This window comes from Aquimonas voraii (assembly GCF_900101825.1).
GTDB classification, from domain to species: domain Bacteria; phylum Pseudomonadota; class Gammaproteobacteria; order Xanthomonadales; family Xanthomonadaceae; genus Aquimonas; species Aquimonas voraii.
Window position 1 is genome coordinate 286,498 of sequence record NZ_FNAG01000001.1, and the last position, 56,876, is coordinate 343,373.

The 56,876-nt window shown below is 68.3% G+C and carries 49 protein-coding genes (2 of these 49 only partly in view); 32 read left to right on the top strand and 17 right to left on the bottom strand.

Going from position 1 to position 56,876, the window contains the following annotated elements:
• The 9 genes from BLP83_RS01195 to BLP83_RS01235 form a co-directional block, all read left to right on the top strand.
• Window positions 1-1,034: the 3' portion of a 5-(carboxyamino)imidazole ribonucleotide synthase gene (locus BLP83_RS01195; protein ID WP_425388952.1), read on the top strand. 130 nt of this gene lie to the left of the window's left edge; 1,034 of the gene's 1,164 nt are visible here — the last part of the coding sequence; its start codon lies off the left edge, out of view; its stop codon occupies window positions 1,032-1,034.
• A 569-nt stretch (window positions 1,035-1,603) separates the two neighbouring features.
• Window positions 1,604-2,485, top strand: coding sequence for a TlpA disulfide reductase family protein (locus BLP83_RS01200; RefSeq protein WP_091237863.1), 882 nt, complete (start codon window positions 1,604-1,606; stop codon window positions 2,483-2,485).
• Window positions 2,486-2,679: 194 nt separating this feature from the next.
• Window positions 2,680-3,207 carry a GspH/FimT family pseudopilin gene (locus tag BLP83_RS01205; protein ID WP_091239373.1) on the top strand — a complete coding sequence of 176 codons (528 nt, stop codon included), beginning with the start codon at window positions 2,680-2,682 and terminating at the stop codon, window positions 3,205-3,207.
• A gap of 8 nt (window positions 3,208-3,215) precedes the next feature.
• Entirely contained in the window at window positions 3,216-3,743 is a 528-nt protein-coding gene (gene pilV / locus BLP83_RS01210; protein WP_176763959.1) for a type IV pilus modification protein PilV, read from the top strand.
• Between the two features lie 9 nt (window positions 3,744-3,752).
• Window positions 3,753-4,943 carry a PilW family protein gene (locus BLP83_RS01215; RefSeq protein WP_091237868.1) on the top strand — a complete coding sequence of 397 codons (1,191 nt, stop codon included), beginning with the start codon at window positions 3,753-3,755 and terminating at the stop codon, window positions 4,941-4,943.
• Between the two features lie 3 nt (window positions 4,944-4,946).
• Window positions 4,947-5,441, top strand: a complete 495-nt coding sequence (locus tag BLP83_RS01220) for a pilus assembly PilX family protein (RefSeq protein ID WP_091237870.1) — start codon at window positions 4,947-4,949, stop codon at window positions 5,439-5,441.
• 20 nt (window positions 5,442-5,461) lie between these two features.
• The gene (locus BLP83_RS01225; protein WP_091237872.1) at window positions 5,462-9,334 is read left to right on the top strand and encodes a pilus assembly protein; all 3,873 of its coding nucleotides are present in this window, start codon (window positions 5,462-5,464) and stop codon (window positions 9,332-9,334) included.
• 67 nt (window positions 9,335-9,401) lie between these two features.
• Window positions 9,402-9,800 (top strand): type IV pilin protein, encoded by a 399-nt coding sequence (locus tag BLP83_RS19190; protein WP_091237874.1) that lies wholly within the window; start codon window positions 9,402-9,404, stop codon window positions 9,798-9,800.
• 178 nt (window positions 9,801-9,978) lie between these two features.
• Complete coding sequence (locus BLP83_RS01235) at window positions 9,979-10,905, top strand: hypothetical protein (protein WP_091237875.1); 927 nt, start codon at window positions 9,979-9,981, stop codon at window positions 10,903-10,905.
• 68 nt (window positions 10,906-10,973) lie between these two features.
• Here BLP83_RS01235 and BLP83_RS01240 read toward each other — a convergent pair whose 3' ends face one another.
• Together BLP83_RS01240 and BLP83_RS01245 are read right to left on the bottom strand one after the other, a co-directional pair.
• Complete coding sequence (locus BLP83_RS01240) at window positions 10,974-12,872, bottom strand: sulfatase-like hydrolase/transferase (RefSeq protein ID WP_091237878.1); 1,899 nt, start codon at window positions 12,870-12,872, stop codon at window positions 10,974-10,976.
• On the bottom strand, window positions 12,859-13,494 hold the full coding sequence (locus BLP83_RS01245; protein ID WP_143006512.1) for a class I SAM-dependent methyltransferase: 636 nt from the start codon (window positions 13,492-13,494) through the stop codon (window positions 12,859-12,861). The genes BLP83_RS01240 and BLP83_RS01245 overlap by 14 nt, the downstream gene beginning before the upstream one ends.
• Window positions 13,495-13,956: 462 nt before the next feature.
• Between BLP83_RS01245 and BLP83_RS01250 the strand changes: the two genes are divergently transcribed.
• The 9 genes from BLP83_RS01250 to BLP83_RS01290 all read left to right on the top strand — a co-directional run bounded on the left by BLP83_RS01250 (window position 13,957) and on the right by BLP83_RS01290 (window position 23,931).
• The gene (locus tag BLP83_RS01250) at window positions 13,957-14,379 is read left to right on the top strand and encodes a pilin (RefSeq protein ID WP_091237884.1); all 423 of its coding nucleotides are present in this window, start codon (window positions 13,957-13,959) and stop codon (window positions 14,377-14,379) included.
• Between the two features lie 178 nt (window positions 14,380-14,557).
• Window positions 14,558-16,282: a type IV-A pilus assembly ATPase PilB gene (pilB, locus tag BLP83_RS01255; protein ID WP_091237887.1), complete on the top strand. Its 1,725-nt coding sequence runs from the start codon at window positions 14,558-14,560 to the stop codon at window positions 16,280-16,282.
• A 3-nt stretch (window positions 16,283-16,285) separates the two neighbouring features.
• Window positions 16,286-17,554, top strand: coding sequence for a type II secretion system F family protein (locus BLP83_RS01260; RefSeq protein WP_091237889.1), 1,269 nt, complete (start codon window positions 16,286-16,288; stop codon window positions 17,552-17,554).
• A gap of 6 nt (window positions 17,555-17,560) precedes the next feature.
• On the top strand, window positions 17,561-18,430 hold the full coding sequence (locus BLP83_RS01265) for a prepilin peptidase (RefSeq protein ID WP_425388953.1): 870 nt from the start codon (window positions 17,561-17,563) through the stop codon (window positions 18,428-18,430).
• 298 nt (window positions 18,431-18,728) lie between these two features.
• Window positions 18,729-19,970 carry a 2-octaprenyl-6-methoxyphenyl hydroxylase gene (gene ubiH, locus BLP83_RS01270; protein WP_091237891.1) on the top strand — a complete coding sequence of 414 codons (1,242 nt, stop codon included), beginning with the start codon at window positions 18,729-18,731 and terminating at the stop codon, window positions 19,968-19,970.
• Window positions 19,967-21,145, top strand: a complete 1,179-nt coding sequence (locus BLP83_RS01275; protein ID WP_091237894.1) for an FAD-dependent oxidoreductase — start codon at window positions 19,967-19,969, stop codon at window positions 21,143-21,145. The genes ubiH and BLP83_RS01275 overlap by 4 nt, the downstream gene beginning before the upstream one ends.
• A 236-nt stretch (window positions 21,146-21,381) precedes the next feature.
• Window positions 21,382-22,401, top strand: a complete 1,020-nt coding sequence (locus BLP83_RS01280; RefSeq protein ID WP_091237895.1) for a DUF2157 domain-containing protein — start codon at window positions 21,382-21,384, stop codon at window positions 22,399-22,401.
• Window positions 22,391-23,368, top strand: a complete 978-nt coding sequence (locus tag BLP83_RS01285; protein WP_091237897.1) for a DUF4401 domain-containing protein — start codon at window positions 22,391-22,393, stop codon at window positions 23,366-23,368. The genes BLP83_RS01280 and BLP83_RS01285 overlap by 11 nt, the downstream gene beginning before the upstream one ends.
• Window positions 23,365-23,931: a GDYXXLXY domain-containing protein gene (locus BLP83_RS01290; RefSeq protein WP_091237899.1), complete on the top strand. Its 567-nt coding sequence runs from the start codon at window positions 23,365-23,367 to the stop codon at window positions 23,929-23,931. The genes BLP83_RS01285 and BLP83_RS01290 overlap by 4 nt, the downstream gene beginning before the upstream one ends.
• A gap of 245 nt (window positions 23,932-24,176) precedes the next feature.
• Here BLP83_RS01290 and BLP83_RS01295 read toward each other — a convergent pair whose 3' ends face one another.
• Complete coding sequence (locus tag BLP83_RS01295; RefSeq protein WP_091237900.1) at window positions 24,177-26,255, bottom strand: O-linked N-acetylglucosamine transferase family protein; 2,079 nt, start codon at window positions 26,253-26,255, stop codon at window positions 24,177-24,179.
• Window positions 26,256-26,541: 286 nt separating this feature from the next.
• Here BLP83_RS01295 and BLP83_RS01300 point away from each other — a divergent pair, with 286 nt between their 5' ends.
• From BLP83_RS01300 to BLP83_RS01320, 5 genes are all read left to right on the top strand, one after another.
• On the top strand, window positions 26,542-27,756 hold the full coding sequence (locus BLP83_RS01300; protein WP_091237902.1) for a hypothetical protein: 1,215 nt from the start codon (window positions 26,542-26,544) through the stop codon (window positions 27,754-27,756).
• Window positions 27,757-28,093: 337 nt separating this feature from the next.
• Complete coding sequence (locus BLP83_RS01305; protein ID WP_091237903.1) at window positions 28,094-28,540, top strand: CopD family protein; 447 nt, start codon at window positions 28,094-28,096, stop codon at window positions 28,538-28,540.
• A gap of 177 nt (window positions 28,541-28,717) precedes the next feature.
• On the top strand, window positions 28,718-30,001 hold the full coding sequence (locus BLP83_RS01310) for a dicarboxylate/amino acid:cation symporter (protein WP_091237905.1): 1,284 nt from the start codon (window positions 28,718-28,720) through the stop codon (window positions 29,999-30,001).
• A 130-nt stretch (window positions 30,002-30,131) separates the two neighbouring features.
• A complete protein-coding gene (locus BLP83_RS01315) occupies window positions 30,132-31,469 on the top strand; it encodes a replication-associated recombination protein A (RefSeq protein WP_091237907.1) in 1,338 nt (445 codons plus the stop codon).
• Complete coding sequence (locus BLP83_RS01320) at window positions 31,466-31,855, top strand: CrcB family protein (protein WP_245679926.1); 390 nt, start codon at window positions 31,466-31,468, stop codon at window positions 31,853-31,855. The genes BLP83_RS01315 and BLP83_RS01320 overlap by 4 nt, the downstream gene beginning before the upstream one ends.
• A 76-nt stretch (window positions 31,856-31,931) precedes the next feature.
• Here the strand turns inward: BLP83_RS01320 and BLP83_RS01325 are convergent, their stop codons facing one another.
• The gene (locus BLP83_RS01325) at window positions 31,932-32,489 is read right to left on the bottom strand and encodes an NUDIX hydrolase (protein ID WP_091237910.1); all 558 of its coding nucleotides are present in this window, start codon (window positions 32,487-32,489) and stop codon (window positions 31,932-31,934) included.
• 146 nt (window positions 32,490-32,635) lie between these two features.
• On the opposite strand from BLP83_RS01325, the gene BLP83_RS01330 reads away from it, so the two are divergent.
• Window positions 32,636-34,030: an SMP-30/gluconolactonase/LRE family protein gene (locus BLP83_RS01330; RefSeq protein ID WP_091237912.1), complete on the top strand. Its 1,395-nt coding sequence runs from the start codon at window positions 32,636-32,638 to the stop codon at window positions 34,028-34,030.
• Between the two features lie 133 nt (window positions 34,031-34,163).
• Here BLP83_RS01330 and BLP83_RS01335 read toward each other — a convergent pair whose 3' ends face one another.
• Window positions 34,164-35,072: a 5'-3' exonuclease gene (locus tag BLP83_RS01335; RefSeq protein WP_091237914.1), complete on the bottom strand. Its 909-nt coding sequence runs from the start codon at window positions 35,070-35,072 to the stop codon at window positions 34,164-34,166.
• Window positions 35,060-35,623: a nitroreductase family protein gene (locus tag BLP83_RS01340; protein WP_091237915.1), complete on the bottom strand. Its 564-nt coding sequence runs from the start codon at window positions 35,621-35,623 to the stop codon at window positions 35,060-35,062. The genes BLP83_RS01335 and BLP83_RS01340 overlap by 13 nt, the downstream gene beginning before the upstream one ends.
• Before the next feature lie 200 nt (window positions 35,624-35,823).
• Between BLP83_RS01340 and BLP83_RS01345 the strand changes: the two genes are divergently transcribed.
• The 4 genes from BLP83_RS01345 to BLP83_RS01360 all read left to right on the top strand — a co-directional run bounded on the left by BLP83_RS01345 (window position 35,824) and on the right by BLP83_RS01360 (window position 41,232).
• Window positions 35,824-38,151, top strand: coding sequence for a DUF1631 domain-containing protein (locus tag BLP83_RS01345; RefSeq protein WP_091237918.1), 2,328 nt, complete (start codon window positions 35,824-35,826; stop codon window positions 38,149-38,151).
• Window positions 38,152-38,347: 196 nt separating this feature from the next.
• Complete coding sequence (locus BLP83_RS01350; protein ID WP_091239378.1) at window positions 38,348-39,484, top strand: Re/Si-specific NAD(P)(+) transhydrogenase subunit alpha; 1,137 nt, start codon at window positions 38,348-38,350, stop codon at window positions 39,482-39,484.
• Window positions 39,481-39,774 (top strand): NAD(P) transhydrogenase subunit alpha part 2, encoded by a 294-nt coding sequence (locus tag BLP83_RS01355; RefSeq protein WP_091237920.1) that lies wholly within the window; start codon window positions 39,481-39,483, stop codon window positions 39,772-39,774. Before BLP83_RS01350 ends, BLP83_RS01355 begins: the two co-directional genes overlap by 4 nt.
• 3 nt (window positions 39,775-39,777) lie before the next feature.
• Window positions 39,778-41,232 (top strand): NAD(P)(+) transhydrogenase (Re/Si-specific) subunit beta, encoded by a 1,455-nt coding sequence (locus BLP83_RS01360; RefSeq protein ID WP_091237921.1) that lies wholly within the window; start codon window positions 39,778-39,780, stop codon window positions 41,230-41,232.
• A 182-nt stretch (window positions 41,233-41,414) separates the two neighbouring features.
• Here the strand turns inward: BLP83_RS01360 and BLP83_RS01365 are convergent, their stop codons facing one another.
• The 7 genes from BLP83_RS01365 to miaB all read right to left on the bottom strand — a co-directional run bounded on the left by BLP83_RS01365 (window position 41,415) and on the right by miaB (window position 48,542).
• Window positions 41,415-42,821 carry a mannose-1-phosphate guanylyltransferase/mannose-6-phosphate isomerase gene (locus BLP83_RS01365; RefSeq protein WP_091237923.1) on the bottom strand — a complete coding sequence of 469 codons (1,407 nt, stop codon included), beginning with the start codon at window positions 42,819-42,821 and terminating at the stop codon, window positions 41,415-41,417.
• A 182-nt stretch (window positions 42,822-43,003) separates the two neighbouring features.
• Window positions 43,004-43,555, bottom strand: coding sequence for a dTDP-4-dehydrorhamnose 3,5-epimerase (gene rfbC / locus BLP83_RS01370; protein ID WP_091237924.1), 552 nt, complete (start codon window positions 43,553-43,555; stop codon window positions 43,004-43,006).
• On the bottom strand, window positions 43,552-44,430 hold the full coding sequence (gene rfbA, locus BLP83_RS01375) for a glucose-1-phosphate thymidylyltransferase RfbA (protein WP_091237926.1): 879 nt from the start codon (window positions 44,428-44,430) through the stop codon (window positions 43,552-43,554). The genes rfbC and rfbA overlap by 4 nt, the downstream gene beginning before the upstream one ends.
• A 130-nt stretch (window positions 44,431-44,560) precedes the next feature.
• A complete protein-coding gene (gene rfbB, locus BLP83_RS01380; protein ID WP_091237928.1) occupies window positions 44,561-45,622 on the bottom strand; it encodes a dTDP-glucose 4,6-dehydratase in 1,062 nt (353 codons plus the stop codon).
• A 75-nt stretch (window positions 45,623-45,697) separates the two neighbouring features.
• Window positions 45,698-46,144: an rRNA maturation RNase YbeY gene (gene ybeY, locus BLP83_RS01385; RefSeq protein WP_091237929.1), complete on the bottom strand. Its 447-nt coding sequence runs from the start codon at window positions 46,142-46,144 to the stop codon at window positions 45,698-45,700.
• Window positions 46,141-47,187 carry a PhoH family protein gene (locus BLP83_RS01390; RefSeq protein ID WP_091237931.1) on the bottom strand — a complete coding sequence of 349 codons (1,047 nt, stop codon included), beginning with the start codon at window positions 47,185-47,187 and terminating at the stop codon, window positions 46,141-46,143. The genes ybeY and BLP83_RS01390 overlap by 4 nt, the downstream gene beginning before the upstream one ends.
• The gene (gene miaB, locus BLP83_RS01395) at window positions 47,184-48,542 is read right to left on the bottom strand and encodes a tRNA (N6-isopentenyl adenosine(37)-C2)-methylthiotransferase MiaB (RefSeq protein ID WP_091237933.1); all 1,359 of its coding nucleotides are present in this window, start codon (window positions 48,540-48,542) and stop codon (window positions 47,184-47,186) included. Before miaB ends, BLP83_RS01390 begins: the two co-directional genes overlap by 4 nt.
• A 188-nt stretch (window positions 48,543-48,730) precedes the next feature.
• On the opposite strand from miaB, the gene BLP83_RS01400 reads away from it, so the two are divergent.
• The 3 genes from BLP83_RS01400 to BLP83_RS01410 all read left to right on the top strand — a co-directional run bounded on the left by BLP83_RS01400 (window position 48,731) and on the right by BLP83_RS01410 (window position 50,891).
• Window positions 48,731-49,234: a CinA family protein gene (locus BLP83_RS01400; protein WP_091239380.1), complete on the top strand. Its 504-nt coding sequence runs from the start codon at window positions 48,731-48,733 to the stop codon at window positions 49,232-49,234.
• A gap of 132 nt (window positions 49,235-49,366) precedes the next feature.
• Entirely contained in the window at window positions 49,367-50,395 is a 1,029-nt protein-coding gene (gene recA, locus BLP83_RS01405; protein WP_091237936.1) for a recombinase RecA, read from the top strand.
• Window positions 50,388-50,891 (top strand): regulatory protein RecX, encoded by a 504-nt coding sequence (locus BLP83_RS01410; protein ID WP_091237939.1) that lies wholly within the window; start codon window positions 50,388-50,390, stop codon window positions 50,889-50,891. The genes recA and BLP83_RS01410 overlap by 8 nt, the downstream gene beginning before the upstream one ends.
• A 51-nt stretch (window positions 50,892-50,942) precedes the next feature.
• On the opposite strand, the gene BLP83_RS01415 is transcribed toward BLP83_RS01410, so the two are convergent.
• A complete protein-coding gene (locus BLP83_RS01415) occupies window positions 50,943-52,049 on the bottom strand; it encodes a hypothetical protein (protein WP_091237942.1) in 1,107 nt (368 codons plus the stop codon).
• 316 nt (window positions 52,050-52,365) lie between these two features.
• On the opposite strand from BLP83_RS01415, the gene BLP83_RS01420 reads away from it, so the two are divergent.
• The gene (locus BLP83_RS01420; protein ID WP_091237944.1) at window positions 52,366-53,376 is read left to right on the top strand and encodes an isocitrate dehydrogenase; all 1,011 of its coding nucleotides are present in this window, start codon (window positions 52,366-52,368) and stop codon (window positions 53,374-53,376) included.
• Window positions 53,377-53,473: 97 nt separating this feature from the next.
• Here the strand turns inward: BLP83_RS01420 and BLP83_RS01425 are convergent, their stop codons facing one another.
• The 3 genes from BLP83_RS01425 to thiD all read right to left on the bottom strand — a co-directional run.
• A complete protein-coding gene (locus BLP83_RS01425; protein ID WP_091237947.1) occupies window positions 53,474-55,801 on the bottom strand; it encodes a hypothetical protein in 2,328 nt (775 codons plus the stop codon).
• Window positions 55,798-56,034 (bottom strand): hypothetical protein, encoded by a 237-nt coding sequence (locus tag BLP83_RS01430; RefSeq protein WP_143006514.1) that lies wholly within the window; start codon window positions 56,032-56,034, stop codon window positions 55,798-55,800. The genes BLP83_RS01425 and BLP83_RS01430 overlap by 4 nt, the downstream gene beginning before the upstream one ends.
• Window positions 56,035-56,320: 286 nt before the next feature.
• On the bottom strand, window positions 56,321-56,876 hold the 3' portion of the coding sequence (gene thiD, locus BLP83_RS01435) for a bifunctional hydroxymethylpyrimidine kinase/phosphomethylpyrimidine kinase (protein WP_091237951.1). It continues 275 nt past the right edge of the window; only the last 556 of its 831 coding nucleotides appear in the window; its start codon lies off the right edge, out of view; it ends in the stop codon at window positions 56,321-56,323.

Here is a 56,876-nt window from a genome sequence, read left to right on the forward strand (position 1 = left end):
GCCAGGTCGCCGCGTTGATGCAGGCCGACTACCGCGACCTCGAAGCGCTGGGCCGCTTCGCCGCGCAGATCGACATCGCCACCTTCGACTTCGAGAACGTGCCCGCCGACAGCGCCGCCTGGCTGGCCGGGCGCGTGCCGGTGTTCCCCAACCCGCGCGCCCTGGGCGTGGCCCAGGACCGCATGGCCGAGAAGTCGCTGTTCCGCGAGCTCGGCATCGGCACGCCGGCCTTCGCCGCGGTCGACACGCTCGACCAGCTTCGTGCAGCGGTCGAACAGATCGGCCTGCCGAGCATCCTCAAGACGCGTCGGCTGGGCTACGACGGCAAGGGCCAGTACCGCCTGCGCCAGCCGGCCGACGTCGAGGCCGCCTGGGCCGCGCTCGCCCATGGCCAGTCGCAGGCCAGCCTGATCCTCGAAGCCTTCGTGCCCTTCGACAGCGAGCTGTCGGTGGTCGGCGTGCGCGGCCGCGACGGCGAGTTCCGCAGCTATCCGCTGACCCGGAACTGGCACCACGAGGGCATCCTTTCGCTCAGCCTGGCGCCGGCCGAAGTCTCGGACGACATCGCGGCGCGCGCCGTGGCGCACGCGCGGGCGCTGGCCGACGCGCTCGATTACGTCGGCGTGTTCGCGCTGGAGTTGTTCGAGAGGGGCGGCGAACTGCTGGCCAACGAAATGGCGCCGCGCGTCCACAACAGCGGCCACTGGACTATCGAAGGCGCGGTCAGCAGCCAGTTCGAAAACCACCTTCGCGCCGTGCTCGGCCTGCCGCTGGGGGACACCGCCACGCGCGGCCATAGCGCCATGCTCAACTGGATCGGCGAACTGCCCGACTGTGCCGCCGCACTCACCGTGCCCGGCCTGCACTGGCACGACTACGGCAAGAGCGCGCGCCCCGGCCGCAAGGTCGGCCACGCCACCCTGCGCGCCGACAGCCCGGCCCAACTCGCCGACGCGCTCGAGCGGGCAGGGCAGGTGCTGCGGCGGCAGGCGCAGGTACGGCCCGCGATCGACGCGCTGCGCGCAGTGGGCTAGGGCGGGTCCAGGGCCCACCCGGCAGCAGGGCTCGCGGCTGATCGAGCCCCTCTCCCACGAGGGAAGAGAGGCTCCGGGCTGAACCTTCCCGGCAGTTCCGGCGACCCGCGAGCGTGAGGCGGGGAGGTGCCGGGTCGAGCTCTGACCGAGCCCCGCGCCTACCCACCAGCAGGGCTCGCGCCTGATCGAGCTCCTCTCCCGCGAGGGGAGAGGGGCTTCGGGTTGAGCCGTCCCGGCAATTCCAGCGACTCGCCCGCTTGAGGCGGGGCGGCGCCGGGTCGAGCTCGTGGTGGGCCAGGGCCCGTCCTATGGCTTCCGCAGGGCGAGCACGGCATCGCGAAGGTTCGCCTCCCACCTGCCGTCGCGATGCACGTTTCCCGCTCGCATGAAGGGAGAGGGCCAGGGGCGGCGCGCGCTAAGGTGTAGGGCAGGCCCATGCAGCAGGTCATCCACCTGAGCGCCCCCAGGGCCATGAAGCAGTCAGCCAGCTCAGCCAGACAGCCAGACAGCCAGACAGCCAGACAGCCAGACAGCCAGACAGCCAGACAGCCCAAGCCCCCCCGCCCCCGATGCCCGACTCTCTCTCCCTCGGCCCGCTCCTGCTGCCCACCCAAGCCTTGCTTCTGGTCGTCGCCACCGCGGCGGCGCTTGGCGTGCTGAACCTGCTGCGCGACGCCGAGCCATCGTCGCGCGCCGGCGCCGAGACGCGCCTGTTCATCGCCCTCGCCATCGGCGTGCTCGGCGCACGCGTGGGCTGGATCGTCCAGCACTGGCAGGGGTATGCGGAGAGCCCCTGGGCGGTGCTGGCCTTTCGTGATGGCGGCTACACGCCCTGGATCGGCCTGCTGGTCGGCGCCGGCGCCGTTGCGGTATTCGTGCTTCGCCAGTCATCTCGCACCGCTGCGGGCGGCGAAGCGCAGGCCGCGGGCGCCACGGAAGGCGCGGCGCGCTCGCTGGCGCTGCGCCGCCGCCAGTTGTGGATTCCCGCAGCCGTTGGCGCCCTGGTCCTGTGCGCCGGCCAGCTGCTGCTCAGCGTCAATGCCCGTCTCGAACCCCTGCCGACCTTCGAGGTGCTGGACATGGCCGGCGCCCCGGCGCGCCTGCCTGGCGCGCAGGGCCGCCCCCAGGTCATCAACCTCTGGGCGAGCTGGTGCGCGCCCTGTCGCCGCGAGATGCCGGCCTTGGCCCGAGTGCAGGCGCAGCGAGCGGATGTGGACTTCATCTATCTCAACATCGGCGAGAGCGTGGACGAGATCGCAGCCTTCACCCGCACCCTGACCGTGCCGCTATCGCCGATCCTGCGTGATCCGCAGGGCAGGGTGCCCGCGCAGCTGGATGTGCGCGGCTACCCGACCACCCTCATCCTCGATGCCCAAGGCCGTCTGCTGCACCGGCGCAGCGGTGAGCTGTCGGAGGCGAGCCTGAAGGCCCTGCTGCCGCCGGCGCGCTGACCCCCGCACTGGCCTGATGGCAAGGCGAAGCCACCGCCCCGCGATCAGCGGCGGCGTTCCGCTTTGCGAACCCCGTCGCAACGCCCCCACTGCCCGGAAACGCTGGTCGGGGGCGGTCTACCGGCTGTCCGCCGTGTGCAGAAGTTGCTGCAAGCCCGCGATACTGTTGGCCTCGAAGAAAACCGGAGCGTCCCATGACACCGCTCGCAGCATCCCGCCAGGCGGGTTTCACCCTCGTCGAACTGTTGATCGTGGTGGTCATTGTCGCGATCACCGCGGCCATCGCCTTGCCCAGCTTCAACGATGCGATTGTCCGCAACCGGCTCGCCTCGCAGTCCAACGAGCTTGTCGCCGGCCTGAGCTTGGCGCGCACTGCCGCGCTTGAGCTCAATGCCGGCGGTGGCTTCTGTGCCGCCAACGATTCCCAGGACGGTTGCGGCGGCAACTTCGAGAACGGCTGGATCGCCTGGGCCGACGCCAACCGCAACAACGTGGTGGACGATGGCGAGATCCGTTCCAGCGGCCGGATCAATGACGACGACTCCATCGTCGGCGTCACGTCCATCCGTTTCGATGGCCGCGGCCGCCGTATCGATCCGGCGCCGAACGTGGGCGCCACGATGACCCTGCGGCCGGTCGACTGCGCCACCGGCAAGGAATTCATCCGCACCCTCACCATCAACGCGGTGGGCTCGGTGACGGTCACCAAGGGGAACTGCTGACCATGCGCGTGAACCTGTCCTCCCTGCTCCGTCGCCAGCGCGGCGTCTCCATGATCGAAGTGATGGTGGCCGTGCTGGTGCTGTCGGTCGGTCTGCTCGGCATGGGCACGCTGATGGCCGTGTCGCTCCGCAATACGCAGAGCGCGAGCTACCGCACCCAGGCCGCCAACCTCGCCTACGAGTACACCGATATCGCCCGCAGCTATGTCGCCCGCGGCAGCAACAGCAAGCTGGGCTCGGTGACGATCAGCAACTTCACCTCGCCCACCTGCAACCTCGCGACGGCGCCCGCCTACAACTGCGGTAGCGGTTCCAATGCCCTGAACTGCGACGCGCGCCGCTTCGCCGACCGCGTCTGCCGCGTGTTGCCCGGCGGCCGCATCCGCGCCGACGCCCAACCCGTCGCAGGCGCGGCGCGCCGCGTCGCGCTGACCGTGGACGTCTGCTGGCTCGACGACCGCAGCGAGGAGGCCGTCGAGACGGCCGGCTGTACATCGGACAGCGAGACGCTGTTCACGCTGACCACCGAGCTCTGAGGAGGCGCCGTGTCCCCCATCCGAACCGCACGCCGCGCCTACCAGGCCGGTGTCTCCCTGATCGAACTCATGGTGGCGCTCGCGATTGGCGTGGTGCTGCTGCTGGGCCTGGTCGAGATCTTCGGCGCCAGCCGGGCTGCCTTCGCCACCGCAGAAGGTGTCTCCCGCGTCCAGGAGAACGCCCGTTTCGCCATCGACTTCATGCGCCGCGACCTGCGCATGGTCGGCCATCTCGGCTGCCTCAACGAGCGCGGCTACATCCGCGGGGGCGGCTTGAGCCCGCGCATGTACAACCATGCGGTCAACCCCGCCACCAACCTTGAGGCCGCGCCCTTCGCCATGCGCCTCGACATGCCGGTGGTCGGCTTCGAGTACAACGGCACGGCGCCTGGCCAGGCGTTCGACATGTCTGCCGGCGCGGCGACCGGCGTGGGCCCCGGCGCCTTTTCGCCCGCGCTTGATGCCAGCCTCGGCGATCTGGCCGGTGACGCCATCCGCGGCAGCGACGTGCTGGTGGTGCGCTTCCTTGGAGGCGAGGCTGCACGCAGCACCCGCGTCAACATCGCCACCAACACCCTGCAGGTGCTGTCGCCGCTGGAGGTGCCCTTCTTCGAGGCCCGCGCGGTCTATGCCATCTCCAATTGCCGCCAGGTCTCGCTGTTCCAGACCCAGGGCGCCGGCGCCAACATCAACGTCGGCGCCGGCGGCATCAACGCGGTGAACTGGGCCACCGAGGAAGAGGGCTACGCCTCGCCGGCCACGGCGGCCTACCGCTACGAGTACTCGGTCTACTACGTCGGCCTCGATGACGCCAGCGGCCAGCCCTCGCTGCGCGTGCGCAACCTCGACCCCGGTCGCGCCGGCCTGCTGTCGGCGCCGCAGACCCTGGTCGAAGGCGTCGAAAGCATGCAGCTGGTCTACGGCGTCGATGTCGGTCCGACCCGCGACGACGTGCTCGACCAGTACGTCACCGCCAACGGCGTGGGCGCGCTCGACGCAACCGCCCAGCTGGCCTGGCAGCGCGTGGTCAACGTTCGGGTCGGCCTGCTCATGCGCAGCCCCAACATCGCCGCTGCGGCGAGAGACGACGCCTCGCCGCCTTTCCGCGTGGCCGACACCATCATTGCCGAAGCGCGCGACGGCCGCGTCCGTCAGACCTACGAAACCGTCATCACCATGCGCAACCGCGTGAGGAACTGAGCCATGCCCGCCCTCCGTCCGCCCCGAGCACAGACCCTGCACCGCCAGCGTGGCGCTGCCCTGTTCGTCTCGATGATGATCCTGATCCTGATGACACTGCTGGCCATCTCGGCCTCGCAGGTCACCAGCCTGCAGGAGAAGATGGTGCAGGCCTATTGGGCCGATGTGCGCGCCTTTGAAGGCGCGGAAGAGCGCCTGCGTGTCGCCGAGCGCGAACTGCGCGCCCAGGCCGTGGCCATCGAGTGCCCCGAAGTGGATGAAACCGCGCCGCCGGTCTGGGTGCAGCCCAACACCGCGCCGGTCAACGCCGGCCAGCATGCCATCAACCTCAGCCAGGGCGAGCAGAGCCGCGGCTCCGGCGTCGGCGGCTCGCTGGCGATCGGCGCGCAGGACGCCGCCCAGTGCGCCTACTTCCTGTTGAGCGCGTCCGAGAGCGATTCGCGCGTCGATGACGACGCCCGCTCCTGGGCGGTCGTCCAGTCCGTCTACGTGCCCTGATCGGCCCACGGGAGATTCCCATGTCCAAGCTCCGAATCCATCCCGGCCTGCAGTCCGCAGCCCTGGTCCTGTGCGCCGGGCTCTCAGCCCCGGCGCAAGCCCAGTTCAACGTCGCCCAGTACCCGCTGTACGTGCAGCAGCCGGTCAAGCCCGCCTTCATCATGGCGGTGGACGACTCCGGCTCGATGACCTTCGAAACCCTGTTCCCGCAGGTGCGCGACGGCTATGCCTGCTGGGACGACGACACCGCGGATACAAACGCCTTTTATGACTCCGACGGCAACCTGCGGCGCACGGGCAACTGCAATTTCCATCACCTGATTCCCACGCCCGGCCACCGGATCGGCACCAACCGCTACGCGATCCCGCCCCTCGACCAGTTCGGCTTTGCACGCTCGCCCCAGATCAACCCTGCGTACTACGACCCGGGCACCGAATACCGGCCGTGGAAGAACGGCGACGGCAGCGAGTTCCCGCAGGCCTCGGTGACCGATACGCGGGTGAACCCCCGATTTGCCACGCCCCGGCTGAACGTCTCGGCCACGCATCTCGACCGCACCGACCCCGAGGGCGAGGACGGCGCCTTCAATGACTCGGGCGCGGCGACCTATGGCATTGGAACCCTGTTCCCGGCCGGCGTCTGGGTCGCACGCAACGGCGCCTGCGGTGGCCTGCCCAATACCGGCGGCACCTTCCAGCTGCTGACCAGTGATGTGGTGCTCACGGCAGGCTGCAACAACGTCTCCCTGCGTCGTGCGCGCACTGGCACTCCGGCGGCCGACGAGCGCTTCCGCGTACCCACCGGCACCGTGCTGCCGGCAGGCACCACCTACTTCCGCGACGCCGACTCGGCCTGTGGCGGACTGGCACTGGCCAGGCCGTCGCAGCGCACTTGGGTGCGCCTCGCCGCGCCCCACACCATGACCGCCACCTGCGATATCGGCATGCAGTATTTGCCGGCCACTTACTACCTGTCGGTGGATACCCCGGCACCGGAGGGCTTCATCGAAGGCAATCGCGTGCTCGCGGCCAATGCCTGTGGCGCCGGCTGCAACATGTACCGCTACGAGATCCGCCCCGAGAACTACCAGACCGCGGCCGGCTACCAGCAGCAGATCCAGAATTTCGCCAACTGGTTCAGCTTCTATGGCAACCGCAACCGGTCCATGATCGCCGGTATGACCCGCGCGCTGGCGGACATCAGCTTCCTGCGTGTCGGCTTCTTCACCATCAACAACCGCGTCGACGTCACGATGAACGATCTGGAGATCCAGTCGGCGCGTGACAACCTCTACGACAATTCGCTGCTCACCTTGCCGGCCAACGGCAGCACGCCGAACCGCCAGGCCGTGCAGCACCTGGGCAACCAGTTCCGCCGCGCGCCGGCGGCCAAGGACGCGGTCAACCCGCCCCAGCCCATCTTGAATGAGGCCAACGGCGGCGCCTGCCAGGTCAACGGCGGCATGCTGTTCACCGACGGCTACTCCAACCAGGATGGCCCCACGGTCGGTAACCGTGACGGTTCGCTGGGCTTCCCCTTTGCGGACACCCACTCCGATACCTTGGCCGACATCGCCTCGTTCTATTACGAGAACAGCCTGCAGCCCACCAACATCGTCAACCAGTCCGGCATCCAGGTGCCCGCCGCCTGTGCGGCCGGTACCGCCGAGCCCTGGGTGGACTGCAAGACCTTCCCGCACATGAACTTCTTCGGCGTCACCCTGGGCGCCACCGGTGAGGCCTACGGCATCACCCATGCGCTGCCGCCGAACGACTGGACCGAGGGCTATACCAACCCGCCGGCCTGGCCCTCGCGCCAGAACGACAACCCGACCGCCGTCGACGATATCTGGCACGCCGCCATCAACACCCGCGGTCGCTTCATCAACGCCACCACGCCCGAGCAGATCACCCAGGCCATGCGCGACGTGCTGCTGGACGTCACCAGCCGCGCCCGCCCGGCCGGCGGCGTGGCGGCCTCGGGTTCGCGCACCGGCGACGGCTTCCTGGTCTACGTGCCCGAGTTCTACTCCGACGACTGGACCGGCGACCTGAAGGCCTATCGCTTGAACGATGGCGGCACCCTGGTGACGCCGCCCGAGTGGAGCATGGCCGAAGAGCTTGAGTCGGTGAACCCGGCCAGCCGCACCATCTACGTCAACGTCGATGGCAGCCTGCAGCCCTTTACCCAGTCCGGCCTGGGCGGCGCCGCCACAGCGCAGTCGCGGCTGGGCATCACGGCCGCCGATCTCAGTGCCTACGGCGGCGCCACGGTGGAGCAGGTGATCAACTACCTGCGCGGTGACCGCACGCTGGAGGCCAGCAACGGCGGCACCCTGCGCAGCCGCCGCTACAAGGTGGGCGACATCCTCAACTCGCAGCCTGAACTGACCGTCGCCGCCAGTTTCGGCTACACCCGCCTGAGCCCGGCCGAGGGCGGTGGCTCCAGCGGCTCCGGCAGCTATGGCCAGTACCTGCGCGACAAACGTGGCAAGGTGCCGGTGCTGTTCGTCGGCTCCAACGACGGCATGCTGCACGCGCTCGACTCGCGCCCCAGCGGCGGCAACGTGCTCTTCAGCATCGTCCCCAACTCGGTGCTCACCAGCCTCAAGGAGCTGCCGAAGAAGAACTACCAGCACCGCTACTTCGTCGACGGCTCGCCGGTGCAGGCCGACGTGCGCATCGGCAGCACCTGGCGCACCATCCTGCTCAGCTCCAACGGCGCCGGCGGCAAGTCGATCATGGCGCTGGATGTCACCAATGCCGCCACCAGCTTCAGCCCGAACAGCGACTTCCTCTGGGAGTTCCAGAACACCAACCTCGGCCACGTGCTGAACCCGCCGCGCGCGGCCCTGCTGGAGGGCGGCAACTGGGTGGTGGTCACGGGCAACGGCGTCAACAGCGGCGACCACCGCTCGCGCCTGTTCGTGCTGAACGCCGCCACCGGCGCCATCATCACCCAGCTCGCCGTGGGCAGCGGCTCGGCCACGGCCCCCAATGGCCTGACCTCGGCCGTGCCGGTCGACACCGATTTCAACGGCAAGGCCGACGCCATCTATGGCGGCGACATGCAGGGCAACCTGTGGAAGTTCAATGTCTCCGCCTCCGGCAGCATCACCGTCGCCAACGGCGGCAGCCCGCTGTTCGTCGCCACCGACGCCAGCGGCAACCGCCAGCCGATCAGCGGCTCGCTCGACGTCGCCCTGCATCACATCCAGGGCCAGATGGTGCTGTTCGGCACCGGCCAGTACTTCGAGGTGGGCGACAACCTCGCCGACGCCTCCGCGCAGGTGCAGAGCTTCTACGGCGTCTGGGACAAGAACGACGGCAGTTCGGCCACCCGCAGCCAGCTGCAGCCGCAGGTGCTGGGCCAGGTCGCACTGGCCAACGGCGGCCAGGGCCGCACCATCTCCGACAACCCGGTCAACTGGGATACCCAGCGCGGCTTCCTGATCGACCTGCGCATCCCCGGTGGCGGCCCCAACACCCTGGGCGAGCGCGCCATCGGTCGCCCGCGCGTGCAGCTCGGCAATGTGCTGTTCACCAGCTACCGGCCGGTGGGCGACATCTGCAACCCCGGCGGCGACAACTGGGTCTACGTGGTCAACCTGCTCACCGGCAACGGCGAGCTGGATTTCCCCGGCTGTGGCGAGGACTGCGCCGCGGTGCGCATCGTCTCGGGCGGCAACCCCGTGCTGTCGCCGCCGGCGGCCGTGCGTCCGGGGGCCGAAGGCAACCCGGTGAACCCGCGCCAGGAGGACCCGGAGGGCAACCTGATCGACCCTGCGCCGACGGCAGGCTGCCGCAACGATGTCGGCATCATTCTGGGCGACGGCTTCGTGCGCCTGAAGCAGATCGACTGCGGACGCCAGGCCTGGCGCCAGTTGCAGTAAAGTCGCGGCGGCCGGGCAGGGGCCCGGCCGCCTCTCACCTCAGAGCATCCGCGAGGAGTTCGATGCCATGAAATCCCAACAGCACCGTGTCCCCGCGCATGGATTCACCTTGGTGGAACTGGTCGTGGTGGTGGCCATGGTCGCCATCCTTGCCGCCATCGCCCTGCCGGCCTACAACGAGCAGGTTCGCACCTCGCGGCGTGCGGCAGCGCAGGCCGTGTTGAACGAGGTTGCGCAGTGCATGGAGCGCTTCAACACGGCGAACGGCACCTACGTGGGCGGCGACGCGCGTTGCTCCGCGACCGATACCGACACCTACACGTTTGTAATCAACGTGCCGAACCGCAATACGTTCAATGTCGTCGCCAACGCCATCGGCGGTCAATCCAGCGACCGCTGCGGCGACCTTGGCCTCAATCAGGCCGGCCAGAAGACCCACAGCGCCGGCACCGATTGCTGGCGTTGAACCAGCGGGTCTTCCACGGGCACAAGGCAGCCCCTCGGTCGCGAGACCGGGGGGCTGCGTCTTTTGCGTGCTCCGCTCTTGAAGTCTTCGGGGTGCATCCCCAGCCTGCGCCAGCGTGCGCACCTGCAACGCACCGAACTCTGCAGCTGCATGCCCTGGCCACTACAGGAGTCCGAACATGAATCGCTGGCGTGCCTTCTTCGTCCATCTGCTCATCAGCGCGGTGCTGATCGGCTCGATCGCTTTCGGCCTGTTCTCGCTGTGGTACCCGCCCGAGTTGTTGGGCTTTGCGAAGGGTGATCGCTTGTTTCTGATCATCGCCGCGGTCGATATCGTCGCCGGGCCGCTGCTGACCCTGCTCGTGTTCAAGCCCGGCAAGCCCAGCCTCAAGTTCGATCTGGGCGTGATCGGCCTGCTGCAGGTGCTGTTTCTCGCAGCGGGCCTGTGGACCGTCTGGGCGAGCCGCCCCGTATTTATCGTTGGCGCCCTCGGATACTTCGAGGTTGTTTTCGCCAATCAGATTGAAGATGAGGATCTTGCTGCAGGCTCGCCGGGCCACACCACGTTGCCGTGGTTTGGTGCGCGTCTGGTCGGTCTCCGGCGTCCGACAGACGATGAATTCGAAGAGATCGAAGCGTCCGGAAAGCAACACCAGACGTTAGCGACGATGCCCCGCTTCTATCAGCCGTTTGAGGACTCATCGGCTTACCTTCGAGGCCGCGCGCGCGGCCCCGGTGCGCTTGTCGATCTGGCTGGTTTTCTGGACATCGGTGGCTTGCGCGTGTTGCAACGCCAGCGCGCTTCTGACACTGAGGCACGCTTTCTTGCAGCAGCCTCGATTCGCGGCAATGCGCTGTTTGAGCTCGATCCCGCGACCGCCAGGCCGTTGCGATACCTGCCGGTGGTTGCCCAGCCTATCGCGCCGCTGGAAGAGTCGACACAGCCTGGCTCGGTCAATGTGCTGACGGCGCCGTTGCCCCCGGTCAACCCGCTCCCCATTCAAGCGACTGTTCCGACCACGCCGAGCTCGGTCGATGAACGAAGCACCGCCGCACAACCTAGCCAAGCAACCCGAAAGTCAGAAATATCGGCTTCAGAAGACTAGTGCAGCAAGCAATCGCCCGCCGGATGCCCCTCGGACGTAGGGGCGGTGGAGAACTCGTTGACGATTGCTCACTTGTTTGATTCTTCAGGCATGTCGCTCGATGGCAGCCCGCTTACCGCCGTGGTTGCGCGGAGTATCTCCCGTAGCCAAACCCTTCGATGTTCAGCTGGCACGCTGTCAATCAGGTTGTTCTGCTCGCCGGGATCGAGGTCGATGCGATAGGCCTCTTCCTTGCCGTCGCGAACGTTGCGCCAGTATTTCCACAGGGCGAGCGGATCGCGCAGGTCGAACAATCCTACGTCCGGGCCCTGCTGGAAGTAGCTGAAGTCGCGGTTCACGCCGTCCTGCAGGGCGCTGCCCGACCACGATTCCGGCACGGGAAAGCCAAGCTCGGCCAGCACTGTCGGCGCGATGTCGATCTGTGCGGCAAGACGCGGCTCGGCGATGGGCTCGCCCGCGTAGCCGCGGCGCATCAGCAGGATGGGCACATCCAGCACCCCCTGCAGCACGGTGTCGGCGTGCGAGTAGCGCCCGCGCTCGCCCAGCAGTTCACCGTGGTCGCCGGTGACCACCACCACGGCGTCCTGCAGATAGCCGCGCTCTTCCAGCACGCCCAGCAGTTCGGCCACCGTGTGATCGAACTGCAGCAGACCGTTGTCGTAGAAGTTGCGGGCCCAGGCCTGCCGCTCCTGCGCCGTGCCGGCCAGGCGGTTGCGCACGTAGTAGTTCACGATCGGCGAGAACTGCTGGAACTCCTCGTGCCGCTTGCCCAAACCATGCGAGGACATCAGATGGAACTGCATGAACACGGGCGTGTCGCCGGCAGGCGGCAGCTCGCGCGCGCGCGCAAGCACCGCGCGGTCGTCGTTCATGTACTCGCTAGACTGCAGGCCGTCCCAGTACAGATCGGCCGGGCCCAGCGCCTCGGCCAGACCGTAGAAGTTGGTGTGGTCGCCGCCCAGGATCAGATAGACCGCATAGCCGTGCCGGCGCAGCACATGGCCCAGGGACAGGTTGTGGGCCGAGAACTCGTGCAGATACTTCGAGCGCGCCAGCGCCATCAGCCCACAGAAGGACTCCGCACACATCGCATGCGCCCGGGCGGCCAGCTGCAAGCGCCCCTCCGCCTGCAGGGCCGACAACCACGGCGTGGTATTGCGGAGGTTGCCGAACAGGTGCATGCGGTCGGCGCGCAGCGCGTCGCCGACAATCAGGATCACGTGGCGGGTGTGGGTTCGCTGGCCCGGTACATAGGCGGCGGCGGCCGCAGCCTCACGCTCGTCGATCACTCGCGCACCCTGGGTGCGGTTGGTCTGGGTGCTGGGCGAGCCCGCCCAAGGGTGGAAGGTCAGCAGCAGCGGCTCGTGGCTGCCCACGTGCAGCGCATCTCTGACCTCGAATGCGCGGTAGGCGCTGATTGCCACCGCCAGCGCCAGCAGGCACAGCGCGAGACCGGGGCGCACCGCGCTACGGAACGCCAAGGCCCAGGCTTCGCGGCGCGCAAGCATCCACCCGATGGCCAGGGTGGCGGCGAAGACGCAGGCGCCAGCCAACAGGGCGAGGCCTACCGGCACGCCCAGCACGGCGAGCAGATCGCGCCACTGCAGAAGGTAGACCTCGATCAGCGGCCAGGTGGCCACGCGCCCCCAGGACTGCAGGCCCATCACCACCGTCCCGTAGTACAGGCCCCAGCCCAGGAACCAGGCGCCATAGACCGTCGCGATGAGAGGCCGCGCAAAACGCCGTGGCAGGCAAGCCATCGCAACCGGCCGCAGCAGCATCAGGCTGGCGATGGCGGGCAGGATGATGGCCAGATGCCGAGGGGCGGCCGCCCAGGGCGCGTGGAAGGCGCCCAGGTAGGCGGCGAGGAAGAGCAGGGCAGGCAGCAGCAGCAGGCACAGCTCGAGCACGGCACCGCGCAGCGCTGCTGCCCTCGTCTCCTGGCTGCGCGCTTCAGGCGGGGTCATGGCTGAGCACCGCGAGTTTCGAGAGTCCCAGCAGGTTGACGCTGCGCAGTGCCGCCAGCGTCCAGCCCGGCTGGTCGAGCACACTGATCGGCAGCCGTGAATTGAAGCCCACCCGGTGCGCCAGCCCGGCCAGCAGGCGCTCCGCGCCGCCCCAGACGCCGGCGCCGCTGAAATGGTTGAGGATCAGCACGCGTCCGCCCGTCCGGCAGACCCGGCGCAGTTCCGCCAAGAGGCGTGCTGGGTTCGGGGTCACCGACAGCACATAGGGCAGGGTGATGCAGTCGAAGCTCGCATCTTTGAACGGCAATTGCTCGGCATCGGCGCAGAGCAGCGCGGGGGCCTGGCCCGTGTGGTCCTGCAGTCCGCCGTCGCGCACGCGCGCCCGTGCCCGTGCGAGCATGTCCGGCGACAGGTCCAGGCCCACGATTTGCGCGCTGCGCGGGTAGCGCGGCAGCGCCAGCCCGGTGCCGACGCCGACTTCAAGCAGCCGCTGCGCGTCGGCAGGGACATGCGCCGCCATGGCCGCCCGCCCGGCCTCCAGCAGGCGGCCGAACAGCAGGTCATACAGCGGCGCATAGCCGCGGTAGACCTTGAGCACAGCCTCACGATTGAGATCAGTCACGCCGGATTCTTCCTGCAAGGGCCAACCCGCCTCGGCGGGTGGTGGCGGGCGAAGGGGCCGGAGTCTCCCGATTCGCGGCGCTGCTCGCAATAGCGCCGCTGTTGCGCAAGGCGATCCATCGCATGCAGCGGCGATAGGGGCAGGTGACGCGAAATGTCACTTATCGCCCCGCGCTCGAACTTGCCTCGGGCGGCAGCGGCCGTGCCCGTGATGCCGCCCACAATGGTTGTGCCGCCGACGCTTTGGCGGCTCAGCCAAGTGCGCAGCTGTCTGCGGAAACGCTTGCTGTGCAAGCCTTCTGCTCAAACTGCAGGCGGCTTCGCACACTTGGCACGCTTGCTGCTAGACCATGCCTGCACACCGCGTTGCACTGGCTCGAAGGGCCAGGGAGTCAGGCGAAGCCGCCAGTCCCGCGTGGTGTGAATGTCAACAAACCCCAACACGTATCCCGGGAGACACACCATGAAGAAGCAGTCCGGTTTCACCCTGATCGAGCTGATGATCGTCATCGCCATCATCGGCATTCTGGCCGCCATCGCCCTGCCGGCCTACCAGGACTACACCATCCGCAGCCGCGTCGGCGAACTCGCCGTCGTCGCTTCGGGCATGAAGGCCACCATCTCCGAGAACATCGCCAACTCGAACGGTAACTTCGCGACGGCCTGCACCGGCGTCACCCTGGTGACCGTTCCGACCCGCAACACGGCCTCCTCCGCCTGCGCGGGTGGCGTCATCACCGTCACTGGCACCGGGGACGCGAATGGCGTGGTTCTGACCTACACCCCGACCTTCAGCTCCAGCGGCGCCACCATCAACTGGCGCTGCGGCACGGCCCCGGCGGACAACTTCCGCTACGTGCCGGCCGAGTGCCGTCAGGCCCCGTAATCGGTATGGTTTCGCTGTGATGCTCAAAGGGGCCCCTCGGGGCCCCTTTGTTTTGCGTTGCATTTCGTGACAATCATCGCGGTCCCGAGTCGAGGCCGGGGCAAAAGCGCTGCAGTCCTTGAGAAACATGCGGTAAAGTGCTGTTCAGATTGACAGCGCACTCGCGGAGCCCCAACCCATGAACGGTCCAGCCACGGTCAACCTGGTGGGCATCACCGGCCTTGCGCGCCGGCTGGTGCAGGACGGCCATCTGGGCGAGGCCGATGCCCGCAAGGCGCTGGAAGACTCCGCCAAGGACAAGACCCCGATCACCCAGTGGCTGATGAGCCGTGGCCTGGTCAGCGGCACCCACATCGCCCAGGCGCAGTCGATCGAGTTTGGCATGCCGCTGATCGACGTCTCGGCGATGGACGCGGGGCAGATGCCTGTCAAGCTGATTGAAGAGAAGCTGATCACCGGCCACAAGGCCCTGCCGCTGTTCAAGCGCGGCAACCGCCTGTTCGTCGGCATCGCCGACCCCACCAATACCCGTGGCCTCGATGAGATCAAGTTCGCCGCCAATCTGGTGGTGGAGCCGATCCTGGTGGCCGCCGATCAGCTCGACAAGGCCATCGAAAACGCGCTCAACGCGGCCGAGGCCACGGTCGGTGGCTTGGAGGAAGACGAGGGCCTCGAAAACCTCGAGCTAGGCGATACCAGCGAAGACGGCGATGCGGCCGGTGGCGTCGACGCCCGCGGCGACGACACCCCGGTGGTGCGCTTCGTCAACAAGATGCTGGTCGATGCGATCAAGCGCGGCGCCTCTGACATCCACTTCGAGCCCTATGAAACCGAATACCGCGTGCGCTTCCGCATGGACGGCATTCTGAAAACCGTGGCCAAGCCGCCGGTCAAGTTGAGCCCGCGCATCTCCTCGCGCTTGAAGGTGATGTCCGCTCTCGATATCGCCGAAAGACGCGTGCCGCAGGACGGCCGCATCAAGCTCAACCTGAGCAAGACCAAGTCGATGGACTTCCGCGTCAGCACCTGCCCGACCCTGTTCGGCGAGAAGATCGTGCTGCGTATCCTCGACGGCTCGGCCGCCAAGCTGGGCATCGACAAGCTGGGCTACGAGGACGACCAGAAGAAGCTTTTTCTCGACGCTATCGAAAAGCCCTACGGCATGGTGCTGGTCACCGGCCCCACCGGCTCGGGCAAGACGGTGTCGCTGTACACCGCGCTCAACATCCTCAACACCGAAGGCCGCAACATCAGCACGGTCGAGGACCCGGTCGAGATCCGCGTGCCCGGCATCAACCAGGTGCAGCAGAACAACAAGCGCGGCATGACCTTCGCCGCCGCCCTGCGCAGCTTTCTGCGGCAAGACCCGGACGTGATCATGGTCGGCGAGATCCGCGACCTGGAAACCGCCGAGATCGCCGTCAAGGCCGCGCAGACCGGCCACATGGTGCTGAGCACCCTGCACACCAACGACGCCCCGCAGACGGTCAGCCGCCTGATGAACATGGGCATCGCGCCCTACAACATCATCAGTTCGGTGACCCTCGTCATCGCCCAGCGTCTGGCCCGCCGCCTGCACGACTGCAAGCGCCGCATCGAGCTGCCCAAGCCGGCGCTCTTGGCCGAAGGCTTCTCCGAGGCCGATATCGCTGCCGGCATGAACCTCTACGAGGCGGTGGGCTGCGACGAGTGCAACGAGGGCTACAAGGGCCGCACCGGCATCTACCAGGTGATGCCGCTGACCGAAGAGATCCAGGCCATCATCCTGCAGGGCGGCAATGCCATGCAGATCGCCGAGGCCGCCGAACGCTCGGGCATCAATGACCTGCGCAAGTCGGCCCTGCTCAAAGCCCGCAACGGCATCACCAGCCTTGCCGAAATCAACCGCGTCACCAAGGACTAAGCCATGGCCGTAGCCACCAAGACCGCCGCGCGCCCCGCCGCCAAGCCCTTGCCCAAGCGCCAGGGCAATGAGCTGCAGCCCTTTGTCTGGACCGGCAAGGACAAGCGCGGCCAGGTCATGAAGGGCGAGCAGCTCGCCAAGAACGCCAACCTGCTGAAGGCCGAGCTGCGCCGCCAGGGCATCACCCCCGGCGTGGTCAAGCCCAAGGGCAAGCCCCTGTTCGGCTCGACGGGCTCGACCATCACCGCCAGGGACATCGCGATCTTCAGCCGCCAGATCGCGACCATGATGAAGTCGGGCGTGCCGCTGGTGCAGAGCTTCGAGATCATCGCCGGCGGGCAGAAGAACCCGAAGATGAAAGACATGCTGGACGACATCAAGTCCAGCATCGAAAGCGGCAGCACCCTGCACGAGGCGCTGAGCAAGCACCCGAACCAGTTCGACGAGCTCTACCAGAACCTGGTGCGGGCCGGCGAGGGCGCCGGTGTGCTCGATACCGTGCTCGACACCATCGCCAGCTACAAGGAAAACACCGAGGCGCTGAAGTCGAAGATCAAGAAGGCCCTGCTCTACCCGACCATCGTGATCGCGGTGGCGATCCTGGTGTCGGCGGTGCTGCTGATCTTCGTGGTGCCGCAGTTCCAGAGCGTTTTCCAGAACTTCGGCGCCGACCTGCCGGCCTTCACCCAGATGCTGGTGGACGCCTCCGACTTCATGATCGCCTACTGGTGGTTGATGCTGCTGGTCGGCGCGGGCAGCATCGTCGGCCTGCTGCAGGCCCGCAAGCGCTCGTTTGCCGTGGCCAGGTTCATGGACCGGATGCTGCTGAAGGTGCCGGTGGTGGGCCAGATCATGCACAACTCGGCCATCGCGCGCTTCGCGCGCACGCTCGCCACCACCTTCAAGGCCGGCGTGCCCCTGGTCGAGGCCATGGACACCGTGGCCGGCGCCACCGGCAACATCGTCTATACCGAGGCGGTGAACCGCATCCGTCAGGACGTCTCGGTGGGCTACCAGCTCAACATCGCCATGCGCCAGGTCAACCTGTTCCCGCACATGGTGGTGCAGATGACCGCGATTGGCGAAGAGTCGGGTGCGCTCGACACCATGCTGTTCAAGATCGCCGAGTTCTACGAGCGCGAGGTCAACGACGCGGTCGATTCGCTGAGCAGCATGCTCGAGCCCTTTGTGATGGTGATCATCGGCGTGCTGGTGGGCAGCATGGTGATCGGCATGTACCTGCCCATCTTCAAGATGGCCGCGGCGATCTGACCGCTCGTGCTCGACGCCCTCATCGCCACCCCGGCGCTGGCCATCGCCAGCGCCGGCCTGCTCGGCCTGCTGGTCGGCAGCTTCCTCAACGTGGTCATCCTGCGCCTGCCGGCGCGCATGGAGTGGCAGTGGAAGCGCGACTGCCGCGAGACTCTTGAGCTGCCGCCCGGCAACGAACCCGAGCCACCGGGCATCGTGCTGCGCGGCTCGCACTGTCCGAAGTGTGGCTTCGCCCTCAAGCCCTGGCACAACATTCCTCTGCTGAGCTGGCTGGCCCTGCGCGGCCGCTGCGCCGGCTGCGGCACCGCGATCAGCCTGCAGTACCCGCTCGTCGAACTGCTCACTGGGCTCGCGTTCGCCGCGGTGGTCTGGCAGCTCGGTGTGGGCGCTCCGGCCCTGGCGGGGCTGGTGTTCACCGCCCTGCTGATCGCGATGAGCGGCATCGACGCGCGCACCACCCTGCTGCCCGACAGCCTGACCCTGCCGCTGCTGTGGATCGGCCTGCTCGCCAGCACCCAGAACCTGTTCCTGGGCATGGACCAGGCCATCTATGGCGCGGTGGTGGGCTACCTCGCGCTGTGGACGGTCTACTGGGGCTTCAAGCTGCTCACCGGCAAGGAGGGCATGGGCTACGGCGACTTCAAGCTGCTCGCCGCCCTCGGCGCCTGGTGTGGGCTCAGCGGCATCCTGCCGATCGTGCTGATGTCAGCCGTGGTCGGCGCGGTGTTCGGCAGCGTCTGGCTGGCGATCAAGGGCCGCGACAGGGCCACGCCGATTCCCTATGGGCCCTACCTCGCCGCTGCAGGCTGGATCCAGTTCCTGTGGGGCGAGCAGATCCTCGGCGCCTATCTGCGCTATTCCGGCCTCGCTCACTGAGCGACGGCTGTACGATCCAAACCATCCTTGGCGTCCCCTCGTCCCTCGTGCGCGAGGGGCGGGGCTCGTCGCAAGCTTTCTACCCCTCTCCCCAACCTGCCTTCGCTTCGGCTCCGCGGGTGATCGGCTGCTACCGGCAGCCGATAAGCACCCCGCTTCGCTTCCCGCAAGGGGAGAGGGGAGCAAAGCCTTCGAGCGCTGATGTTCTGGCAACTTTCAGCGCGGCCTCGCGTCACTGCCCAAGCGCGCGCGTTCCATCGCCACGGTCCCGCCACCGGCCAGCCTCTAAACTAGGCCCATGCATACGCCCCCTGATTCCGCAGCGTCGGCCGCGCCGCCGCTGGATGTGCTCATCGTCGGCGGCGGCCTGGTCGGCAGCAGCCTCGCCTGCGCGCTGGACCGCAGCGCCCTGCGCGTGGCCCTGGTCGAGGCCAGCGCGGCGCAGCGCGAGCAGCCGCCGAGCTTCGACGAGCGCAACCTCGCGCTCAACCGGCTCAGCCTGGATGCGCTCGATGCGCTGGGCGTGCTGGCGCATCTGCACAGCCCGCCGGTGCCGATCTGCGGCGTACACGTCAGCAGCGCCGGTGACTTCGGCCGCGTGCGGCTCGATGCCGCTGCGCACGGCGTCGACGCCTTTGGCGGCGTGGTGGTGGCGCGCGAGCTGGGCCAGGCCCTGCAGCGGCGTCTGGCCGAGTGCCGCGGACTGCTGCACCGCGCGCCGGCGCGGGTGCTGCAGGCGCGCCGCGTCGATGGGCACATGCAGGTCGAGCTCGACAGCGGCGAGCGCTTGAGCACGCGCCTCCTGGTGATCGCCGAGGGCACCGACTCGGCCCTGCGCGAGTCGCTGGGTCTCGGCTCGACGCACAGCGATTACGGCCAGACCCTGTTCGTCAGCGTGGTCGAGGCCGACCGCCCGCACGGCGGCATCGCCTACGAGCGCTTCACCGCCGAGGGGCCGGTGGCGATGCTGCCGCTGGCCGGCACGCGACTCGGCAGTGTCCTCACCGTGCCGAGCGCGCAAGCGGATGCCGTGCAGGCGCTCGACGAGGCCGGCTATCTCACCCTGCTGCAGCAGCGCTTCGGCTGGAAGCTGGGGCGCCTGCGTCGGGTGGGCAGGCGCAGCGCCTACGCCATGCGCCTGGTCACCGCCAATGCCCTGCACGGGCCGCGCTGCGTGGTGGTCGGCAATGCCGCGCAAACCCTGCACCCGATCGGCGCGCAGGGTTTCAACCTCGGCCTGCGCGATGCGCTGACCCTCGCCGGCCTGCTGCTGGACGGCAGCGAGTCCGACGCCGGCAGCCCGGCCCGGCTGGACGAGTACACGCGGCGTCGTGCATCCGACCGCGCCGGCACCATCGACTTCAGCGATGGGCTGGCCCGGCTGTTCGCGCATACCGCAGCACCGGTGCGCTGGCTGCGGGGCCTGGGCCTTGCGGCCTGCGATCACTTCTCCGATCTCGCGCGTCCGCTGGTGCGTGGCGCCATGGGCGCGGAGCCCTCGGCGCTGGCGGCCCTGGACCAGCTGCGGAGGCGCGCATGAGCCGCGCGCGGGCAGGGCATGAGGCCATCGTGGTCGGCGCCGGCATCGTGGGTGCTGCGATCGCCCTGGGCCTGGCGCAGCAGGGCCGGCGCGTGGCCCTGGTCGAAGCGCGCGAGCCACCCGAGTGGCGGGCCGAGGACTCGCCCGACCTGCGTGTCTATGCCATTGCGCCGGGTTCGCGGGCGCTGCTGGACGCGCTGGGCGTGTGGCAGGGCATCGCGGGCGCGCGCGTGCAGCCCTACCGCGCCATGCACGTCTGGGATGCCGGCGGCGGCGCGCCCCTGCATCTCGATGCTGAAGAGTCGGGACTGCGCGAGCTCGGCCACATCGTCGAGGCCGGTCTGATCCAGCACCAGCTGTGGCAGGCGCTGCGCCCCGCCGGTGTCGATCTGCGCATGGGCCGCGTGCAGGGCCATGCCGACGAAGACGGCATCGCCGTACTCGATCTTGAAGACGCCAGCCTGCGCGCGCCGCTCGTGATCGCCGCCGACGGCGCGCACTCGCCGCTGCGCGCGCTGGCCGGCATCGAAACGCGCGGCCACGACTACGGGCAGAGCGGTCTGGTCGCCTATCTGCGCACCGCACAGCCGCATCAGCAGACCGCCTGGCAGCGCTTCCTGCCCACCGGGCCGCTGGCGGTGCTGCCCTGTGCGAACGAGCGGGTGTCGATCGTCTGGAGCCTGCCCACGGCTGAGGCGGAGCGCCTGCGCGGGCTTGACGCAGAGGCCTTCGAGCGTGAGCTCACCCGTGCCTTCGATGCCCAGCTCGGCGCGATGCGGCTGGCCTCGGAACGTGTGCTGTTCCCGCTCCGCCTGCAGCTGGCCCAGCGCTATCGCCAAGGCCCGCTGCTGCTGGCCGGTGATGCGGCGCATGCGGTGCATCCGCTGGCCGGGCAGGGGGTGAACCTCGGCCTGCAAGATGCGCGCGAATTGCTGGCCTTGTCGGAAGAGGCCCTGCAGCGCGGCCAGCCCCTGCATGCGCCGCGCCTGCTCGAGCGCTACGCGCGTCGTCGCCGCAGCGAGAACGCGCTGGCCGCGTACGGCTTCGATGGCTTGAACCGGCTGTTCTCGAACGAGGCCCTGCTGCCCACCTTGCTGCGCGGACACGCCCTCGGCCTCGCTGGCGCGATCGCGCCGCTGCGGCGGCTGTGGGTGCGGCGGGCGAGCGCGCAGTAACGCAAGGTAGCGCTGCCGCGCACGCAGAGCCGGGTCTGCCGGCGCGGAGGCTGATGCTTCGCGCCTGGGGTTTCTTTCGTGGGCTGCTCTCGGCGCAGGCGGGAGCTTGAGTGGCGCACGCGGCTGCGCCCGCTGGCGTTCCCCGGCCGCCCCCCGCGCGCGCCCTTCGTCGGCTGCGTCTTGCTTCGCCGGTTGCGGCGCCAACACACTGCGGCGAAACGTCCACCGGAGTGCCCATGGCGCGACCCGCCGTGTCACGCAGCGCGCTCGATGCGCTGGCGCGCGCCGCGCAGCTCGACGCCGAGCAGAGCGCGCAGCTGTTGGCCGAGGCAGGCGCGCGGCCCTCGGCCGAGGAATGGCGCGTGGCGCTGCGGCGCTTTGCGCGCACCGCGGGCGTGCTGTCGATCGGCTTCGGTGCGGTGTTCTTCATCGCCGCCAACTGGCCCCTGCTGTCAGCGGGCGGTCGGCTGTGGCTGCTGCAGGGGCTGTTCGCGCTGTCGATTGCGACGGCGCTGTGGCAGCCGCCGCCGCAGCCTGTCGGGCGCGCCGCGCTGCTGCTGGGTTTCATCGGCACTGGTGCGCTGTTCGCCCTGTTCGGGCAGACCTTCCAGACCGGCGCCAACCTCTACGAGCTGTTCGCGCTCTGGGCCCTGCTCGGGCTGCCTTTCGTGTTCGCCGCGCGCTGGGCGCCCGTGACAGCCGCCTGGCTGCTGGTCGGCAATACCGCGCTGGCGCTGTTCTGCGGCGTGGTGCCGGGCCAGCATCCGCTGTGGCTGCTGCTGGGCTTCGGCGAACGCAGCTGGGCCCTGCGCATGCTGGTCGCGATGCTGCCGAACCTGCTGCTGTGGGTGCTGGCCGAGTGGCGGGCGCCGCAGGATCCGCGCATCGGCGCGTTGCTGCCGCGCTGGCTGCGCCGCCTGCTGCTGGTGGTGGGGCTGGGCTACGGCACCCTGGCCGCCTGCGTGGCCATCATCGACAGTCGCGAGACGCTGGTCGTAGTCGCGGGCTACCTGTGCGCTGCCGTGCTGGTTGCGGGGTTCTGCTTTCGCACCCGGCGCGAGGCGCTGGGGCCGGTGGCGCTGGCCGCCAGCGGCGTGCTGCTCGGGCTTGCGCTGCTGATCCGGCTGATGCCCGACGGCGGCGACGGGGTCGCCCTGCTCCTGCTGCCGCTGTGGGTGCTGGTCGCATCGGCGCTGGCCGGCGTGCTGCTGCTGCCGCTGGCGCGGCGCTGGGAGGGGGAGCGCGATGACAGCTGAGCTCTCCCGGGCGCGCGAAACGCTGTGGCGCTGGCTGCTGGAGCGCGGATACGCCAGCGGCGAAGCGCCCGCGCCTGCGCCCGCCCCGGTCTGGTACCTCGGCCTGATGCTCGGCGCTGCCGCCTGGGTCTCCGGCCTGCTGCTGATGCTGGTGACCGTGCTGGTGTGGAACGTCAGCGGCACCGGGTCGCTGCTGCCGTTGGCCCTGCTGTGGGGTGTGCCCGGGCTCCTGCTGCTGCGGGTGGAGGGGCTTGGCGTGTTTCCCTGGCAACTGGGGCTGTCCCTGCTGGTGGCCGCCGAATGCGCGGCGGTGGCGGCGCTGGGCAGCGCGCTCGATCGCGCCGAGCCGACCCTGTTCGCCAGCGCCCTGCTGTTCGTCGCGCTCACCCTGGTCGCTTCGCGGCCGGCCGCGCGCGTGCTCAACGCACTGGCGGCCTGCATCGCCTGGGTGATGGCCCTGCGCTGGAGTCTGCTGGGTGAGCCCTGGCTCTACTGGCGCGCGGAGGCGCCGCCCTCGCTGGCGACGGCCCTGCTGGTCTGGCTGCTCTGTTGGGGGCCGATGCTGCTGGCGGTCGTGTGGATCGCGCGCAGCGAATCGCGCTGGATGGCCACGCCCTGGGCCGAACCGCTGCGTGCCGCCCTGGTCGGCGTGATCCTTGCCTTGGCCTTCGCCACGCCCCTGTCCGACCCCTTTGGTGGCCTGCTGCTGCGCGAGAGCGACGGCAGTCGCGACTGGCTGGCGCTGTGGCCGCTGCTGTCCCTGCTCGCGGCCGGCGCCGCTGCGGCGGTGGCCTTCCAGCAGCGTCCGCGTCTGCTGCTCGGCGCCTGTCTGCTGGGCCTGCTGGTGCACGTGGCGGGCTTCTACTTCGCGCTGGGCGTGAGCCTGCTGGCGAAGTCACTGCTGCTGATGACGATGGGTGCGGTGCTGCTCGGCCTTGCATACCGACTGCGCGAGGGGCGCGAATGAATACCGTGCCGGACACGAGGGTGGGGCACGCGTCGCCAGGAGCCGCGGCCCCGCGCGAGCAGCTCTGGGCGCGCGCTTGGACCCTGCTCGCCGCGGCGCTGGTGCTGGGCGCACTCAACTGGGCCTGGGCGGGCAAGGCCTGGATCGTCGCCCAGGGCCGCGAGGTGCGGGTGCCGCTGGCGCCGATCGACCCGCGCTCGCTGATGCAGGGCGACTACATGGCCCTGCGCTTCGGTCTCGCCGAGCAGATCGAGAACGCGCGCCTGCAGGGCTGGGTTTCGGCCGATGCCGCCGCGGTGCACGAGGGCGGTTTCGGACGTGCGCCAGTCAGGGTCGATGCGGCCGGCGTGGTCGAACTCGACTGGGGCAACCCCAGCCCCGAACTCAGCCTGCGCTACCGCCTGCGTCAGGGCCGCGTGTGGCTGGGCACCAACGCCTTCTTCTTCGAGGAGGGCGAGGCGGAACGCTACCGCGACGCGCGCTTCGGCGTGTTTCGCGTGGACCCGCACAGCGGCGAGACGGTGCTGGTGGGGCTGGCCGATGCCGAGGGCAAACGCCTCTAGCGCAACTCAGCCCCGCATCGACGGAAGCCGCAGGCTGATCGATGCCAGCCGGGACAGCGTGGGCCTGAGTTCCATGGGCCGTCGCGGGCCTGGAGCAAGGCTGAAGAATTCAGCGTTGTCGCGCGCCACGGAGGGCGCGCCCGCGGATCGAGCACGTAAGTGCTTGATCCAGCGAAAGCGAGTCCGGACCTGCGGCGGACTCGCGATGACTGATCAAGGCCGGGATGGACTTGATCAGTGCTGCTCTAGGCGGAGACGCGGGCCTCGCTGAGGTTCTGGATGTGCTCGACAAAGGCACCGCGGGCTGACTCCGAATCGAACAGGTCGGGCAGGCGTCCGCGGATCGAATCTCGCAGGGCCTGCGCCTCGCCGGATTCGATCAGTTCGACGGCGCGGTCGGCGAGTTGGGCGGGGTCGTCCACGCTCAGACGCTCTCGCAGGCCGATGCGGGCGAGCATGGCGGCGGTCTGGCGGCCGCGCATGAAGCGGCCTGGGGAAGTCAGCACCGGCAGGCCGGCCTGCAGGGCGTCGAGGCTGGCATTGCCGCCGGAGAAGTGGCGGCTGTCCAGCATCAGGTCGCAGGCGGCGTTGATCTGCAGGTAGCGGGCGCGGCTGCCGGTGGGCAGCCAGTGCAGGCGTGCAGAATCGATGCCCGCATGTTGCAGCCGCTGCGAGAGCGCTTCCTGCCAGGCGGGGCGGTCGTTGAAGAACAGCAGCTGCGCCTCGGGCAGGCGCCGCATCAGTTCGGCATACAGCGCATCGTTGTCCGGATGCAGTTTGAACAGCGACTGCGGCGCCAGCAGCAGGGGGCCGCGTTCAGGCAGGCCGAGATCGGCGCGGGCGGCGGCCGGCGGCAATGGCGGGCGTCGGTAGTCCACGCCCAGGCCCGGCAGCAGGCGCAGCGGCTCGAGGTAGTGCGCAGCGGCGTCGGCGGGCTCCATCTCCGCACAGCTGAGGTAGGCGTCGAGACTGCGCAGGCCCGAGGTGACCGGATGTCCCCAGGCCATGGCTTGGCGTCGCGCCAGCCTGAGCGCCGCCAGCGGATACAGGCGCGAATCCATGCCCAGTTCGGGGTAGAGGATCAGGCCGGCGCTTTCCGCGTGCAGTCGTTCGGCCAGGGAATTGAGCGGCGTGGCCTCTTCGATGAAGTGGAAGCGGCTGGCAGCGGCGCCCATGCGCCCGGTCTCGGCATCGCGGCGCGGGCCGAGCTGGTAGAGCACGACCTCGAAGCCGGCCGCGCGCAGCCAGTCGATCCAGCCGCCGAAGTAGGCGCCGGCCGTGCAGTCGCGGAACACGCTGCCGACCAGCACGACACGCCTGGGGTAGGCGCAGGCCGGTGCTTCGGCGAACTGCGGCAGCACGGCCTGCGCGGCGTTCTGCATCAAGCGGCCCAGCTCGCGCATCAGCGCCGTGTCGTCCTCGCCCATGTAGGCCAAGGGGAAATGGCTCCAGGCCAGGTCATCGAGGGTCTGCCCACGCGCGGGGGCGTCCTGCAGCGCGCCCGCCAGGGTCTGCAGCGCTTCGCGCTGGCGCAGGCGCTCGGCCCGCAGCTGTGCGGCGTCGGTGTAGACCATCGGCCCGGCGAGGGCGGCGGCGAGGCGCTCCCGCAGCGGGGTCTCGGCGCGCGCGGCCGCCGCCGCATAGGCGCGGCGCGCGGCCTCGGCGTGGTTGAGTCCACGCAGTTGCTCGCCCAGTGGCCAGGCCCAAGGCCGACGTGCTTCTTCGTCCAGTTCGAGCAGGGGCCCCAGCGCGCGTTCGGGGCTGGGGCCGGCGCGCTCGGCGCGCAGCCGCAGCTCGGCCGGAAGCTCGCGGGCGCCGGGACGTGCGAGCAGCTCGCCGATCGCGGCGGTGCGCGTGGCCGACTCGGGCTGCAGAAGACAGAGTTCGAGCTGCGCCTCGAGATCCTGCGGATGGGCGGCGAGGTGCTGGCGCAGCGCGCGCTCGGCGTCCTCGCTGCGACCCAGCGCCAGCAGGCAGAGCGCGCGGTTGAACCCGGCCAGTGCATGCGTGGGCGCGCAGGAAAGCGCGGCCTCGAAGTCGCCAAGGGCAGCAGCCTCGTCGCCCGTTCTCCGACTGCGGCTGCCGCGATTGTTGAGCGCCGTCGCCAGCGCGTTGAGCAGGGGTGGGGAAGGTGCGGCGCTCTGGCACAGCATCTGCAGGGCGGCGATGGCGGTGTCGAGCGCACCCGATCGCAAGCCCGCATTGGCCTGCAGCAGCAGGGCCGGCGGCCAGGCGGGACGCAGCGCCAGCGCGGCGCTGGCCGTCGCGAGGGCGGCGGAGTCCGCGCCGGCGGCAAACTCCGCGTGTGCGCGGCTCAGGAGCATTTCGGGAGTCGGGGCGTTGGCGCTTGGCTTCATCGGGGCATTGTAGGAAAGTCGGGCGCCGCGGCCGCGAGGGGCGAGCCCAGCAGGCTGTGGAAGAACAGCCTGGTAGCCCGGCCAGGAATGGCCGGGACGACGAAGCAAGCGCGCAAGCGATTGATGTGTCGTGAGGTGGTGCGGACCCGCGTCGGACCGCTGACTTGGGACACTCCCCGGAAGGGAGTGTTTCAACAAGCTGCCAGCGCGGCCGGGTTCGAAGGCGAGACTGACGGGATTTGCAGAGCACTCCATGCAGAACGGCGAGAAGATCATTGACACCGTGGGCTGCGGCGAAGAGGAAGTCGCGCGCCTGCGGCTGCTTTTCCGCATGGGCGCCGCGCGCTTCAAATCGCGCTGGAAGTTCTCCGAATCGGAGCCACCCGATCTCGTGCTGCTCGACCCGGAGACCGAACTGGGCCGCGCCGCGCGCGAGATCGCCCAGCAGGCCGAGCGGCCCTACATCTGCATCGTCGACCTCGGCACCGAGGACGGCGCGGACTGGGCCCTGCGCCGACCGCTGAAGCTCGATGCGATCGTCCGCATGGTGAACCTGCTGTGCGCTCCGGCGCCGGCGCCGGCGCCCGCGGTTGCGGCTGCGGAGCCGGTGATGAAGGTGCTCAGCCAGGGTGAGAACTTCTTCGACCTCGACCTTGGCGAGGAGCCGACGCCGGTTCGCGATGACGGCCTGCCGAGCATCCAGCTGCCGGAGATCGTCCGCGGCTTCGGCGCCCATGATGTCGAGGGACTGTTCAAGCGGGACCCCTTGGCCAATACCGCCGAGGCGCTGGTGCCGCATCGGATCGGCGAGGGCACGGGCATCGAGTTCACCGAGGGGCCGACGCTGCGCACGCACGCGCGCATCGACGAGAAGGCCGAGCGTCTCGGCAAGCGCGAGAGCGAGGTCGCGCCCGACATCGACCCCAGCCTGCGCCGCGTGAGCACGCAGGACCTGCGTCGTTTTCCCTTGATCGAGTACCTCACCCAGCCCCTGCTCGGCGCGCCCGAGCGAATCGAGCTGCCGGGCCTGCCCTGGCTGGTACTCGATCCGGTGACCCAGAGCTACCACTCCGACGCGGAGCTGCCGGCGCTGGAGCTGTACTGCCTGCAGGAGCTGCCGCGCGCGTCCTTCGCCCAACTCACCAGCGCCGAGTTGGCCGCCGTGCGTGCCCGCGCGCCGGCCAAGCCGTGGATCCGTCTGCGCTGGCAGGTGCGCTACCTCACCTCGAACGGCAAGCTTTCGACCCAGCTCGATCCTGCCGGTCGTTTCCGCCTCGAGCGCCCCATCGAGCTGGCCCGCGACTACCCCGCGGCCTTCCGCGTCTCCACCGCGATGCTGCGCGATCTGCAGCCGCTGCACGAGATCGCGAAGCAGGCGAAGGCGAGCATGACCGAGGTCATCAACGTGGTGAACGCCTACGAATCTGTGAGCCTGCTGGAGTCGCAGCTGCGCGAACGGTTCAGGTGAGGAGCCGGGATTGGGGATTCGAGATTCGGGATTCGCGAGGGCGTGCTCGCGCGTTGCGCGCATAGGGTGGGCCCTGGCCCACCATGGCATCGACGCTCGCCACGGGCCCGAACTGCCCGATCCATGCGCGCGCACCGCGTTGATGCGCGTGCAGGCATGCGCCCTTGATGCAGCCGTGATCGACTGTCACGCCTCGCTTCCCGACCAGCTCGGCAGCGGGCCGCGAGACACGTACATGCACGCCCCGTGATGACGGCGCTTCGACTTCCGGCAGGCTTGAGCTGCGGTGGGCCAGGGCCCACCCTATGCGGCCTCTCCAACACGCGGATGTTTCGTCGTGATCTACACCTGGACCAAGTCCCTGCACCTGCTGTTCGTCATCGCCTGGATGGCGGCGGTGTTCTATCTGCCGCGGATCCTGGTGAACCTCGCCGAGGCCGGCGATCAAGCCGTGGTGCGCGAGCGCCTGCTGCTGATGGGGCGTCGGCTCTATCGCTTCGGGCATGTGATGTTCGGCCTGCTGCTCGTGCTTGGTCTGCTGCTTTGGATGGGTTACCGCATCGATCCGAGCTGGTGGCCGCGGGTGGTGGCGGGCGGCTGGATGCACGTCAAGCTCACCCTCGTTGCCCTGCTGTTCGCCTACTACATCGTCACCGCGCGCTTGCTGAAACGCGTGCAATCAGGCGGCACCCTGCCGAGCTCGAAGGCGCTGCGCTGGTTCAACGAGCTGCCGATCTTCCTGGCGCTGGGCGCGATCTGGTTGGTGATTGCGAAGCCGTTTTGAGCAGGCCTTGGGTGCCGGCAGGGCGCCGACATCTCTGTTCGTGGAACTCGAAAGCACAGTGAGACCGTGGGCCGGAGTCTTCGCAGGTGAGGCTTGCGCGCTTCGAACGGCCCCTCAACCCAAGCCCTCTCCCGCTGGGAGGGGGGCAATGAACGTGGCACCCACTGAGACCCACGCATGTCCCGACTGATCGACACCTGGTTCCGCATTCCCTTCTGGCAGCGTGTCGCCGGTGGCTTCGTGATCGGCGCGCTGGCGGGCTGGCTGTTGGGGCCGACGGCGACGACCTGGTTCGCGCCGCTGGGCTCGCTCTACGTCACCCTGATCAAGATGATCGCCACCCCGCTGGTGTTCTTCGCTGTGGTCTCGGCGATCGGGCGACTGCACGGGCAGGGCAGTGTGGCGGCGCTGTCGGCGCGCACCTTCGTGTGGTTCGCGATCACCGCGGCGCTGGCGGTCGGCGTGGGTCTGATCGTGGCCACGCTGATGCAGCCGGGCTCGGGGCTTGAGCCGCTGACGCCCGCGGCGGACTGGAAGCCACGCGAGCTGCCGACGCCGGTGCAGGTGCTGCTCGATGTGGTGCCCGCCAATCCCTTCATGGCGCTGGCCGAGGGCAAGATCCTGCAGGTGATCTTCTTCGCCGGACTGGTCGGCTTCGCCCTGGTCAAGCTGGGCGAGAAGACCGAGCGGCTGCGGCTCTTGGCCAACGAGGCCAGCGAGCTGATGATCCAGGTGACGCGCTTCGTCCTGCAGGTCACCCCGATCGGCACCTTCGGTCTGATCGCGGGCCTCGTGGGCACCTATGGCTTCGAGCGCCTGCTGCCGCTGGGCAACTATGTCATCGCGCTGTTTGTCGCTTGTGCGATCCACATCGTGTTCGTTTACGGCGGCCTGCTTGCCGCGCACGGGCTGAACCCGCTGCGCTTCTTCCGCGGTGCCGCCGGCGCCATGCAGATCGCCTTCGCGACCTCGTCGAGCTTCGCTTCGATGCCGGCCTCGCTGCGCTCGGTCAGCGCCAACCTGGGCGTCAATCGCGACTACGCGGCGTTTGCGGTGCCGCTGGGTGCGAGCATCAAGATGGATGGCTGCGGCGCGATCTTTCCTGCCGTGACCTGCCTGTTCACCGCGCAGTATTTCGGCATCGATCTGTCGGCCTCGCAGTACTTCATCATCCTGCTGGCCTCGGTGCTGGGCAGCTTCGGCACCGCCGGCGTGCCGGGCACGGCGACGGTGATGGTGACCCTGGTGATGAGCGCGGCCAACCTGCCGCTCGAAGGCCTGGCTTTCATCATCGCCATCGACCGCGTGATCGACATGGTTCGCACCATGACCAATGTCACCGGGCAGATGCTGGTGCCGGTGCTGGTGGCGCGCGAGACCGGCATGCTGGATGTCGAGCAGTACGAGCGGGCAGTGGCGCCGGCGGAGTTCGAAGGTGTGGCGGTCGAAGAGCGGCTCTGAGCAACCGCGGTGGAACAGCGGCCTTGAAAGGCGATGGTCGAAGCGCGGCTTCGGGTGCCGGGGCGGTTCCGCCTTTTCCGCCGCGGCGGGAGGGGTGTGAAGCAGGCGTGCCCGCTAAACTGCCCGTCCCATGACCCAGCCCGGACTCTTCGCCGAACCTGAAGCGCTCAAGCCGCTGGCCGAGCGCATGCGTCCGCGCGCGCTGGAAGAGGTGGTCGGGCAGTCGCGCCTGCTGGCCCAAGGCAGTGCGTTTCGGCGTGCCGTCGAGAGTGGGCGCCTGCACTCGATGGTGCTGTGGGGTCCGCCCGGCTGCGGCAAGACCACCCTGGCCCTGCTGCTGGCGCGCTATGCCGACGCGCGCTTCGAATCGGTGTCGGCGGTGCTGTCGGGCTTGCCCGAAGTCCGCAAGGTGCTGGCCGAAGCCGAAGCGCGCTTCAAGGCCGGCGAGCGCACCCTGCTGTTCGTCGACGAGGTGCACCGCTTCAACAAGGCCCAGCAGGACGCCTTTCTGCCGCACATCGAGCGCGGCTACATCCTGTTCGTTGGCGCCACCACCGAGAACCCCAGCTTCGAGCTGAACTCGGCCCTGCTTTCGCGCTGCCGCGTGCATGTGCTCGAAGGCGTGGCGCCGGCCGAGATCGTGCAGGCGCTGAACAGGGCGCTGGTGGACGCCGAGCGCGGCCTGGGCCGTCGCGGCCTGCAGGCGTCAGCGGAGAATCTGCAGCTGATCGCCGAAGCTGCCGATGGCGACGTGCGGCGCGCGCTCACGCTTTTGGAAATTGCGGCGGAACTCGCGGAAGGCGAGGGCGGTGAGATCAGCGAAGCCACGCTCACCCAGGTGCTGGCCGACCGCACGCGCCGCTTCGACAAGGGCGGTGAGCAGTTCTATGACCAGATCTCGGCCCTGCACAAGTGCGTGCGCAGCTCCAACCCGGATGCCGCGCTGTACTGGCTGTGCCGCATGCTGGACGGCGGCTGCGATCCGAGCTACCTCGCCCGTCGCCTGCTGCGCATGAGCATCGAGGACATCGGCCTTGCCGACCCGCGCGCGCAGCAGATGGCGCTGGACGCCTGGGATACCTTCGAGCGTCTGGGCAGCCCCGAGGGCGAGCTGGCGCTCGCCCAGGTCACGCTGTACATGGCCAGCACCGCCAAGAGCAACGCCGGCTACGTCGCCTACAAAGCCGCGGCCGCCGAGGTGCGTGCCTCCGGCACCCAAGAGGTGCCCCTGCATCTGCGCAATGCGCCGACGAAGCTGATGAAGTCGCTGGGCTATGGCGAGCAGTACCAGTACGACCACGATGTCGAGGGCGGCGTGGCGCTGGATCAGACCGGCTTTCCCGACGCGCTCGGCGAACAGGTGTACTACCGTCCGGTGGCGCGCGGGCTTGAGCTCAAGCTGAAGGACAAGCTCGACGCCTTGCGTACAGCGCGCGCGCAGGCGCGCGGCGAGGGCGGTGGCGAGTGAGCCTCTGGAGCAGCCTCGGGCTGGTCATGGCCGGCGGCGCGCTAGGGGCCGGCGCGCGCTTCCTGCTGGGGACGTGGCTGCTGCGCCAGCTGGGCAGTGGCTTTCCGTGGGGCACCTTCGCGGTCAACCTGCTCGGCAGCTTCGGCGCCGGCCTGCTGCTGGTCTGGGTGCAGAAGCCCGAGGCCGCTCCTTGGCTGCGCCCCTTGCTGATGACCGGCCTGCTGGGCGGGCTCACCACCTACTCCGCGTTGATGGTGGATTGCCTGCTGTTGTGGCGCGAGCTGGAGCGGCCGGGGCTGGCGCTGCTCTATCTCGCGCTCACCCTCGTCATCGGCTTTGCCGCCCTGCTTGGGGGCTGGCTGCTGGGGCAGGGGCTGCGCGGCTGAACTCGGTGGGCTACCGCTCGTGTTTCCCGCTTGAGCCTTCTGGAGCCTGGGGCGGAGGAGGGCCCAGCCACCGCGCTCAGCCGCCGTGCGGCTGACCGTCAGGATTGCGCTCGACGAAGTACAGACCCGCGTACAGCTTGGGATCGATGGAGTAGCCCTCTCGTCGCCTGGCATCCAGCCAAGCCGGTGCCTGCGCGCGCGGCACTTCGTGCACGGTGATGTTCTCGGTGCTGTCGCCGCCACCGCTGCCGACCCGGACCAGGCCGTGTGCACGCACGAAAGCGATCTGCTCGGTGCTCATGCCCGAGGACGAGGGGCCCATCATCAGGAACTCCACGCGCTCGGCGCGCCAGCCCGTTTCTTCTTCCAGTTCGCGCTGGGCGGCCAGTTCGATCGATTCCTCGCCGTCGACATCTCCGACCAGCCCCGCGGGCATTTCGATGCTGCGCTGCTGGATCGGTTCGCGAAATTGCTCGACGAACAGGATGCGATCGTCCGGCGTCAGCGCCACCACGATCACGGCACTGCCGGCGTTGGTGCGCTCGGCGTATTCCCAGCGGCCGCGCCGGCACAGGCGCAGGAAGCGGGCTTCGTGCAGGGTCTCGACAGCGCTCTCCGCGGGTTCGGGCTTCATGGGGCGACCTTGGCTAGAATGCGCGCCATCTTAGCCAGTCGCGCGCCCTCGGCCGAGGACCGCAGCCTGCGTCCGTCTGCGGGAACCCCCGCGGTATCCGATGGTCGAAGCGCGCCGTTCCCCCGCCCCCTTCCCGGAAGTCCCCCATGCCCCTGAAGCGCTACCTGCTCGCCGCCCTGCTGTGCCTGCCCCTCGCTGCCGGAGCCCAAGATCCCGGCGTCCAGGGCAAGGCTCTGGAAACGCCAGAGCAGTTGGAGCAGGCGCTGGCCGGCGTCGAGGACGTGGACAGCCTGCTGCAGTTGGCCGGTCAACTGCGTGAGGCCGGTGAGGTCGCGAAGGAAACGCTGGTCTGGAAGCGGCTTGCGGCACTGCGCCCACATGTGGGCGCGATGCGCTACGAGCTGGCTGCGGCTTACGCCCTCCAGGACATGAAGTCGGAGGCCTACAACACGCTGCTTGAACTGCAGGCGGCGGGTTTCGCGCACGAAATCGAGAAGGATGAACGCTTCCAGAAGGTCAGCACCACCGAGGTCTGGAAGTACATCGTGCAGGGCTTCCGGAGCAATCGCGACAGCTTCGGTGAAGGCGAAGTCGCCTACACCCTGCCGCGCGAGGACCTGCTGATCGAAAGCCTCGCCTACGACGCGAGCCGCGGCCAGCTGCTGGTCGGCAGCGTGCGCGAGGGCAAGGTCTACATGGTGGAGGCCGACGGCAGCCTCAAGCTGTTGGCCCAGGCAGACGAGTCCAATGGCATGTGGGGCGTGCTGGGGGTGGCGGTTGACGCTGAGCGGGGAGTGCTGTGGGTCGCCTCCACTGCAGTGCCGCACTTCAAGGGCTACAACGCCGAACAAGACCTCGGCAAGGCGGGCATCTTCAAATTCGAGCTGGCCAGCGGCAAGTTCGTGAAGAGTTTCCTCTCGCCTTCCGTACCGGGCCAGGGCTTCGTCCTGTCGACGATCACCGTGGCGCCGGATGGCAGCGTGTACGCCGCCGACGCCGTCAACAACGTCATCTACCAGGTCCGCGACGACAGCTTCCGGCGCCTGCTGCAGGCTCCGCACCTCAGCAGCCTGCGCGCCTTGGCGGTCTCTGGCGACTCCAAGATCCTCTATTTCAACGATGTCCAGCGCGGCCTGTTCGGCGTAGATCTGGCCACGGGCAAGCCCTTTGATGTGCCGGTGCCGCCCAAGCTGACCCTGGCCAGCATCGAAGCCATGGCCTGGTGGAACAACCATCTGATCATTGTCCAGAACGAGCTGCCGCCGAATCGGATCATGCGCCTGAAGATGTCCGACGACGGGCGGCAGATCATGCTCGGCCATCCGCTCGAGGCCAACCAGCAGGCCCTGCCGCTGCAGGTGGGCGCCGCGCTCGGCAAGGACGCAGAGGTGTTCGTGATCGGCAACAGCCAGCGCAACCAGTACGACCGCTTCGGCCTGCCGCGCAGCCGCGAGCGCCTGCAAGGGGCGCGCATCTACCGCCTCAAGGCCGACTTCGCGATGGAGCGCGTCGAGACGCAGCCCTCCAGAATCGCCCGCTGAGGAGTCCCGTGACCCTCGCCGCGGCCTCGATAGGTCGAGCTCGCGGCGCGCCGAGTGATCACGCCTGCCTGCGGCAGCGTTGGGGGCAAGTGCGCCAGCGCGCGACCGTGGGTGTCTTGCGGCTGGCCTTGTTTCAGCGCTGTGCGTCGGCGACGGCTGAGAGTCGTCGTCGGGTCATCGGGCCCAGACGCAGGCTCTCGGCGAGAACCTCGAGGCGGGCGCGGTCGGGAGCCTGGCGCTGGCAGCGGGATGCGGCCTCGCCGACGTCGATATCGCGGCGGATTGTCGCCAGCTCGCGGCAGAGCAGGGCCATGTCGCGATGGGCGGCGATGCGCTGGGCGTGGGCTGCGGCCCCGCGTAGGCGCAGGTAGGGCAGCTCGGCCAGTCGATCCAGCAGGGCATCGAGGCTGCCGAAGTGATCGAGCAGGGCCGCGGCGGTCTTGGCGCCCACGCCGGGCACGCCGGGGATGTTGTCCACCGCATCGCCGGCGAGACCGAGGAAGTCCGGGATCTGCGTGGCATGCACCCCATAGCGCTCGCGTACGCCCGAGGCGTCCCAGCGCAGGTCGCGGGCATAGTCCCACTGGCTGTCGCCTTCGCGCAGCAGCTGGGACAGATCCTTGTCGGCGGAAACGATCAGGCCGGACAGGCCGACGCCGTGCAGGCCTGCGAGAAGGCTGCCGATCAGATCGTCAGCCTCGAACTCCTGATCGGCCAGCGTGCACAGGCCGAGTGCCTCGCACAGCGCCATGCACTGGCGGAACTGGTGCCTGAGGGACTCCGGTGCCGGTTCGCGGTTCGCCTTGTAGGCCGGATACAGCCGATTGCGGAACGAGGTTTCCAGCGATTCGTCGAAGGCGACGGCGATGCGCTCCGGCTTCTGCCTCTCCAGCAGCTCCAGCAGGAAGCGCAGGAAGCCCTGCACGGCGTTGACCGGTCGTCCCTCGACATCAGTGAATTCGTCCGGGATCGAATGCCAGGCGCGAAACACGTAGAGGCTGGCATCCACCAGCAGGACGGGTGCGGCGTTCAACCGGTCCATTCCGTCAGCCGCGCCAGGGGCTCTGGCCGTGGCCGCTCCGGGATGGCGCCCGCGGCGGTGCCGATGTGCACGAAGCCCACCACGGCCTCGCTGTCGGCGATGCCCAGGCGTGTGCGGATCACCGGGTCGTACGCCGCCCAGCCGGTCAGCCACTGCGCACCGAAGCCCGCCGCTTGTGCCACCTGCAGCAGACTGAAGCAGACGCAGCCGACGCTGAGCTGCTGTTCGACCAGGGGGATCTTGTGCGGCTGCTGGTAGCAGCCGATGACCACGATCACCAGCGGCGCCTGGACGAAGCGCTTGCGCTCCTTGTCCAGGGCCGCGGCCTCGATGTCCGGGTTCAGGGCCTGCGCGCGCTCCGCCAGCGCCTCGCCCAGTCGGATCCGCGCGTCGCCGCGCAGGCTCAGGAAGCGCCAGGGCGCCAGCGCGCCATGGTCAGGCACGCGTGAGGCGATGCGCAGCAGTTCGGCCAGCTGCTCCGGACTTGGAGCGGGTTCGGCGAGCAGGCGGGAGGGCGTCGATCGCCGCTGATCGAGCGTGAGCGATAGCATGGTTGCGATTCCGGAATGGCAATGGGAGGGTGACAAAAGTCGTCGCAGGCGCGCCGCCTCTGTCACACTTGCGACCTTGTGATTGGGCCTTGCGCGCGTGTGCACGGTTGAAGCGCGAGGCTTCTCACGTTTCGCCACAATTGTGACCCGTAGACTCGTGGCCCAGTAGGGGGCGAATCCCGCGCCGGAGGACACACGCCATGGTCAGCAAGTCTACCCCCGACAACGTATTGGACATCAACGGCCGACTCGCGATGAAGCCCGGTTTCGACATCTCGTCGCTGGTCTCGGGGCTGCGCGCGCGCGCAGCCAAGCGGCTTCCCGCCTTCCTGGGTGAGACCCTCGACAAGGCCGACAACACCCTGTTCGACTTCGTCCAGCGTGCCGACGGCTCGCTCAACCACCAGGAATACTTCGACGCCATGCGCGAGCTGCGCAAGCAGCGGCCGATGGTCGAGCAGCGCTTCCTGGAGCACATCCTCGGCGCTTTTGCCGCCTACGAGCGGCGCAGCCCCCTGAAGATCGACCTGGAGCAGGGCGGACGCAACGCGCAGACTGGCGAACTCAGCCTCGTGTCCGAGGAAGAACTCGAAGAGCAGCTGAGCGCACGGATGGTCGCGGTGGCGATCTCGCGCGGCCTGGGCCCAGCCCTTCACCAATTGAACCGCCGGCTTGGCGTCTTGATCGGCGGTATCGAAATCGATGACGAGAACAGCCCGGTCGGGCCGGCGCATATCGCCCAGGCCTTCCGCGCCGCGCTGACCGGCCTCGACCTGTCGGTGCGGGTGAAAGTGCTGCTGTTCAAGCTGTACGAGCGTGAGTTCCAGCGCCTGCTGCCCGCCTTCTACGTGGATCTCAACAAGGCCCTGGTCGAGTCGGGCGTGCTGCCCGAGATCCGCCACAGCGTCGCCCGTCGGCCAGGCCAGCCGCCGCGGCCGGTGGATTCGCTGCGCGAGGGTGAGCAGGACGCGGCCTACGCTCCGCCGGCGCGCGAGTACGCCGAGCAGCCTCAGGTCAGCCCGGCCGCGGAACAGGCCCTGTTCTCCACGTTGCACGAACTGCTGGAGACCTACCGCGGTGCGCGTGGCGCCCGCGGCGCGTTCTCCGTGCCGCAGGGCGGCGAACCCGGCGCGGGTGGCTCCACGCCCCTGCGTCCGCTGTCGCCGAACGAAATGCTGTCGGTGCTTTCGCTGTACCAGGGCGAGCTGCCCGAGGGCGTCAGCGAAGCCTTGGATGACCCCGAGCAGAGCCTCGCCCAGCGCTTGAAGCAGGAACTGCTGACCGGCGCCGAGCGACTCGGACTGGACCCCAAGACCTCGCGCATGAGCGCGGCGGATGAGGATGCGATCGACCTGGTCGGCATGCTCTTCGAGGTGCTGCTGGAGGAGCGTGACTTCCACACCGACACCCGCAAGACCATCAGTCGCCTGATCGTGCCCTTCGTCAAGGTCGCCCTGCTGGATCGGCGGATGTTCCTGCAGAAGACCCATCCGGCGCGCAAGCTGCTGAACTCGCTGGCCGAAGCCTGCGAGGGCAACACCGGCGAGGCCCCGCAGGATCGCGAGCTGCTCGATCGCGTGCGCCGCACGGTCGATCGGCTGAGCGTGGAGTTCAACGAAGACGTCGCGATCTTCGAAACCCTGGAGCAGGAGTTCCGGGAGTTCATCGAGCAGCATCGTCGGCGCATCGCGCTGGCGGAGCGCCGTGCCGCCGAGGCACAGCGCGGCAAGGAGCGCTTGGAGTTCGCCCGCGCTGCCGCCACCGCCGAGCTCAATCGGCGCATCGAACTGCACCCTGAGCTGGCGCCCGCGATTGATTCCTTCTTGCGCCGCTACTGGGTCCACCACATCACCCTGATGGGGCTGCGCGAAGGCCATGACGCCCCGAAGTACCAGACCGCGCTGGCGGCGGGCGATGCCCTGCTGGGCGCCTGGTCGGAGTCGCGCGAGCGCCGGCAGTTCTCCGATGCGGCCTTCGCCGCCTTGCGTCCGCAGTTGGAGCCCGTGCTGCAGAGTGCCGGTTGCGTGGGCGCCGCGGCGGACGAGGTCCTGCAGTCGCTGTTCGCAGCCCTGAGCCCACGCGCCGCCTCGCCCGAGATCCAGCAGCAGCTGGCCGGTGCGGTGGAGCGCAATGCCCCGCCGGCGGACTCGCCGACGCTGGCGGCTTCCGTGCAGGGCGAGGAGGTCGAGCCCGAGCCCGATCCGCTGGCTGGGCTCGAGTTCGACGCAGACGACGTCGAGCGCATCCGCAAGCTGCCGGTAGGCACCTGGGTGCAGTTCATCGATGAAGACGGCAATGCCCAGCCCGCCAAGCTGAGCTGGCAGAGCCCGATCTCCAACCGGCTGCTCTTCGTCAATCGTCGCGGCTTGCGCTATTGCGTGGCCTCGGCCGAGGAGCTTGCGGCGATGATTGGCTCCAAACGCCTGGTCATTCGCCAGAACGATGCCGCGTTCGAGCACGCGATGAACCAGGTGCTGGGCCGCCTGCGCGCCAGCGGCAAGGCGGGCGAGGGCGCGAGCCCCAACTGAACCGCCCGTCCCAGCGCTGCGAAGTCCTCCGTGCGTGGTTGCCGCGCTCGGTCCTTGCTCGACTGATTCCTCTGTTCCCGTTCGGGCTCGCGACGCATCCGCATATGCGCCGCGGGATTCGCGCCTCATCGTCCTGCCTGCGGCTACGACTTTCGGCTAGCATCCACCCGGGGTTCACACGAGGGGAGTGATGCGCATGGCGGCAACCGTCTGTGCCGTGGTCGAGCGGGTGCCTGGCGAACGCCGGGTCGCGCTGACGCCGGAGATCGCAAAGAAACTGCGCGCCGCCGGCGTTGCCGTCGTCATGGAGAAAGGCGCCGGCAGCTCCGCTGCGTTTCCTGACAGCGCCTATACGGACGTCGAGTTCGTCGACAGCGCTGCTGCGGCATTGGCACGCGCCGACGTGCTGCTGAAAGTGCAGCCGCCCGAGGCCGACGAGATCGCCGCGCTGAAAGAAGGCGCCATCGTGATCGGCTACCTGCAGCCGCACACTGGCGATGAGCGCGTGCGCAGCCTGCGCGACCGCAGGCTTACTAGCTTTGCGATGGAGCTGCTGCCGCGCACGACCCGCGCCCAGGCCATGGACGTGCTCAGCTCGCAGGCCGGCATGGCTGGCTACAAGGCGGTGCTGATCGCGGCCCAGACCAGCGGCAAGTTCTTCCCGATGCTGACCACGGCCGCCGGTACCATCCGGCCCAGCAAGGTGCTGATCGTCGGCGCCGGCGTGGCCGGCCTGCAGGCGATTGCCACTGCCCGTCGGCTCGGTGCCCAGGTCGAAGGCTTCGATGTGCGCCCCGAGACGCGCGAGCAGATCGAGTCGCTGGGTGCGAAGTTTCTTGACCTTGGCGTCAGCGCGGCAGGCTCCGGTGGTTACGCGCGTGAACTGACACCGGAAGAGCGCGCCGAGCAGCAGCGCAAGCTGGCGGAGCACCTGAAGGGCGTGGATGTCATCGTGACCACCGCTGCGGTGCCGGGCCGGCCGGCGCCGAAGATCATCACCGCCAGCATGGTCGAGGGCATGAAGGCCGGTAGCGTGATCGTTGATCTCGCAGCCGAGACCGGCGGCAACTGTGAGCTGACGAAGGCCGGTGAGACGGTGCGTACCGCCAACGGCGTCGACGTGGTCGGGCCGACCCATCTGGCCTCGATGGGCTGCATCCACGCCAGCGAGATGTACGCGCGCAACCTGTACAACTTCCTGGTGCTGTCGATCAAAGAGGGCGCGATCAGCGCCGACTGGAACGACGAGCTGGTTGCGCAGACCTGCCTCACCCATGCCGGCGAGATCAAGCACGGCCCCAGCAAGCAGCGGATCGAGGGAGTAGCGGCCTGATGGACGGCTTTGTGGCGCTGTATATCTTCATGCTGGCCGCGATCTGCGGCCACGTCATCATCTCGCGGGTGCCGGTGATCCTGCACACGCCGCTGATGTCCGGCTCCAACTTCGTGCACGGCATCGTGGTGGTGGGCGCGATGATTTCGATGGCCCATGCCGATACCACGCTTGAACGCACCATCGGCTTTCTGGCCGTGCTGCTGGGTGCAGGCAATGCGGTCGGCGGCTACGTGGTCACCGAGCGCATGCTGGAGATGTTCAAGTCCAGCAAGAAGAAGGAGGGCTGATCGATGAGCCTTCCCGAATTGCTCGACCTGCTGGCCAAGTCCAGCTACTTCGCAGCCGCTCTGCTCTTCATCATCGGCCTGATGCAGATGGGCTCGCCGGTGACTGCCAAGCGCGGCACCAAGTGGGCTGGTGTCGGCATGGTGATCGCCACGGTGGTCACTTTCTTCGCGCCCAGCACCTGGGGCACGCATGGCATCGATCCGCTCAACCTCGGTCTGATGGTCGTGGCGATCGTGCTGTCCTTCGTGTTCTGGGTGTGGGGCAAGCGTGTGCCCATCACCGACATGCCGCAGATGGTCGCCATCTTCAACGGCATGGGTGGCGGCTCGGCGGCAGCGATCGGCGCCTATGCGCTGATCAACTCGGCCGCGCACCCGGGCGCCTGCACCCCGGCCGACATGGCGGCGCATGCCTGCATGGACACGACCAAACTCGTGCTCGCCGTGCTCGGCTCGCTGATCGGCGCGGTCTCGTTCTCGGGCTCGGTCATCGCCTGGGCCAAGCTGGACGGCCGCCTCGACAAGCGCTTCAGCTTCAGCGGCCAGCAGCTGGTCAACCTGCTGGTGTTCGTAGCCTGCCTCGTCCTGGGCGCGTGGCTGGTGTTCGAGCTCGACGTGCGGGTGATCATCGCCTTCTTCGTGCTGACGCTCGTCTTCGGTGTGCTCATGACCCTGCCGATCGGCGGCGCCGACATGCCGGTGGTGATCTCGCTGTACAACGCCTTCACCGGCCTTGCCGTGGCCTTCAAGGGCTATGTGCTGCAGAGCGAGTCGTTGATCATCGCCGGTACTGTGGTGGGCGCGGCCGGCATGCTGCTGACCCAGCTGATGGCCAAGGCCATGAACCGGCCGATCAGCAACGTGCTGTTCTCGAACTTTGGCGGCAGCTCGGGCGAGGCCCAGGAAATCACCGGCAGCCAGAAGCCCATTGAGGCGTCCGACGTCGCCGCGATGATGGCCTATGCCGAGCGCGTGGTCATCGTGCCGGGCTATGGCCTCGCCGTGGCCCAGGCGCAGCACAAGGTGTGGGAGCTGACCCAGCAGCTGATGAAGCGCGACGTCAAGGTCAAGTTCGCGATCCATCCGGTCGCAGGCCGCATGCCGGGCCACATGAACGTGCTGCTCGCCGAGGCCGGCGTGCCCTATGACCTGATTGCCGACATGGACGACATCAACCCGGAGTTCGCGATCACCGACGTCTCGCTGGTGATCGGCGCCAACGACGTGGTCAACCCGGTGGCCAAGACCGACCCGGCCAGCCCGATCTACGGCATGCCCATCCTTGACGTGGTGAATTCGAAAAACACCATCGTCATCAAGCGCGGCAAGGGCACCGGCTTCGCCGGCATCGAGAACGCCCTGTTCTACGCCGACAACACCCGCATGCTGTTCGGCGACGGCGCCAGCATGGTGAATCAGCTGGTGGCCGAGCTGAAGGCGCTGGACGGGGGGCACTGAGACGCCGGGATTCGGGATTGGGGATTCGGGATTCGTAGACGAGTCGGCGCTCTGGCTGCGGCTGCCGCGGAAACTGAAGACTCGAGAACTGCCGTGAAAGGAAACGCCCCGGACTCTGCCGGGGCGTTTCTTTATGGCGCTCGCCAGTGGGGACGACGCTTGTTGGCGTCACCGCGCTCGACTCACGCCATGCGGCCGTAGACATCCTCGAAGCGGACGATGTCGTCCTCGCCCAGATAGCTGCCTGACTGCACTTCGATCATCTCGAGCGGCAGCTTGCCGGGGTTCTCCAGGCGATGGACCACGCCGAGCGGAATGTAGGTGCTCTGGTTCTCGGTGAGCAGGAGCACTTCCTCGCCGCGGGTCACGCGCGCCGTGCCGCTGACCACGATCCAGTGCTCGGCGCGGTGGTGGTGCATCTGCAGGCTGAGGCTGCCGCCGGGTTTGACGGTGATGCGCTTGACCTGAAACCGCTCGCCCGAGTCGATGCTGTCGTAGGCGCCCCAGGGGCGGTAGACCTTGCGGTGCCAGACCGCGTGGCTGCGCCCGTCGGACTTCAGTGTGCCGACCAGATCCTTGACCTTCTGCAGCTGGTCGCGCCGGCCGACCAGCAGAGCGTCGTCGGTTTCCACCACCACGACGTCCTCCAGCCCGATCAGGGTGATCAGGCGCTGGCCGTGGGCGTAGGTGTTGCGGCAGTCGATGGCGATGACGTCGCCGCGATGCGCATTGCCCTGGGCGTCCTTGGGGCTGACCTCCCACAGGGCGCCCCAGGAACCGACATCGCTCCAGCCCGCGTCGAGCGGCACCACGGCGGCGTGCGGCGTGTGCTCCATCACCGCGTAATCGATGGAATCCGCAGGACAGCCCGCGAAGGCCTCGGCATCCAAGCGCACAAAGTCCTCATCCCGGCGCGCCTTTGTCAGCGCATCTCGGCAGGCGGCCAGCATGTCCGGCGCGAGACGTTCGAGTTCTTCCAGGTAGCGACTGGCGCGGATCAAGAACATGCCGCTGTTCCAGAAGTACTGCCCGGAGGCGACGTAGCCTTGCGCCGTGGCCAGATCCGGCTTCTCGACAAAGCGTTCCACCGCGCGCGCGCCGCTGCCCTCGGTCGCTTTGATATAGCCGTAGCCGGTCTCGGGCGAGGTCGGCACGACGCCGAAGGTCACCAGCTGGCCGGCCTCGGCCGCCGCCGTGGCGGCACGCACCGCCGCGTGGAAGGCCTCGACCTGCTGGATCAGATGGTCCGAGGGCAGCACCAGCAGCAGCGCGTCCTCACCGATGAACGTTGCCTCCAGCGCCGCCACGGCGATGGCGGGCGCCGTGTTGCGGCCCACCGGTTCGAGCAGGATCGACGCCGGCGTGACGCCGGCCTCGCGCAGCTGCTCGGCGATCATGAAGCGGTGGTCGACGTTGCCGACCACGATGGGCCGGCACGTGGTCAGCGCGGCTACGCGCTTCCAGGTCGCCTGCAGCAGGCTGTCCTCGCCGGTGAGCGGCAGGAATTGCTTGGGGTAGGACTCGCGCGACAGTGGCCACAGCCGAGTGCCGGAGCCGCCGGAGAGGATGACGGGAAGGATGTCCTGCATGGCCTTGAGCGTGATCGTTCGGATGGGCGGGAAGGGTAGCGCAGGCCACTTCTGCGAAGCGCTTACTGTGCAGTCAATCGCCCGAGGTGGCGGCGCGCTTGCGCGTGGAACTGCGTGCGGTTGGCTGAAGTCGCCGGTCGCGGATGCTGCAAGCCGGGCCTGCGAAGCGACGTGGGCGCGACTCAGTAGACCGGCAAACGATCCGTGGGCACCTCGGCCAGCAGCGGCGCAGCGCCGTCCTTGGCCGACAGCTCGGGGGCCGCCACCGGCCAGTCGATGGCGAGCGCCGGATCATCCCAGCGAATGCCCTTGTCCGCGGCGGCGTCGTAGGGCGTGCTGCAGAAGTAATGGAACAGAGCGTGCTCCGAGGTCACCGCAAAGCCGTGGGCAAAGCCCGGCGGAATCCAGAACTGGCGCTGGTTGGCGGCGCTGAGCACCACGGCCGCCCACTTGCCGAAGGTCGGCGAGCCGCGGCGGATGTCGACAGCGACGTCGTAGACCTCGCCCTCCAGCACCGAGACCAGCTTGCCCTGCGGGTTCGGCAGTTGGTAGTGCAGGCCGCGCAGCACGCCGCGCGCCGAGCGCGAGATATTGGCCTGCACCGCGTCCATGACGATGCCGTGCTGTGCATAGCGCTCACGGTTCCACTGCTCGAAGAAGAAGCCGCGGGCGTCGCCGAATACGCGCGGCTCGATCACCAGGCAGCCGGGCAGGTCGGTTTCGATCACCTTCACTTGGCCAGCCCCAGCTTGAGCAGGCTCATCAGGTACTGGCCGTAGCCGTTCTTCAGCAGCGGCTGCGCCAGTGCCTCGACTTGGGCGGCATCGATCCAGCCGTTCATATAGGCGATTTCTTCCGGGCAGCAGATCTTGAGCCCCTGCCGCGCTTCGATGGTCTCGACGAAGGTGCCGGCCTGCAGCAGGGATTCATGGGTGCCGGTGTCGAGCCAGGCATAGCCGCGGCCGAGCTTCTCAAGCCTGAGGCTGCCATCTTCAAGGTAGCGTCGATTGAGGTCGGTGATTTCCAGCTCGCCGCGCGCGGAAGGCTTGAGTTCGGCGGCGAAGTCGGGCGCCCGTCCGTCGTAGAAGTAGAGCCCGGTGACCGCGTAGTTCGACTTCGGCGTCTTCGGCTTTTCCTCCAGACCCATGACGGTGCCATTCGCATCGAACTCGGCCACGCCGTAGCGCTCGGGATCGCGCACCCAGTAGCCGAATACCACGGCGCCATTCTGCAAGGTCGAGGCGCGGCGCAGCTGCTCGGAGAAGCCATGGCCGTAGAAGATGTTGTCGCCCAGCACCAGACAGCTGGGCTGGCCTGCCACGAATTCGCGGCCAATCAGATAGGCCTGGGCGAGGCCGTCGGGGCTGGGCTGCACCGCGTAGTCGATGCGCATGCCCCACTGGCTGCCGTCGCCGAGCAGCTGCTTGAACAGGGCCTGCTCATGCGGGGTGTTGATCACCAGCACTTCGCGGATGCCCGCCAGCATCAGGGTGCTGAGCGGGTAGTAGATCATCGGCTTGTCGTAGACCGGCAGAAGCTGCTTGCTGATGGCCTGGGTGATCGGATACAGCCGGGTGCCGGAGCCGCCGGCGAGGATGATGCCTTTCATGAGCGCGTTCCGAAGTTCTCAGTCGTCAGCGGTTGCCATTCATGGCGCAAGCCTGTCGCAATAGCACAGCCCTGCCCAGCCATCCTTGGCTGGGCGCTCGGCGCCGCAGCGGACACCCACCGGGTGTCCGCTAGCACGCGTCACCTCGCCCGATTCTTTCGAGTCGATAGCTGCCGTCCAGCACGCGCTGCACCCAGTCCTGATGCTGCAGGTACCAGTCGACGGTTTCCTCGATGCCCTGCTCGAAGCTGCGCGAGGGCGTCCAGCCGAGTTCGGATTTCAGCTTGCTGGCGTCGATGGCATAGCGGCGGTCGTGACCGGGCCGATCCTTGACGTAGGTGATCTGCGATTCGCGCGGCGCACCGTCAGCGCGCGGTCGGCGCGCGTCCAGCAGCCGGCAGATGGTGCGCACCACGTCGATGTTCTGGCGTTCGGCATCGCCGCCGACGTTGTAGACCTCACCCACGCGGCCGGCTTCGAGCACACGTGCGATCGCGCGGCAGTGGTCGCCCACGAACAGCCAGTCACGCACATTCTTGCCATCGCCGTAGACGGGCAGGGGCTCTCCCGCCACGGCGCGTTGGATGATCAGCGGGATGAGCTTCTCCGGGAACTGGTAGGGCCCGTAGTTGTTGCTGCAGTTGGTGGTCAGCACCGGCAGCCCGTAGGTGTGGTGGTAGGCGCGCACCAGGTGGTCCGAGGCCGCCTTCGAGGCCGAATAGGGCGAGTTGGGCTGGTAGGCCGTGGTCTCGGTGAACTTGCCGGTCTCGCCCAGCGAGCCATAGACCTCGTCGGTCGAGACGTGCAGAAAGCGGAAGCCGCCGCGTGCGCCCTCATCGAGCTCGGCATACCAGCCGCGCGCGGCTTCGAGCAGCTGGAAGGTGCCGACGATGTTCGTCTGCACGAAGGCGCCGGGGCCGTCGATGCTGCGATCGACGTGGCTTTCGGCAGCGAAGTTCACGATCGCATCCGGCCGGTGCTCGGCCAGCAGGCGCCGCACCAGCTCGCGGTCGCCGATATCGCCCTGGACGAAAATGTGATTTGGGTTGCCGTCGAGGCTGCTCAGGGTGTCGCGATTGCCCGCATAGGTCAGGGCATCGAGGTTGACCACGCGATGGCCCGCGGCCACCTGCTGCAGGACGAAGTTGCCGCCGATGAAGCCGGCGCCGCCGGTGACCAGAAGTGTGCTCATGCGAAAGACAGGTCCATGGGAAGAGCGGGCCAAGACCGCGGAACGGTCCGGAAGTTTAGTCAGTGCGGATGGCGCTCAGGCGTAGGGGTCCGGGATGCCCAGCCCCGCCAGCACCTCGCGCTCGATGGCTTCCATGGCCTCGGCTTCGGTCTCTTCCATATGGTCGTGGCCCAGCAGGTGAAGTACCCCGTGCACCAGCATGTGCGCGTAGTGGTGTTTGAGCGGCTTGCCCTGCTCCTCGGCCTCGCGGGCGATGACCGGCGCGCACAGCACCAGGTCGCCGAGGATCGGCAGCGGCACGCCCGGCGGCAGCTCGGCCGGGAAGCTCAGCACATTGGTGGCGTAGTCCTTGTCGCGGTAATCGCGGTTGAGCGCGCGCCCTTCGTCGGCATCGACAATGCGCACCGACAGCTCGCCGTCCTCGCGCCGGCCGGCCAGGGCGGCTTCGGCATAGGCGCGCAGCGTGCCGGCTGCAGGCAGGCCGGCGCGCGGCAGGCCGTAGCTGATGTCGATCCGGCTCATGCCTGAGCCTTCGGCGTCGTGCCTTCGGTGGCGGCCTGCGCCTCGCGCTTGGCCAGCTCGCGCACCTCGTCGCGGCGGTCGTAGGCGCGGACGATGCGCGCCACCAGCGGATGCCGCACCACGTCGCCGGCGGTGAAGAAGGTGAAGGAAATGCCCGGCACGTCCTTCAGCACCTCCAGCGCATCGCGCAGGCCGGACTTCTGGCCGCGCTGCAGGTCGATCTGGCTCAAGTCGCCCGTGATCACCGCGGTGGCGCCGAAGCCGATGCGGGTCAGGAACATCTTCATCTGCTCGACCGTGGTGTTCTGCGCCTCGTCGAGAATCACGAAGGCGTCGTTGAGCGTGCGCCCGCGCATGTAGGCCAGCGGCGCGATCTCGATGACGTTGCGCTCCAGCAGCTTGGCCACGCGCTCGGTGCCGAGCATCTCGTAGAGCGCGTCGTACAGCGGCCGCAGATAGGGGTCGACCTTCTGGCTCAGGTCGCCGGGCAGGAAGCCGAGCTTCTCGCCGGCTTCGACCGCCGGCCGCACCAGCACCAGGCGCTGCACGCGGTTCTCGTTGAGCGCTTCCACCGCCATCGCCACGGCGAGGAAGGTCTTGCCGGTGCCGGCCGGGCCGATGCCGAAGTTGATGTCGTGGGTGGCGATCGCGTGCAGGTAGCGCGCCTGGTTGGGGCCACGGCCCTTGACCACCCCGCGCTTGACCTTGATGGCCACCTCCTGCGCGCCCTGCGCGGCATCGGCGGCGGTGCGCTCGACCAGGGCATCCACGCCCGCCTCCTGCAGGCGCAGATGCACCTTCGCGGCGTTCAGGATCTCGTGTCCGGTGTCGTCGTAGAGCTCGTGCAGCAGGGCTTCGGCCTTGTCGGCCAAGGGCTCCTCGGCGATCACCCTGAACACATTGCCGCGGTTGGCGATCTCCACGCCGAGGCGCAACTCGATCAGGCGCAGGTGCTCGTCGAGCGGGCCGCAGAGGTTGGCCAGGCGTTCCAAGCTGTCGGGTTCGAGCACGAAGTCGCGCTGGACGAGCGCGTTGCCGCTCACGCCGCCTCCGCGTCGTCGCGCAGCTGCACGCGGCCGCGCAGCGAATTCGAGAGCGCCTCGGTGATCAGCACGTCGACGAACTGGCCAATCAGGCGGGCAGGGGCGGCGAAATTCACGAAGCGCATGTTCTCGGTGCGGCCGGTGAGCTCGTTCGGGTCCTTCTTGCTGGGGCCTTCGACCAGCACCCGCTGCACGCTGCCGACCATGGCCTGCGAGATCTTCTTCGCGTTGGCATCGATCGCCGCCTGCAGCCTCGCAAGCCGCGCGCTCTTTTCCGCCGCGGGTGTTTCGTCCGGCAGGTTGGCGGCGGGCGTGCCCGGGCGCGAGGAGTAGATGAAAGAGAAGCTCTGGTCGAAGCCGATATCCTCGATCAGCTTCATGGTGGCCTCGAAGTCGCGCTCGCTCTCGCCGGGGAAGCCGACGATGAAGTCCGAGCTGATCGAGATGCCCGGCTTGGCCTCCTTCAGGCGTCGGATCTTGGCTTTGTATTCCAGCGCGGTATGGCCGCGCTTCATCGCCGCCAGAATGCGATCCGAGCCGGCCTGCACCGGCAGGTGAACGAAGGAGGCCAGCTGCGGCACGTCGCGATGGGCTTCGATCAGGCTGTCGCTGAACTCGACCGGGTGCGAGGTGGTGTAGCGGATGCGGCCGATGCCCGGGATCTCGGCGATTGCACGGATCAGGTCGGCGAGATCGGCGGTGCCGGCCTCGGCATCGTTGCGGTCCAGCGCGCCACGGTAGGCGTTGACGTTCTGGCCCAGCAGGTTCACTTCCTTGACGCCCTGCTCGGCCAGTTGGGCGACCTCGACCAGCACGTCCTCGAAGGGCCGGCTGACTTCTTCGCCGCGGGTGTAGGGCACCACGCAGAAGGTGCAGTACTTGCTGCAGCCCTCCATGATCGAAACAAAGGCCGTCGGTCCTTCGGCGCGCGGCTCGGGGAGGCGGTCGAACTTCTCGATCTCCGGGAAGCTGATGTCGACCTGCGGACGGCCGGTTTCGCGCTTGGCCTCGATCATCTCGGGCAGGCGATGCAGGGTCTGCGGGCCGAACACCAGGTCGACGTAGGGCGCACGCTTCAGGATGGCTTCGCCCTCCTGGCTGGCCACGCAGCCGCCGACGCCGATGATGACCTTGTCGTTCTTCTTCTTGAGCTGCTTCCAGCGGCCGAGCTGGCTGAACACCTTCTCCTGCGCCTTCTCGCGGATCGAGCAGGTGTTGACCAGGATGACGTCGGCTTCGTCCTCGTTCTCGGTGAGTTCGAGTCCGTGCGATTCGGCCAGCACGGCGGCCATTTTGTCCGAGTCGTACTCGTTCATCTGGCAGCCGTGGGTCTTGACGAAGAGTTTGCCGGCCATGGGCGGGGCACCTTGCGAATGAGTGGAGCGGCGCGCTGCTTGCTCTGGGGGGCGCCGGCGAAGCCCGCAATTGTAGGCCCGACAGACACTTGCGGCTACTCGCCTGCGGGCCGTCACGCGATCGGGCCTTGTGCCGGCCCGGCCCGCTGGCCATGCTGGCGGACCGTCTGGAGTCCGCCGCGCCCACCATGCACATTCCCTCCGATGTCGAACTGCTGCAGCTGGCCGTTGAGGTCGGCGCGCGCCTGCAGGCCGAGCGCCTGTCGCTGGTGACTGCCGAGAGCTGCACCGGCGGCTGGATCGCCAAGACGATCACCGATGTGCCCGGCTGCTCGGCCTGGTTCGAGTGCGGCATCGCCGCCTACAGCTACGAAGCCAAGCAGGGCTTGCTGGGCGTACGCCCCGACACCCTGTTGGAGCATGGCGCGGTCAGCCGCGAGACCGTGTTGGAAATGGTCTCGGGTGCATTGACCCATGCGGGCGCCACGGTGTCGGTGGCGGTGACCGGGATCGCCGGGCCCAGCGGCGGTACCGATGACAAGCCGGTCGGCACCGTCTGGTTGGCTTGGAAGCGTCGCGGCGGCTACCCGCGCGCTGAGCTGCATCACTTCGAGGGCGACCGCGAGGCCATCCGTCGGCAGACCGTGGCGGTTGCCCTGCGCGGAATCCTCGCGATTCCTACGCCCGGGTAAGCCTTTTGCCGAAGTCACCACATGAATATGTGGGATACTTTGCGCCTGCCTTGCGGCGGTGATCTCAACTTCTGAGAACGCGCTCCCGCAATTTCCCCGCACTTTCAACGATTCAGCCGGCAAGGATCCACCATGGACGACAACAAGAAGCGCGCCCTTTCCGCAGCCCTGTCCCAGATCGAGAAGCAGTTCGGCAAGGGCGCGGTGATGCGCATGGGCGACCAGGCCATCGAGAAGGCCGAAGTGATCGGCACCGGCTCGCTGATGCTCGATATCGCGCTCGGCATTGGCGGTCTGCCCAAGGGGCGTGTGATCGAGATCTACGGTCCCGAGTCTTCGGGCAAGACCACCCTGACCCTGCAGGCCATCGCCCAGTGCCAGAAGCAGGGCGGCACCGCTGCCTTCGTCGACGCCGAACACGCGCTCGACCCCACCTACGCGCAGAAGCTGGGCGTCAATGTCGATGATCTGCTGGTCAGCCAGCCCGACACCGGCGAGCAGGCGCTGGAAATCGCCGACATGCTGGTGCGTTCGAACGCCGTCGACATGGTGGTGATCGACTCGGTCGCGGCGCTCACGCCCAAGGCCGAAATCGAAGGCGACATGGGTGACCAGCTGCCCGGCCTGCAGGCGCGCCTGATGAGCCAGGCGCTGCGCAAGCTCACCGGCAACATCAAGCGCAGCAACTGCCTGGTCATCTTCATCAACCAGCTGCGCATGAAGATCGGCGTTATGATGCCGGGCCAGAGCCCGGAAACCACGACGGGCGGCAACGCGCTCAAGTTCTACGCCTCGGTGCGTCTGGACATCCGCCGCATCGGCGCGGTCAAGAAGGGCGACGAGATCATCGGCAACCAGACCAAGATCAAGGTCGTCAAAAACAAGATGGCGCCGCCCTTCAAGCAGATCGTCACCGAGATCCTGTACGGCGAGGGCATCAGCCGGGAGGGCGAGCTGATCGATATGGGGGTGGACGCGAAACTGGTCGAGAAGTCCGGCGCCTGGTACGGCTACAACGGCGAGCGCATCGGCCAGGGCAAGGAGAACGCCCGCCAGTGGCTGAAGGACAACCCGGCGGCCGCCGCCGAGCTCGAAGCCAAGCTACGCGAACTGTTCGTGCCCTCGGTGGCGGTGGCGGGCGACGACTCGGCGGATGACTGAAGGCGAGCCGTCCAAGCGCCGACGCTCGGCGTCGGCGCTGACGCGCGCGGTCGCCCTGCTGGCGCGGCGCGAGCACTCGGCGCTTGAATTGAAACGCAAGCTGCTGGAGCGGGGCTTTCCCGCCGATGAGGTCGAGGCGGCGCTTGCCCGACTCGGCGAACAGGGCCTGCAGGACGATGCGCGCTTCGCTGAAGCGCTCGCCCGCGCGCGCGCCAGCAGCGGGCGCGGGCCGCTGCGGCTCAAGGCCGAGCTCGCCCAGCATCGGCTCTCGGAGGGGCTGGCCGAGCGAGCGATCGAAGCCGCCGAAGGCGAGCAGGCCTGGGCCGAGCGCGCGCTCGAATTGGCGACCCGTCGGCTGCGTGGGGAAGACCCGTCTGATCCGCGCGTGCGTCGTCGGCTTGCCGATTTTCTGCTGCGGCGAGGGTTTCCGCAGACCGTGGTCTGGGAGGTGCTGAGGCGGCTGGGCGAACAGCCGCACGAGGCGGGAGATTTCTGATCCCTACGGCGCGGGTTGCCCCGTCAAGGGGTGTGCGGCGCAGCCGCAGGCTCAGTTGGCGTCGAGGTGGATCAGCCGCACGCGGCGGCCTTCGGCATCGGTGCCCTGCATGCGTCGCAGTCCGATGCGATCGAAGCTGTGGGCGATGGCCTCTTCGCCGGACACGATGCTGAGTTCGCACAGTTCGGGAATCTGCTCGGCCTTGCCGCCGCCGACTCGGCAGGCAAGCGCCGCGCCCTGTTCGGGATCCAGCAGTATGAAACCGCTGGCATCGATCTCGACCTCGGAGAAGACGAGTTGGCGTGCACTTGATCGGCCTTGCTCGTCGGCGGGCGGCAGCAGCAGCCATTCGCCCCTGCCCCAGACGCGGGCGAGAGAGGCGTCGAAGCCGAAGCGCACGAGTTCGATCTGGCGCAGGCTGAGGTCGCCGGTCTGCGGCTCCTGGTAGGCCAGCCACAGCCGGGCCTTCGAGGGCGAGACGGGTTCGATCAGCATCGAGCCGATGCTCTGCACGGAGCGCGGCTCGCGAAACGGTTGAGCTGGGCCAGAACCGTCGGAGAGCCGGCTGAGGCTCAAGCGGGTGAAATGTGGGCCGATCATGCCGGCGCCAAGGCTCCATTCCGGCTGCCCCGAGGCGTCGTAGCCGTAGAGCACGCCGCTCAGCGTCCCGCTCTGGCGCTCAAGGTTCAAGCCGATGCCGCGGCCGGCCCAAGGGCTCTGGGCCGCAGGGTCCGCCCACCAGTAGCCGCTTTCCAGCTCCGGTGCCAGGGCGACTTCGCCGCCCATCGCGATCAGCTCGAAACCCCGAAGGCGCAGCCCAGCGCTCGATCGCACCACGAAGTGCACGCGCTGCAGGCCAACTTCCTGAAGCCCCTCGCGGGCGGTCGCGAGCAGCCGGGTGTCGAGGCTGTACTGCGTCAGCGCCTGCCCGCAGAACTGCCCCTCGCTTGCGTCTCTCGCAGTGACCCAGACATCCAGCCCGGCGACCTCGATCGTCTCCAGCTGCGGGGTGCAGGCATTCGGCCAGCTGTCTTCGATACGCAGGTCGAAACCCTGGCCCGGGGCCGCGGCAGCCTGCAGCAATTGGATGCGGGCGCCGGCAGCAAGCGCCGAAGCGGGCAGGGTGAGAATCAGCAGAAGAACGAAGAAGCGAGGCATGGAAGGACGGGGATGGCTCAGGAACGGCAGGCCCGAACTTTAGCAGTTCGCCTGGAGCTCGATCGGCTGGGCCGGCGCGGTCGATGGAATCGGGTCGGCCTGCGCGACAGCCCCGGAGTCGCGCCTGTGGCTGAATCGCATGACCACAGGCGGGTTCCGCTGGCTCTGCGTCTTTCGGATAATGGCGGGTCCGCCGCGCGCCGGTTAGCGTACGCGGCTTGGCCGCGCTCCACTCGCGGGCGCGCCATCGGATCCTTCCCGGGGCCCGCATGCGGGTCCTGTCCCTCGTTCGAGACAGGCAAACGGAATCCCACCTATGAGCACCACTATCGCGGTCATCCGCGGCGACGGCATCGGCCCCGAGATCATGGACGCTACCCTGCACGTGCTGGATGCGATGCAGCTGGGCCTGAAGTACGAATTTGTCGACGCCGGCATGGTGGCGCTGGAGAAACACGGTGAATTGCTGCCTGCCGCAACCCTCGAGGCCATCGCCCGCCTGGGCGTAGCGCTCAAGAGTCCGCTGACCACGCCGGTGGGCGAGGGCTTTTCGTCGATCAATGTCGAACTGCGCAAGCGTTTCGATCTCTACGCCAACGTGCGCCCGGCGATCTCGTTCCCGAACACCAAGGCGCGCTACAGCGGCATCGACATCATCACCGTGCGCGAGAACACCGAAGGTGCCTACATCGGCGAGGGCCAGACCGTCTCGCCGGATGGCGAGGTCGCCACGCTGACCCAGAAGATCACCCGCAAGGGCTCAGAGCGCATCGTCCGCTATGCCTTCGAGTTGGCCCGCAGTGCAGGTCGGCGCAAGGTCACCATCGTCCACAAGGCCAACATCCTGAAGAGCACTTCGGGCCTGTTCCTGAAGGTCGCCCGGGAAGTGGCCAAGCTGTATCCGGACATCGAGTGCAACGAGATGATCGTCGACAACACCTGCATGCAGCTGGTGATGCGCCCCGAGCAGTTCGACATCATCTGCACCACCAATCTGTTCGGCGACATCGTGTCCGACCTGTGTGCCGGACTTGTCGGCGGCCTGGGCCTCGCGCCGGGCGCCAACATCGGTGAGAAGGCGGCGATCTTCGAAGCCGTGCACGGCTCGGCGCCGGATATCGCCGGCCAGGGCATCGCCAACCCCTGTGCGCTGCTGCTGGGCGCGGCACAGATGCTCGGCCATCTCGGCATGGAGCCGGCGGCCAAGCGCCTGCGCGCCGCCATCGTCGCCACCATGGAGGCCCGCGATCGACTCACGCCGGATCTCGGCGGCAGCGGCAGCACCATGGAGTTCGCTCGCGCCATTGCCGAGCGCGCGACTGCCTGATCGATCACCGGCAGATCCTCGCCGGAACAAGAAGAGGCGGCGTGCCGAAACACGCCGCCTCTTCTGTGTGTGGCTGAGGCAAGGGAAGACTCGGCGCTCAGTTCCCGCCCAAGGTCGGATCGCTGTTCGGGAACAGGTTCACCCTGTCGCGCTGGAAGCGCCCGCCTTCGGTTCCCGGGTAGGTCACATCGAAACTGATCCGGTTGCCCTGCGCGCCGGCGCCGCCCTGGACCAGATCGAGAGTCATGCTGCCGATTGGCTCGGACAGCTGGATGCCATCGGTCGAAGGGCAGGTCCGGCAGTAGCCGGCCACCTGACGCAGTGGCTGCGCCTGCCCTGGCCTGAAGTCGGTCGCCTGGCCGATGGCCCAGCGAGGTTTGCCGGTGGCATCCGCATAAAACAGGATCGAGAAGAGGCCATCTGCCGCAGTGCCCCTGTCGGTCGAGCCATCGAAGCTCTGCAGGGCCAGCCCCCAACCGCTATCCCCCAGCGAGTACCAGATGCTGCTGAAGTCGCGCTGCACGCGGCCGGGCATCACCACGGGCTGCATGCACCACTGGATGCGCTCGCCGTTGATGCGGGCCGTCATCACCGCCAAGGGGCCGTCCAGCCTGCGGTCGGGGTGGCCGTCCTGGCAGGCCGGATGCAGTCGCGCATTGTTGAAGTTGATCCTGATCGTGCCGGAGTAAGCTGCGCTGGCATCGGACACCGAGTTGTTAGGGCCGAGGTAGTTCTGCCGCAGCAGGGAGTCGCCGAAGGTGTTGCGGGCCGGCACGAACACCCCATCGACGACCGGCCCCGACGAGACGTACCACTCGGGGTTGCCGTCGGCGTCGAAGGTGTAGAAACCCAAGAAGTACTCGGCATCGCGGCCGGTGATGCTGGGCGAGATCAGGCGGAAGTCGATGCCGTGTCCGCTGCGTGCCGGATCGTAGAACTGGTAGCTTGGCGCACTGCTGAAGGTCTTGCTCGTGCCGGGCGTGTCCCTCCAGCCCAGGTCCCGCAGCATGCCGCCAGCGATGCCGAGCTCGCGCGGAGGCGTGCTGCCGACGGTCGGATACATCAGCTGCGGGCCGTAGCTGGCGAAACTCTGGATGTGCGAGTAGGTGGAGCCGGCCTCGATGGTCGTCGGGGAATGCAGGCGGATGAAATTGTCGGGCGGTGCGAAGTTGAGGGTCCCCGCGGTCGTCGCGGCGCGTTCACCCGCGAAGCGAAGGCGGCCGAAGGATGTCAGGGCGGCTGCGCGCTCTGCATCGCTGATACGCAGGAACTCGCGAAAGCCCTCGCCCCCCGCATTGACTGCGACCGCGCGCGCGCCGTAGGCGTCGTCCCATGCCGGGCCGCCGTCCACCAGCCTGAGCTTGGCGCCGATCGGGCCATCGGCATCCTCCTCCAAGTTGACCAGGCCGAAGATGCCCAGCCCGTGGAGCACTTCGTGCAGCGCCACCGACACGAAACTGCTGCCGACCCCGCTGGCTCCTGAGTTGATCCCGTAATCGAAGCGCGCAGCGCCCGGCTGGTCCAGCTTGGAATTGAAGGTCGCGCGCACATCGAATTCGCCGCCGCAGGCGATCCTGCGATCAATCCGGCAGCTGCTGGTGCCGAGCTGCTGCGCGGCGGCTGCCATTGCGAACCAGGTGTAGTCGCGCTCCAGTGCGGGCAGGTTCGAGCCGAATCCGACATCGCTCACGAACACGGACTGCGGTGCGGCCTGGGCCAAGGTGAAGCGATTGCCCGTGGCGTCCCCGAGGTCGGACCAGCACGCCTGGATCCGGACTGGCAGACGCGGCTTCAGCTGTTCGCTGAGCAGGCGTGCGGCAGCGCGGGCGGCTTCGCGGCGCTGCTCGCCCAGAGTCGTGCCCGGATTGCCGCGGGCCGGTTCCAGCGGAGTGGAATCGTTCCAGCCACTGGTGTCGCACGGGTTCTGGGTCGTGCCCGCATGGTCGAACACGAACTCCACCTGCGCGTGCGCCGACTCCTCTTGTTGGAAGCTGACGGTCAGGCTCGCATCCGCCGGCGCACTGTCGAAGTTCACCAGGCCGATGTGCCAGCGTCCGGGCGAGAGCGCGATCGGATTGGCGTCACTGACGAGCAGGAACTCCTCGCCGCCGGCGCTGGCCGATCGATAGTGCGCCTGGTCGAAGAACTGGTTCACGTCGATGCCGCCCTCTGTGCGCAGATCGAACGGAGTTCCTCGCCGAAGCAGCAGGTCCACGTCCTGGGCAGGGTTGGCTGCCGCCAGCTCAAGCCGCATCCGGCGCGCGTCCGCTGGCACGTCCACCACCCACGAGGTGGTGATCTGTCGACCCGGAATCTGGAGCTCCTGGGGCTGGCCGGGCAGAAGCGCCAAAGGGGTGGACTGCGCGAACCCCAGTGCAGGCGTCGCGATCGAGGCCAATATGAAGCTTCTGGCCAGGCGCTTCATTCGCTGTCGTCCTCGGCTGGGGCGTCGGCATCCACGGCGGACGCGTGGCTGCAGTCGAAATGCAGGCTGCCGTCCGCGTGTCGATGGGCGCGCAGCTCGAGCAGCACCGGCTGGTCAGCGCGCACCTCGGGGTGCGGCTTGATGTCATGGATCGACTTGCCGGGCGGCAGCGCGATGGGGTGGAACTCGGGTTTTGGCTGCGCGGCCGATGCGCCGAGCGGGAGGGTCAGCAACAGAAAGACGCGAGGCCAGGATGTCAGCTTCATAGGCTTCCACAGGGACGAAGTTGGGACGCCGAGGGCAGGCCCTCGTGAGCGGGCGGAGCGAAGGCATTGCTGCGCAACGCCAGCACGAGTTCTGGCCGATGCCGGACTCGTGCGGCCCTAGGGTAGCGCTGAGGATCTAAGCGTTGTGGCACGACGTGGAGCGCGCGATGTCTGATCCAGCGCAAGCGAGTCAGGACAGCTGCGGGGCTCTCGACTACGGATCACGGCCAGAAGGGGCTTGAGCCGTGTTGCCTCAGAGCGGCCTCCGGGCGGCGAGATGGTCCAGCACGGCCAGCTCGCCCAGGCCCGGCCGGTAGGCCGCTCGCAGGGCCTGGTGCACGAAGCCGATGGCATGCCCGACCGCAGCGGGAACCTCCATGCCGGTGGCAATCAGGGCGGCGATCGCGGAGGACAGGGTGCAGCCCGTGCCGTGCGGCGACAGGTCCAGCCGTTGCTGTGACCAGCTCAGGACCTGTGGATCTGCCCCATAGAGTCGGTCATGGACTTGGTCCCCTTCGCCGAGGTGCCCGCCTTTCATCAGCACCCAGGCAGCGCCGGCCGCGCGCAGCTCGGCGGCGGCCTGCGCACAGGCTTCGGCGTCCGCGAGCGGGCGCTCGACCAGCACCTCGGCTTCGGGCAGGTTGGGGGTGAGGACCGTGGCGCGCGGCAGCAGGCTCAGTTTGAGCGCATGGATGGCATCGGCGGCTAGCAGGCGTGCGCCCGAACTGGCGACCATGACCGGATCGAGGACGACCGGGATGTCCGGCCGCGCTGCCAGCGCATCGGCGACGCAGTGGATGCGAGCGGCG

Bases quoted from the DNA above. Each gene is read 5' to 3' on its own strand.
- BLP83_RS01200 (WP_091237863.1), top strand. From the start codon at position 1,604: ATGCCCGACTCTCTCTCCCTCGGCCCGCTCCTGCTGCCCACCCAAGCC.
- BLP83_RS01205 (WP_091239373.1), top strand. From the start codon at position 2,680: ATGACACCGCTCGCAGCATCCCGCCAGGCGGGTTTCACCCTCGTCGAA.
- BLP83_RS01220 (WP_091237870.1), top strand. From the start codon at position 4,947: ATGCCCGCCCTCCGTCCGCCCCGAGCACAGACCCTGCACCGCCAGCGT.
- BLP83_RS01225 (WP_091237872.1), top strand. From the start codon at position 5,462: ATGTCCAAGCTCCGAATCCATCCCGGCCTGCAGTCCGCAGCCCTGGTC.
- BLP83_RS19190 (WP_091237874.1), top strand. From the start codon at position 9,402: ATGAAATCCCAACAGCACCGTGTCCCCGCGCATGGATTCACCTTGGTG.
- BLP83_RS01235 (WP_091237875.1), top strand. From the start codon at position 9,979: ATGAATCGCTGGCGTGCCTTCTTCGTCCATCTGCTCATCAGCGCGGTG.
- BLP83_RS01240 (WP_091237878.1), bottom strand. From the start codon at position 12,872: ATGACCCCGCCTGAAGCGCGCAGCCAGGAGACGAGGGCAGCAGCGCTG.
- BLP83_RS01250 (WP_091237884.1), top strand. From the start codon at position 13,957: ATGAAGAAGCAGTCCGGTTTCACCCTGATCGAGCTGATGATCGTCATC.
- pilB (WP_091237887.1), top strand. From the start codon at position 14,558: ATGAACGGTCCAGCCACGGTCAACCTGGTGGGCATCACCGGCCTTGCG.
- BLP83_RS01260 (WP_091237889.1), top strand. From the start codon at position 16,286: ATGGCCGTAGCCACCAAGACCGCCGCGCGCCCCGCCGCCAAGCCCTTG.
- ubiH (WP_091237891.1), top strand. From the start codon at position 18,729: ATGCATACGCCCCCTGATTCCGCAGCGTCGGCCGCGCCGCCGCTGGAT.
- BLP83_RS01275 (WP_091237894.1), top strand. From the start codon at position 19,967: ATGAGCCGCGCGCGGGCAGGGCATGAGGCCATCGTGGTCGGCGCCGGC.
- BLP83_RS01280 (WP_091237895.1), top strand. From the start codon at position 21,382: ATGGCGCGACCCGCCGTGTCACGCAGCGCGCTCGATGCGCTGGCGCGC.
- BLP83_RS01285 (WP_091237897.1), top strand. From the start codon at position 22,391: ATGACAGCTGAGCTCTCCCGGGCGCGCGAAACGCTGTGGCGCTGGCTG.
- BLP83_RS01290 (WP_091237899.1), top strand. From the start codon at position 23,365: ATGAATACCGTGCCGGACACGAGGGTGGGGCACGCGTCGCCAGGAGCC.
- BLP83_RS01295 (WP_091237900.1), bottom strand. From the start codon at position 26,255: ATGCTCCTGAGCCGCGCACACGCGGAGTTTGCCGCCGGCGCGGACTCC.
- BLP83_RS01300 (WP_091237902.1), top strand. From the start codon at position 26,542: ATGCAGAACGGCGAGAAGATCATTGACACCGTGGGCTGCGGCGAAGAG.
- BLP83_RS01310 (WP_091237905.1), top strand. From the start codon at position 28,718: ATGTCCCGACTGATCGACACCTGGTTCCGCATTCCCTTCTGGCAGCGT.
- BLP83_RS01315 (WP_091237907.1), top strand. From the start codon at position 30,132: ATGACCCAGCCCGGACTCTTCGCCGAACCTGAAGCGCTCAAGCCGCTG.
- BLP83_RS01325 (WP_091237910.1), bottom strand. From the start codon at position 32,489: ATGAAGCCCGAACCCGCGGAGAGCGCTGTCGAGACCCTGCACGAAGCC.
- BLP83_RS01330 (WP_091237912.1), top strand. From the start codon at position 32,636: ATGCCCCTGAAGCGCTACCTGCTCGCCGCCCTGCTGTGCCTGCCCCTC.
- BLP83_RS01335 (WP_091237914.1), bottom strand. From the start codon at position 35,072: ATGGACCGGTTGAACGCCGCACCCGTCCTGCTGGTGGATGCCAGCCTC.
- BLP83_RS01340 (WP_091237915.1), bottom strand. From the start codon at position 35,623: ATGCTATCGCTCACGCTCGATCAGCGGCGATCGACGCCCTCCCGCCTG.
- BLP83_RS01345 (WP_091237918.1), top strand. From the start codon at position 35,824: ATGGTCAGCAAGTCTACCCCCGACAACGTATTGGACATCAACGGCCGA.
- BLP83_RS01350 (WP_091239378.1), top strand. From the start codon at position 38,348: ATGGCGGCAACCGTCTGTGCCGTGGTCGAGCGGGTGCCTGGCGAACGC.
- BLP83_RS01360 (WP_091237921.1), top strand. From the start codon at position 39,778: ATGAGCCTTCCCGAATTGCTCGACCTGCTGGCCAAGTCCAGCTACTTC.
- BLP83_RS01365 (WP_091237923.1), bottom strand. From the start codon at position 42,821: ATGCAGGACATCCTTCCCGTCATCCTCTCCGGCGGCTCCGGCACTCGG.
- rfbA (WP_091237926.1), bottom strand. From the start codon at position 44,430: ATGAAAGGCATCATCCTCGCCGGCGGCTCCGGCACCCGGCTGTATCCG.
- rfbB (WP_091237928.1), bottom strand. From the start codon at position 45,622: ATGAGCACACTTCTGGTCACCGGCGGCGCCGGCTTCATCGGCGGCAAC.
- ybeY (WP_091237929.1), bottom strand. From the start codon at position 46,144: ATGAGCCGGATCGACATCAGCTACGGCCTGCCGCGCGCCGGCCTGCCT.
- miaB (WP_091237933.1), bottom strand. From the start codon at position 48,542: ATGGCCGGCAAACTCTTCGTCAAGACCCACGGCTGCCAGATGAACGAG.
- BLP83_RS01400 (WP_091239380.1), top strand. From the start codon at position 48,731: ATGCACATTCCCTCCGATGTCGAACTGCTGCAGCTGGCCGTTGAGGTC.
- recA (WP_091237936.1), top strand. From the start codon at position 49,367: ATGGACGACAACAAGAAGCGCGCCCTTTCCGCAGCCCTGTCCCAGATC.
- BLP83_RS01410 (WP_091237939.1), top strand. From the start codon at position 50,388: ATGACTGAAGGCGAGCCGTCCAAGCGCCGACGCTCGGCGTCGGCGCTG.
- BLP83_RS01415 (WP_091237942.1), bottom strand. From the start codon at position 52,049: ATGCCTCGCTTCTTCGTTCTTCTGCTGATTCTCACCCTGCCCGCTTCG.
- BLP83_RS01420 (WP_091237944.1), top strand. From the start codon at position 52,366: ATGAGCACCACTATCGCGGTCATCCGCGGCGACGGCATCGGCCCCGAG.
- BLP83_RS01425 (WP_091237947.1), bottom strand. From the start codon at position 55,801: ATGAAGCGCCTGGCCAGAAGCTTCATATTGGCCTCGATCGCGACGCCT.